The 51845-nt window shown below is 49.5% G+C and carries 53 protein-coding genes; 20 read left to right on the top strand and 33 right to left on the bottom strand.

The genetic code is table 11. The features are described 5' to 3' along the window. The 5 genes from GWG06_RS26975 to GWG06_RS26955 all read left to right on the top strand — a co-directional run. The coding region (locus GWG06_RS26975) for a hypothetical protein (RefSeq protein WP_160717479.1) at positions 1-1099 on the top strand (1099 nt) is incomplete at its 5' end. Between the two features lie 60 nt (positions 1100-1159). Next, positions 1160-2791 carry a T9SS type B sorting domain-containing protein gene (locus GWG06_RS26970; RefSeq protein WP_160717477.1) on the top strand — a complete coding sequence of 544 codons (1632 nt, stop codon included), beginning with the start codon at positions 1160-1162 and terminating at the stop codon, positions 2789-2791. An 18-nt stretch (positions 2792-2809) separates the two neighbouring features. Further along, entirely contained in the window at positions 2810-3433 is a 624-nt protein-coding gene (locus tag GWG06_RS26965; RefSeq protein ID WP_127039004.1) for a hypothetical protein, read from the top strand. A gap of 12 nt (positions 3434-3445) precedes the next feature. Next, a complete protein-coding gene (locus tag GWG06_RS26960; RefSeq protein ID WP_160717475.1) occupies positions 3446-4063 on the top strand; it encodes a hypothetical protein in 618 nt (205 codons plus the stop codon). A gap of 15 nt (positions 4064-4078) precedes the next feature. Further along, positions 4079-4696, top strand: coding sequence for a hypothetical protein (locus tag GWG06_RS26955; RefSeq protein WP_160717473.1), 618 nt, complete (start codon positions 4079-4081; stop codon positions 4694-4696). A gap of 132 nt (positions 4697-4828) precedes the next feature. Here the strand turns inward: GWG06_RS26955 and GWG06_RS26950 are convergent, their stop codons facing one another. Both GWG06_RS26950 and GWG06_RS30740 read right to left on the bottom strand, forming a co-directional pair. Then, positions 4829-6364, bottom strand: coding sequence for a SulP family inorganic anion transporter (locus GWG06_RS26950; protein ID WP_160717471.1), 1536 nt, complete (start codon positions 6362-6364; stop codon positions 4829-4831). A gap of 36 nt (positions 6365-6400) precedes the next feature. Continuing rightward, on the bottom strand, positions 6401-6535 hold the full coding sequence (locus tag GWG06_RS30740; RefSeq protein ID WP_262888735.1) for a hypothetical protein: 135 nt from the start codon (positions 6533-6535) through the stop codon (positions 6401-6403). A gap of 143 nt (positions 6536-6678) precedes the next feature. Here GWG06_RS30740 and pxpB point away from each other — a divergent pair, with 143 nt between their 5' ends. Genes pxpB through GWG06_RS26930 form a run of 4 tightly spaced genes read left to right on the top strand, consistent with a single transcriptional unit; the run spans position 6679 to position 10277 of the window. Beyond that, on the top strand, positions 6679-7389 hold the full coding sequence (gene pxpB / locus GWG06_RS26945) for a 5-oxoprolinase subunit PxpB (RefSeq protein WP_160717469.1): 711 nt from the start codon (positions 6679-6681) through the stop codon (positions 7387-7389). After that, positions 7386-8381 (top strand): 5-oxoprolinase subunit C family protein, encoded by a 996-nt coding sequence (locus GWG06_RS26940; protein WP_160717458.1) that lies wholly within the window; start codon positions 7386-7388, stop codon positions 8379-8381. Before pxpB ends, GWG06_RS26940 begins: the two co-directional genes overlap by 4 nt. Then, positions 8362-9102 carry a 5-oxoprolinase subunit PxpA gene (locus GWG06_RS26935; RefSeq protein ID WP_160717456.1) on the top strand — a complete coding sequence of 247 codons (741 nt, stop codon included), beginning with the start codon at positions 8362-8364 and terminating at the stop codon, positions 9100-9102. Before GWG06_RS26940 ends, GWG06_RS26935 begins: the two co-directional genes overlap by 20 nt. Then, positions 9099-10277, top strand: a complete 1179-nt coding sequence (locus GWG06_RS26930; protein ID WP_160717454.1) for an NRAMP family divalent metal transporter — start codon at positions 9099-9101, stop codon at positions 10275-10277. Before GWG06_RS26935 ends, GWG06_RS26930 begins: the two co-directional genes overlap by 4 nt. 21 nt (positions 10278-10298) lie before the next feature. On the opposite strand, the gene GWG06_RS26925 is transcribed toward GWG06_RS26930, so the two are convergent. Further along, complete coding sequence (locus GWG06_RS26925; RefSeq protein WP_127039028.1) at positions 10299-10679, bottom strand: DUF1801 domain-containing protein; 381 nt, start codon at positions 10677-10679, stop codon at positions 10299-10301. Positions 10680-11268: 589 nt separating this feature from the next. Between GWG06_RS26925 and GWG06_RS26920 the strand changes: the two genes are divergently transcribed. Continuing rightward, complete coding sequence (locus tag GWG06_RS26920; RefSeq protein WP_160717452.1) at positions 11269-12525, top strand: M12 family metallopeptidase; 1257 nt, start codon at positions 11269-11271, stop codon at positions 12523-12525. Between the two features lie 180 nt (positions 12526-12705). On the opposite strand, the gene GWG06_RS26915 is transcribed toward GWG06_RS26920, so the two are convergent. The 8 genes from GWG06_RS26915 to GWG06_RS26880 all read right to left on the bottom strand — a co-directional run bounded on the left by GWG06_RS26915 (position 12706) and on the right by GWG06_RS26880 (position 23357). After that, positions 12706-15147: an outer membrane beta-barrel family protein gene (locus GWG06_RS26915; protein ID WP_160717450.1), complete on the bottom strand. Its 2442-nt coding sequence runs from the start codon at positions 15145-15147 to the stop codon at positions 12706-12708. Beyond that, a complete protein-coding gene (locus GWG06_RS26910) occupies positions 15144-16253 on the bottom strand; it encodes a PepSY-associated TM helix domain-containing protein (RefSeq protein ID WP_160717448.1) in 1110 nt (369 codons plus the stop codon). The genes GWG06_RS26915 and GWG06_RS26910 overlap by 4 nt, the downstream gene beginning before the upstream one ends. Before the next feature lie 48 nt (positions 16254-16301). Further along, positions 16302-17555: a DUF4374 domain-containing protein gene (locus tag GWG06_RS26905; RefSeq protein WP_160717446.1), complete on the bottom strand. Its 1254-nt coding sequence runs from the start codon at positions 17553-17555 to the stop codon at positions 16302-16304. Positions 17556-17588: 33 nt separating this feature from the next. After that, positions 17589-20012, bottom strand: coding sequence for a TonB-dependent receptor (locus tag GWG06_RS26900; protein WP_202183133.1), 2424 nt, complete (start codon positions 20010-20012; stop codon positions 17589-17591). Positions 20013-20205: 193 nt separating this feature from the next. After that, the gene (locus tag GWG06_RS26895; RefSeq protein ID WP_160717442.1) at positions 20206-21396 is read right to left on the bottom strand and encodes a hypothetical protein; all 1191 of its coding nucleotides are present in this window, start codon (positions 21394-21396) and stop codon (positions 20206-20208) included. A 9-nt stretch (positions 21397-21405) separates the two neighbouring features. After that, the gene (locus GWG06_RS26890; RefSeq protein ID WP_160717440.1) at positions 21406-22065 is read right to left on the bottom strand and encodes a hypothetical protein; all 660 of its coding nucleotides are present in this window, start codon (positions 22063-22065) and stop codon (positions 21406-21408) included. Between the two features lie 50 nt (positions 22066-22115). After that, a complete protein-coding gene (locus tag GWG06_RS26885) occupies positions 22116-22667 on the bottom strand; it encodes an RNA polymerase sigma-70 factor (RefSeq protein WP_160717438.1) in 552 nt (183 codons plus the stop codon). A gap of 144 nt (positions 22668-22811) precedes the next feature. Next, positions 22812-23357, bottom strand: coding sequence for a UPF0158 family protein (locus GWG06_RS26880; protein WP_160717436.1), 546 nt, complete (start codon positions 23355-23357; stop codon positions 22812-22814). 109 nt (positions 23358-23466) lie between these two features. On the opposite strand from GWG06_RS26880, the gene GWG06_RS26875 reads away from it, so the two are divergent. From GWG06_RS26875 to GWG06_RS26860, 4 genes are all read left to right on the top strand, one after another. Beyond that, positions 23467-23790, top strand: a complete 324-nt coding sequence (locus GWG06_RS26875) for an ArsR/SmtB family transcription factor (protein ID WP_127039058.1) — start codon at positions 23467-23469, stop codon at positions 23788-23790. Between the two features lie 4 nt (positions 23791-23794). Further along, positions 23795-24262: an SRPBCC family protein gene (locus GWG06_RS26870; protein WP_127039061.1), complete on the top strand. Its 468-nt coding sequence runs from the start codon at positions 23795-23797 to the stop codon at positions 24260-24262. 6 nt (positions 24263-24268) lie between these two features. Beyond that, positions 24269-24652: a DoxX family protein gene (locus GWG06_RS26865; protein WP_127039064.1), complete on the top strand. Its 384-nt coding sequence runs from the start codon at positions 24269-24271 to the stop codon at positions 24650-24652. A gap of 216 nt (positions 24653-24868) precedes the next feature. Then, the gene (locus tag GWG06_RS26860) at positions 24869-25459 is read left to right on the top strand and encodes a YdeI/OmpD-associated family protein (RefSeq protein WP_235938555.1); all 591 of its coding nucleotides are present in this window, start codon (positions 24869-24871) and stop codon (positions 25457-25459) included. A gap of 88 nt (positions 25460-25547) precedes the next feature. Here GWG06_RS26860 and GWG06_RS26855 read toward each other — a convergent pair whose 3' ends face one another. Next, entirely contained in the window at positions 25548-26486 is a 939-nt protein-coding gene (locus GWG06_RS26855) for a hypothetical protein (protein WP_160717434.1), read from the bottom strand. 182 nt (positions 26487-26668) lie between these two features. Beyond that, positions 26669-27265, bottom strand: a complete 597-nt coding sequence (locus tag GWG06_RS26850; protein ID WP_160717432.1) for a thioredoxin family protein — start codon at positions 27263-27265, stop codon at positions 26669-26671. 83 nt (positions 27266-27348) lie between these two features. Here GWG06_RS26850 and GWG06_RS26845 point away from each other — a divergent pair, with 83 nt between their 5' ends. Beyond that, positions 27349-28233 (top strand): LysR family transcriptional regulator, encoded by an 885-nt coding sequence (locus tag GWG06_RS26845; protein ID WP_160717430.1) that lies wholly within the window; start codon positions 27349-27351, stop codon positions 28231-28233. Between the two features lie 3 nt (positions 28234-28236). On the opposite strand, the gene GWG06_RS26840 is transcribed toward GWG06_RS26845, so the two are convergent. Both GWG06_RS26840 and dapB read right to left on the bottom strand, forming a co-directional pair. Then, complete coding sequence (locus tag GWG06_RS26840; RefSeq protein ID WP_127039076.1) at positions 28237-28722, bottom strand: hypothetical protein; 486 nt, start codon at positions 28720-28722, stop codon at positions 28237-28239. Positions 28723-28932: 210 nt separating this feature from the next. Next, positions 28933-29745, bottom strand: a complete 813-nt coding sequence (gene dapB / locus GWG06_RS26835; protein ID WP_160717428.1) for a 4-hydroxy-tetrahydrodipicolinate reductase — start codon at positions 29743-29745, stop codon at positions 28933-28935. Between the two features lie 140 nt (positions 29746-29885). Between dapB and GWG06_RS26830 the strand changes: the two genes are divergently transcribed. Continuing rightward, the gene (locus GWG06_RS26830) at positions 29886-30341 is read left to right on the top strand and encodes a copper resistance protein NlpE N-terminal domain-containing protein (protein WP_160717426.1); all 456 of its coding nucleotides are present in this window, start codon (positions 29886-29888) and stop codon (positions 30339-30341) included. Between the two features lie 123 nt (positions 30342-30464). On the opposite strand, the gene GWG06_RS26825 is transcribed toward GWG06_RS26830, so the two are convergent. Beyond that, positions 30465-31976 (bottom strand): glycoside hydrolase, encoded by a 1512-nt coding sequence (locus GWG06_RS26825; protein WP_202183132.1) that lies wholly within the window; start codon positions 31974-31976, stop codon positions 30465-30467. A gap of 411 nt (positions 31977-32387) precedes the next feature. Here GWG06_RS26825 and GWG06_RS26820 point away from each other — a divergent pair, with 411 nt between their 5' ends. Next, positions 32388-33353: a 3-keto-disaccharide hydrolase gene (locus tag GWG06_RS26820; protein WP_160717424.1), complete on the top strand. Its 966-nt coding sequence runs from the start codon at positions 32388-32390 to the stop codon at positions 33351-33353. Positions 33354-33504: 151 nt separating this feature from the next. Here GWG06_RS26820 and GWG06_RS26815 read toward each other — a convergent pair whose 3' ends face one another. Continuing rightward, entirely contained in the window at positions 33505-34032 is a 528-nt protein-coding gene (locus tag GWG06_RS26815) for a GNAT family N-acetyltransferase (protein ID WP_127036290.1), read from the bottom strand. Positions 34033-34115: 83 nt separating this feature from the next. On the opposite strand from GWG06_RS26815, the gene GWG06_RS26810 reads away from it, so the two are divergent. Continuing rightward, entirely contained in the window at positions 34116-35537 is a 1422-nt protein-coding gene (locus GWG06_RS26810; RefSeq protein WP_160717422.1) for an aminotransferase-like domain-containing protein, read from the top strand. Between the two features lie 146 nt (positions 35538-35683). Continuing rightward, positions 35684-36688, top strand: coding sequence for a bestrophin family protein (locus GWG06_RS26805; protein ID WP_127036294.1), 1005 nt, complete (start codon positions 35684-35686; stop codon positions 36686-36688). 136 nt (positions 36689-36824) lie between these two features. On the opposite strand, the gene GWG06_RS26800 is transcribed toward GWG06_RS26805, so the two are convergent. The 4 genes from GWG06_RS26800 to GWG06_RS26785 all read right to left on the bottom strand — a co-directional run bounded on the left by GWG06_RS26800 (position 36825) and on the right by GWG06_RS26785 (position 40696). Next, positions 36825-37133 carry a hypothetical protein gene (locus GWG06_RS26800; RefSeq protein ID WP_160717420.1) on the bottom strand — a complete coding sequence of 103 codons (309 nt, stop codon included), beginning with the start codon at positions 37131-37133 and terminating at the stop codon, positions 36825-36827. 118 nt (positions 37134-37251) lie between these two features. Further along, on the bottom strand, positions 37252-37584 hold the full coding sequence (locus GWG06_RS26795; RefSeq protein ID WP_127036298.1) for a hypothetical protein: 333 nt from the start codon (positions 37582-37584) through the stop codon (positions 37252-37254). 317 nt (positions 37585-37901) lie between these two features. Further along, positions 37902-38306, bottom strand: coding sequence for an NUDIX hydrolase (locus tag GWG06_RS26790; RefSeq protein WP_127036300.1), 405 nt, complete (start codon positions 38304-38306; stop codon positions 37902-37904). Positions 38307-38449: 143 nt separating this feature from the next. Beyond that, entirely contained in the window at positions 38450-40696 is a 2247-nt protein-coding gene (locus GWG06_RS26785; RefSeq protein ID WP_160717418.1) for a CocE/NonD family hydrolase, read from the bottom strand. A 261-nt stretch (positions 40697-40957) separates the two neighbouring features. Here GWG06_RS26785 and GWG06_RS26780 point away from each other — a divergent pair, with 261 nt between their 5' ends. Then, entirely contained in the window at positions 40958-41608 is a 651-nt protein-coding gene (locus GWG06_RS26780) for a GNAT family N-acetyltransferase (protein WP_160717416.1), read from the top strand. 25 nt (positions 41609-41633) lie between these two features. Here the strand turns inward: GWG06_RS26780 and GWG06_RS26775 are convergent, their stop codons facing one another. The 12 genes from GWG06_RS26775 to GWG06_RS26720 all read right to left on the bottom strand — a co-directional run bounded on the left by GWG06_RS26775 (position 41634) and on the right by GWG06_RS26720 (position 51570). Continuing rightward, positions 41634-42278: a hypothetical protein gene (locus tag GWG06_RS26775; RefSeq protein WP_160717414.1), complete on the bottom strand. Its 645-nt coding sequence runs from the start codon at positions 42276-42278 to the stop codon at positions 41634-41636. Between the two features lie 4 nt (positions 42279-42282). Further along, positions 42283-42792, bottom strand: a complete 510-nt coding sequence (locus tag GWG06_RS26770; protein WP_160717412.1) for an RNA polymerase sigma factor — start codon at positions 42790-42792, stop codon at positions 42283-42285. Between the two features lie 101 nt (positions 42793-42893). Beyond that, positions 42894-43322 carry a GNAT family N-acetyltransferase gene (locus tag GWG06_RS26765; RefSeq protein WP_160717410.1) on the bottom strand — a complete coding sequence of 143 codons (429 nt, stop codon included), beginning with the start codon at positions 43320-43322 and terminating at the stop codon, positions 42894-42896. 171 nt (positions 43323-43493) lie between these two features. Then, complete coding sequence (locus GWG06_RS26760; RefSeq protein WP_160717408.1) at positions 43494-44516, bottom strand: endo alpha-1,4 polygalactosaminidase; 1023 nt, start codon at positions 44514-44516, stop codon at positions 43494-43496. Between the two features lie 265 nt (positions 44517-44781). Further along, entirely contained in the window at positions 44782-45624 is an 843-nt protein-coding gene (locus GWG06_RS26755; RefSeq protein WP_160717406.1) for an NmrA family NAD(P)-binding protein, read from the bottom strand. Between the two features lie 80 nt (positions 45625-45704). Beyond that, positions 45705-46454, bottom strand: coding sequence for a CHAP domain-containing protein (locus GWG06_RS26750; protein ID WP_160717404.1), 750 nt, complete (start codon positions 46452-46454; stop codon positions 45705-45707). A gap of 84 nt (positions 46455-46538) precedes the next feature. Further along, positions 46539-46943 carry a DUF3574 domain-containing protein gene (locus tag GWG06_RS26745; RefSeq protein ID WP_160717402.1) on the bottom strand — a complete coding sequence of 135 codons (405 nt, stop codon included), beginning with the start codon at positions 46941-46943 and terminating at the stop codon, positions 46539-46541. A gap of 50 nt (positions 46944-46993) precedes the next feature. Further along, positions 46994-47974, bottom strand: coding sequence for an NAD-dependent epimerase/dehydratase family protein (locus tag GWG06_RS26740; RefSeq protein WP_160717400.1), 981 nt, complete (start codon positions 47972-47974; stop codon positions 46994-46996). A 133-nt stretch (positions 47975-48107) separates the two neighbouring features. Further along, on the bottom strand, positions 48108-48848 hold the full coding sequence (locus GWG06_RS26735; protein WP_127036321.1) for a type 2 periplasmic-binding domain-containing protein: 741 nt from the start codon (positions 48846-48848) through the stop codon (positions 48108-48110). A 376-nt stretch (positions 48849-49224) separates the two neighbouring features. Further along, on the bottom strand, positions 49225-49668 hold the full coding sequence (locus GWG06_RS26730) for a DUF3995 domain-containing protein (protein WP_160717398.1): 444 nt from the start codon (positions 49666-49668) through the stop codon (positions 49225-49227). Between the two features lie 127 nt (positions 49669-49795). After that, a complete protein-coding gene (locus tag GWG06_RS26725) occupies positions 49796-50707 on the bottom strand; it encodes a patatin-like phospholipase family protein (protein WP_127036325.1) in 912 nt (303 codons plus the stop codon). Then, positions 50704-51570, bottom strand: a complete 867-nt coding sequence (locus tag GWG06_RS26720) for a hypothetical protein (protein WP_160717396.1) — start codon at positions 51568-51570, stop codon at positions 50704-50706. The genes GWG06_RS26725 and GWG06_RS26720 overlap by 4 nt, the downstream gene beginning before the upstream one ends. Positions 51571-51845 lie beyond the last annotated feature (275 nt).

The following is a 51845-nucleotide window of genomic DNA, read 5'->3' as shown; positions in this document are numbered from 1 at the left end:
CAGCGTGGGCAAACGTGGATTCATTGACTTATATGATGTCAATGGCAATGCAATAGCCAAATCTGACAGCAGCGTATTTAAGCACTTCAAAATCGGTATCAACAGCAAAGGATTCAGGGACAGCACCAGTACCGTTGTACTGGACTCCCTATCCCGTGGCCGCATCCGCGATAGTATCATCCAGATCACCGGAAGATCTACCAGAGACAGCCTCATCAAAAGCACCGTATTCAGAGACAGCATTTATACCAGGCTGCAAGGAAAAGCCGACAGCGTGGGTAAACGCGGATTCATTGATCTATATGATCTAAACGGCAATGCACTCGCCAAATCTGACAGCAGCGTATTTAAGCACTTCAAAATAGGTATCAACAGCAAAGGATTCAGGGACAGCACCAGTACCGTTGTACTTGACTCCCTATCCCGTGGCCGCATCAGGGACAGTATCATTCAGATAACCGGAAGATCTACCAGGGATAGCATCATCAAAAGCACCGTATTCAGAGACAGCATTTATACCAGGCTGCAAGGGAAAGCGGACAGCGTGGGTAAACGCGGATTCATTGACCTATATGATCTAAACGGTAATGCATTGAGCAAAGCTGACAGCAGCGTATTTAAACACTTCAAAATCGGTATCAACAGCAAAGGTTTCAGGGACAGTACCAGACAGGTAATCGTAGACAGCCTCGGCAGCCAGACCGTCCGCGAAACCCTCGCCAAAACACTGGTCACCCGCCCGGTAAAAGACACCATCCTGTCTATCGTCCGGAGCAACCCGGCCATGGCTAACCTCAAAGTTGTCTCCAATGCCGATTACACCGTTGCCGCCAACGATTACATCATCATCGTAAAAGATATGACCGCCACCCGCACCATTACCCTGCCGGAGCCGGCGGCCAGCGCCAACCGGATGCTTATCATCAACCAGTTCACCCCCTCGCAGACACTGAAATTCAATAAACAACTCAGCTATGCGGACGGCGTGCAATCTGACACACTACTCTCCTCCTTCACCGGAGGAGCCACCAACGGCGCATTGAAAGTCACGCTGATATCGGACGGAAACACCTGGTACGTTATCAGCTACACATTCTAATCAGCAACTGATATGATATTTAACATACAAGGCAGGCGTACAATGACAACCGTTTTATTTATGGCAGGAGCAATCACCATTGCTTCTGCCCAAACGGTTGTAAACAAAGGAACACTGCATATTACCGGTAATACCATCGTTTATTTCGGTGATGACTTCCTCAATGAAGGCAGCTACTACAATGACGGACAAACTACCTTCAAAAAGAATATGCAGAACAACGGTAACATCGCCGTTACTGACACCGGCGCCACCTATTTCAACGGCAACACCCTGCAGAAAATAACCGGATCTGTGCCGGCCAGCTTCTACAAGGCATTTATGAACAATACCACCACAGGAATCGCATATGAAACAGATCATGAAATGGGCATCCGACACGAAATGCATTTTATGAACGGCATCGTTAAAACAACCGGACAGGGAAAAGTATTATTCTTCAACGGCGCCAGACCAGTGAAGCCTTCCGATTACAGCCATGTTTCCGGCAGCGTCGCCAAAAAAGGAAATGAAGCATTCCTGTTTCCCATCGGCAACGATCAATATTACCGGCCAGCAGGCATCAGCGCCCCCCTGCAGGAAGATGAGATCATCAGCGCCAGCTATCATCTCCGGGATAATAACACTTCCCGCTATGATCCCCGATTAACAGATGATAAAACAGGAAAGGTAAATACCCGCGAATACTGGATACTTACCCGCGATGCAGGTAATACGCCCGTTGCCGTTACACTTACCTGGGATAAGGATAAAACAGGTACGGTCGTGGCATCCCTCCCCGCACTGCTGACCGCCCGCTGGAACGGACAACGCTGGGAAAATGCCGGCGCTGCTAACGTGAACGGCACCAGCACACAGGGGGCCATTGCCAGTAACCCTGCCAGTAAACTGGGACCGTTTACCTTCTCGGAACTGTTGCGGAAAGCCATCATCGGGCTGGCGCAGATTGCCAGCGAACCGCTGCCGCAACCAGACCAGACCTACTCCGTTACATTCACGCTGATCCTGCGTAATATGGGCGACCTGCCGCTGGACAGCGTGACGCTTACCCATAACATCGCCAACACCTTCCCCTTCCCGATGAAATTTAAACGCAGCGGTATCATCACCACCGGCGGAGAACTGGTGCCGAATGAAGGATTTGACGGGAATGCCGATATCGCCTTACTGAAAGAACTGAGCAAACTCGCTCCCAATCAGCAAGACACCGTTACTTTCAAAGTCAGCATTGCGCCGGAAGGCCGCTACGGCACCTTCTACAGCTCAGCTCAGGTTGCAGGCAAAAACGGAGATCTCATCGTAAAAGACCTCTCCAACAACGGCGAAATCATGCCCCCCGGTAACAACGGCGATCCTACCGCCTACAACGAGCCTACGCCAGTGACACTGAAAATGCTGAAAATAAAAATACCGGAAGGTATCTCTCCTAACGGAGACGGGAAAAATGACAGGCTTGTAATTGATGGCCTCGAACCCAATGATCAGGTAGATATGAAAATATTCAACCGCTGGGGAGATGCCGTTTACGAAAATCCGGACTACCGCAACAGCTGGGACGGCCGCGCCAACCGCGGATTACGTATCGGCGACCAGCTTCCGGACGGCACCTATTATTATGTCATCACCATAAAAGATAAAACGCAGCCCGGTAAAATCCAGCGCTTCGTCGGATTCCTGACACTGATGCGTTAATCTTAAAAACTATTCAGCATGAGATACCTCTTTCTGCTATCATTATTTCTGCCGGTACTGCTGCATGCACAGACACCGGTTCCGCCTGACGTGAAAGTAGCCACCGGCAAAAAAACCGCTCCCCGAGGCAGCATGGACATCAATGGCAGTTTATACATCAGTGGGAAACTGTTTGTGGAAAACATGGGAAGCGCCGACAAACAGGCCGCCCTCGTGGGCATCGACAGTAAAAACCGTATTGTAAAAATAGCTCCCAACAACGGAGGCAGCAACGTACTACCCATCAACGTCATCTCTTACGAATTAAAAAATGTAAACCTGGACTGGGTCAATGATTTTGACACCAAAATATCAGGTACAGATTACGTGGTAACCATTGCAGCCTATGATCTCCTGGATCCTATTGTAGTGAGCAACAACCGGGCAATGGCGCCCATACGTATTGAAACGTGGGTAGATGCCAATACCAAAACATGGCACCTGGCAGCAGATTATGTAGGTACAGCCCCTACGGTGAACAGTACCTGGAATCTTTTCCTGCTGGTAATGAATAAAAGTCTGGCTAAAACATTATCCACCATTACAGAAGATTTTGGCGGTAACGCCACTAAAACTGCGGCACAATCGCCCACCGGTCTTTAATGCATAAACTTTATGATGATGAAATACATGTTGCTATTATGGCTCTTCCTTCCGGTTGCTGCCCTCCGGGCACAGACTGCCGTACCTGCAGTAGGCGTTGGAAAAGCTTCGCCACGGCAGCAAATGGACATTAACGGAGACGTATATATGAAAGATACCCTTGTTGTAGACGGCATGATTACCTCCAACAGCAAAGTGCCGCTGCTGGGCATCAGCCAGAACAACGAAATCGTTAAAATCCTGACGCGCAAAGGTAATACCACCTCCTTCAACTTCCTCTCCTACTCGCTCTCAGACATCGGCGGAGATGGCAGCAGGGTTACGGATTTCGATACCGGCATCCCTGTCAGCGATTTCGTACTGTCTATCGCCGGATATACGTTTGACCGGAAGGTAAGTCTGACTACCGATAATAAAGTACCACCCGTAAAGATCAGGCTGTTCCAGAGCAACAGCACCTGGCATATCAACCTCGACTATACGGGCGGTAAATCCGTGGAAGGTAACGGCACCTGGAATATCAGCATCCTGGCGGTAAATAAAATTATCTCCAATATGCTGACACCCATCTCAGTTGATTTCAAGGGAAGTAATAACGGCAGTGCTCCCGCAGCACCTGCCGGTATCTGATCCTAAATAATATTCATGATGAAATATACTTCTTCTTTACTGCTGATACTCTGTCTGTTCAGCACCGCCATAAAAGCCCAGCAACCCAGAATAGGCCTGGGTACCAAGTCGCCGCGCGGCACCTGGGATATAAACGGCGACGTATACACGAAAAATAAACTGTTCGCCGACAACATGGCCGTGGCACAGGAAAGCGTTGGATCGCTGGGTATTCTGCCCACCGGCGAAATCGTGAAAATAGCAACGGTCAACAATGCATCTACCATCAATCTGATCACCTATAACCTGAACAATGTATCTAAAACAAAGATCAGCGATTATGATACAAAGATTGATACTTCCAGATACATTATTGCCCTGGTAGGGCTGGTGTTCAATAAGTTCGTCAGGCTACCGCAGGTAAACAGCACCAATGTAGTGCCGCCGATCACAGCCCGCGTATTTCCCACTGCCACTAAAACCTGGCACCTGGCACTGGACTATAACGGCGCTACAACAGACGATAATACCAACGGCAACTGGAAAGTACAGGTGCTGGTCATCAGTAAAAGCATTGCAGAAATATATCCCCTGATCTCAGTGCCTTTTAAAGGCGGTACTACAGGCACGGCATCACCACCGGCGGATATGTAACACCTCTTTCGATACACCCATTAATTGGCATGGACAAAAATGGGCTAATCTGTATACTCCACCATTCCTGGTGGAGTTTTTTTTTACGCCATAACATGAATAGCCTGCCGGCAACTGTAAAAGAAGCCGGACTTATTTGTCTGTAGCCACCCTGTACTCCGGATCTTCCAGAATATTCACCTCAATTACAGATGATGCATTTTTCAGCAACCGGCGGCAGTCTTCACTCAGATGCCGCAAGTGCAGTTTCTTACCTGCCTTGTGATATCGTTCTGTCAGTTTATGCAAAGCATCAATGGCGCTCATATCGGCCACACGGCTTTCTTTAAAATCTACGATTACTTCTGCAGGATCATGCTGCACATCAAACTTTTCCAGGAAGGCAGTAACAGCGCCAAAGAACAATGGGCCATAGATTTCGTAATGCCTGATACCCTTTTCATCCGTGTATTTCCGGGCACGTATCCTTTTCGCGCTTTCCCATGCAAATACAAGCGCAGCCACCACTACCCCGATGAGTACCGCCAGCGCCAGGTTATGCAGCCATATCGTAATTACCGCCACCAGTATACCCACCGCAATATCATGGCGCGGCATCTTATTGATGATACGCAAACTGATCCACTCAAAAGTGCCGATAGCCACCATCATCATCACACCCACCAGGGCCGCCATAGGCACACGTTCTATCACCGGCGCACCGCACAGGATAATCACGAGTATAGTCAGCGCAGCTATAATACCGGACAGGCGCGCCCTGGAACCCGCCGACAGGTTGACAAAAGATTGCGCGATCATAGCGCATCCGCCCATACCGGTGAAGAAACCGTTTACTACATTGGCTGTTCCCTGTGCCACAGCTTCTTTATTACCTCTTCCCTTAGTACCTGTAATTTCATCTACCACATTCAGGGTAAGCAGACTTTCAATCAATCCTACTCCTGCCATCACCAGTGAATACGGGAAGATAATTTTCAGCATGTCCCAGCCAAATGATACCTCCGGAATATGAAAAGGCGGAAAACCACCGCTGACAGATGCAATATCCTTTACTGTTTTAGTGTGGATACCCAGGCCCCATACCAGCAGGAATACCACCACAATAGCCACCAGAGATGCCGGTACCGCTTTGGTGATGCGGGGAAAAGCCATCACGATCAGCACCGTTAATACCACCAGACCCAGCATTGTCCATAATGCAGGTCCGGACAGCCACTCCATTCCATTGGCAGTGGCGACCTTAAACTGTGCCAGCTGCGCCATGAAGATGATTACCGCCAGGCCATTTACAAAACCGTACATCACAGGCTGCGGTACCAGCCGGATGAATTTACCCAGGCGGAATACCCCGACCAGTATCTGCAGCAAACCTGCCAGTACAACGGCGGCAAATACATACTCCACGCCGTGCGACTGCATCAGCGCGATCAATACTACCGCCGTTGCACCGGCGCCACCGGATACCATTCCCGGACGGCCGCCCAGTACTGCGGTAATCAGCCCCATCAGGAAGGCGGCATACAAACCGGTTAACGGGGAGAATCCTGCCAGGATAGCAAACGAAAGAGATTCAGGAATCATCGTCATGGCTACGGTTAATCCGGCCAGTACTTCAGTTTTGTAATCAACCCGCTGCTTTAAATCAAATAAATTCAGGTAAGCTTTCATGCAAGTGAAAGTTTGAGAAATATGGAAGAATAAAAATTATGCGTACATTAAATAGTGGGGTAGTCCGCCGGATACAGCGGACAACCCTGGCATTGCCAGTGTAATGCCTGTCATGGTGGCGTAACCGGAGAAGATATAATCGTACTGTTCATCGGCCGCAAAACTAGGCAAAAATGCGGGAAAAGTAAACCCTGCAGCACCATACTGCCGTTATTAAAATGGCTGACCTGTTATTTCGCAATGCCTGCGCTCTATTCCTGAAAATAATACCCCTGCCTTCATTTTTTGCAGCGGTAAAACATTATCTTGTTAGCATGAATCCTGAGTATGTCATCAACCCGCTGGGAGACAGCGCCATCATTGTAACATGGGAACAGCGGATAGATCCTGCCGTTCACGCGGAAGTCATGAAGACATACTATCACCTCCGGTCATTGACATCTCCCTATATTACCGATCTGATACCAGCCTACGCATCCTTAACCATCGTGTTCAATACCGCGCAGCTCAGGTACAGCGGGCATAAGCCGGCTATGCAATGGATGATGGCCTGGGTCCGCGAACAGGTAAAACATCCTGAAAACAGGGATATACCCGCGCCACGTGAGCTGCATATCCCGGCATGCTATGACCCGTCGCTCGCACCGGATATAACAGAGATGGCTGCGTCCAGGCAGGTAGCTATAAACGATATTATTGCATGGCATACGCAGACTGTTTACACCGTGTATCTGACAGGGTTTCTGCCCGGATTTCCCTACATGGGCAAAGTATGCGCAGCGCTGGAAACGCCCCGCAGAAAACAACCACGGCTGCAGGTGCCTGCAGGCAGTATCGGTATTGCAGGAGCGCAGACAGGCATTTACCCCATCACCTCCCCCGGAGGCTGGAATATCATCGGGCAAACACCCTTGCGCATGTTCAGCACAACAGCCGAAGAGCCCTGTTATTGCAGACCCGGCGATAAGGTCAGGTTCATACCGGTTACACTGGAAGTTTTCAGACAGATACAACAGGAGCAATGAGCATAACAGTTATACAACAGGGTATATCAGATACCATACAGGATACAGGCAGATACGGCTATCAGCACCTGGGCATCAATCCGGGAGGTGCAATGGATCGTATAGCCATGGCCGTAGCCAACAGCCTCACAGGCAACAGCGCCGGTGAAGCCGTCATTGAGCTGCACTTTCCTGCAGGCAGGTATCTTTTTGAGACCGCAGCCATTATCGCCTTATCAGGCGCTGATTTCGGCGCAGCCGTCAACAACATACCTGTTCCCGTCAACAAACCCGTATATGTTCCCGCTGCGGCTACGCTGTCTTTCACCAGGCCACATGCCGGAGCGCGTTGCTACCTTGCCGTCCGTCACGGGTTTGCACTCACGCCCTGGCTGGGTAGCTGCAGTACACACCTGAAAGTGGCGATGGGCGGGTTTGCCGGAAGGGCGTTACACAAAGGCGACAGGATAGCGTTGAACAACACGCAGCTGCTGCTGCCCGACGCGCAGCTGAAAATATTACCCTGGACAGCAGGCACACAATCGTTGTATAATCACGCTGCCATCCGCATATTACCCGGCAGCTGCTGGCAGTTGCCGGACGAAGCCTCCCGGCAGCAGCTGTTAACCGGCAGCTTCCGGATAGCGCAGCACAGCGACCGCATGGGATTCCGGCTGAACGGCCCCGCCATGCATACCCTCCGCAAAGAAGAACAGCTCTCTGCCGGTGTATGCAGGGGAGCCATACAGCTGCTTCCTGACGGCCAGCTGATTATACTCATGGCCGATCACCAGACCACCGGCGGATACCCGCTGATAGCGCATATCATTACAGCAGATATTCCGGCACTGGCCCAACGCCAGCCGGGACAATCAATACAGTTCAGCGCCGTCACAGGCGAAACAGCCGAAGAGCTGCTGTGGCAGCAGGAAAAACAATTGCGTTATCTGCAGCATGCCTGCAGGTTACGCCTGGAAAAATGGTTATTACAATATGAAGCACATCGATCTTAATTGCGACATGGGCGAAGGGCTGGACAACGATGCCGCCATCATGCCTTTTATCAGCAGCGCCAACATCGCCTGCGGGTATCATGCCGGCAGCACAGACATCATGAAGAAAACCGTACTGCTGGCCGCTGAACACCAGGTAGCCGTAGGAGCGCATCCCGGATTCGCGGACCCGGAACATTTCGGACGCAGGGAGCAGCACCTGACAGACACGGCGCTCTATGATCTCGTAGCTACGCAGATATATGCCTTACAGACCATTTGCCGGACGCATAACATACCGCTGCATCATGTGAAGCCGCATGGCGCTTTGTATAATATGGCCGCCCGCTCACTTCCGATGGCACAGATTATTGCACGCGCCGTTAAGGATATTGACAGCCGCCTGCAGCTTTTCGGGCTGAGTAACAGCTTTCTGATAAGCGCAGCAGCGGCCGCAGGACTGCATACTGTCAGCGAAGTATTTGCCGACCGCACCTATCAGCCCGACGGCTCGCTCACTCCCCGTACACAACCCGGCGCTATGATCGAAAACGAAACACAGGCCATTCAGCAGGTATTGCAGATGGTAGCCCATCAGGAAGTAACCACGCTGCAGGGCACAGTGGTTCCGCTGACAGCCCAGACCATCTGCATACACGGAGACGGCCCCCATGCAGTTACCTTTGCCGGCAACATTCACCAGGCATTGCTTCATCATCACCTAACCATACAACATCCGTGAGTAAACAAAAATCTTCCGCTATCCTGGGCGCCGCCTTCCTGATGGCTACCTCTGCTATCGGTCCGGGTTTCCTGACACAAACCACCGTCTTCACCTGGCAGCTGGGCGCCGCCTTCGGCTTTGTGGTACTCATCTCCATCCTGCTGGACATCGGCGCACAACTCAATATCTGGCGCGTGCTGGCCATCACCGAACGCAGAGCACAGGACCTGGCCAACGACCTGCTGCCCGGACTCGGTTACCTGCTGGCAGCGCTGGTAGTACTCGGCGGACTGGCATTCAACATTGGTAATATAGGCGGATGCGGCCTCGGCATACAGGTGATGACCGGGATGGATACGCTGTATGGCGCACTGCTCAGCTGCTTTATCGCCTTGTTCATTTTCTGGATAAAGGAAATCGGTTATATGCTGGATCAGTTCACCCGATGGCTGGGTATACTGATGGTACTGCTGACGATCTATATCGCCGTCAGCTCTCATCCGCCGCTCGGAGAGGCGCTGCGGCAAACGGTATGGCCATCTGTGATTGATACCAAAGCTATTGTAACACTGGTAGGCGGTACAGTAGGCGGCTACATCAGCTTCGCCGGAGCGCACCGCCTGCTGGATGCAGGCATCAGCGGCGCCGCGCAGTTACGCAGCGTCAACCGGAGCGCGGTAAGTGGTATTCTCATTACCGGTATTATGCGCACCGTATTATTCCTGGCAACACTGGGCGTAGTAGCTAAAGGCGTGGCCCTGGACAGCAGCAATCCGCCGGCATCAGTATTCCGCATGGTTGCCGGCGTGGCAGGCTACCGTTTCTTCGGGGTGGTGATGTGGAGCGCCGCTATCACCTCGGTAGTAGGAGCCGCCTATACATCAGTATCCTTTCTCAAAACATTTCATCCGCTCATTGTCGTCTATGAACGCTGGATTATTTCCTTCTTCATTATCTTTTCTACCGTCATCTTTATCTTCGCCGGAAACCCGGTACAGCTGCTGATTACAGCCGGCGCCCTAAACGGGCTCATTCTGCCCGTTGCCCTAACGGTTATCCTGATTGCCACGGTAAAAAAGAAAATGATGGGCGCTTACCGGTATCCGCTGTGGATGCAGATAGCAGGATGGTGCGTAGTCCTGGTAATGGGATGGCTCTGTATTGTTACACTGGCCGGATGGCTGAAGCAATAAAGCGTATATGCGCCACCGTTACTACGGCTGCAGGCGTTCCCTGCAGGCTGCCAGGGCAGCGCGGATCATGGCTGCCAACGACGGGTCAGCAATGATATGATCATCGGTGATGTCCACATACCGGGATATCTTACCAGCGCCTTTCAGGATACCCTGCGGATCCGGCAATGATATGCCTTTGTAGAACCCCAGCTTCACCCCTTTCTGCGAAGGAATGATGGTACATACCAGCGCTGCATACGTTTGCCCGTAGCAGTAGGCAATCATCCGCGCAGGCATATCCGGCTGCTCAGTAACACCCGGCAACAACTCCAGCAAAAGCTGACGCAGTTGCTGCGCACGCACGGCTACCGGCGCAGGATAACCGGACAGGAAAGTTAAAATATCATCGTCCTTTTTCATAAACAGGCAGGTAAAGTATATTGTAAGTTACAACAGAGAGATATACGGGCACTTTTTTCTTTGGCTTTTATATTTATTTTAAATAACTTAGTTGAGCAAATCTGATCGCGTTTATTTAACCCGGAAATTAACATGTTACTGATCTGTTGTAGCGTATTGTCAACCAGTCGAATTAGCCGAGTGAATTAATTTCCAGCAATGTTTACTGACATAGTTGTTTTCCGGAGATGGAAGCACCTATCTTCATGTAACTCCCTGACTGCAGCCACCACCGCTGTTTACAGGACTATGCTATTTATTAACTATCCGGCTGAAAACATTTTCTGACAACCTTATTTCAATAGTCAGCTTTCATGAATATTTCCATCAAAGAGCACCCGGTTACAAAACAAAAACAGTGAATAGCCAATGACATCAACCCGGTATAATCAGCATCCTTCCTGCCGGAAGCGGCTGTTTATATGTATGTAGTTACATCAGAAAAACCAATGAACCACAGTGGCCTTTCCTCCGTCTGCACGGAGGCTGACCTTTCTTTATCATCCATCATCACCGTACATTTTTATCACCGTATAAATGAGTACAATCTATGAGCACTATTAAGTTTTCGCACGCATGGGTAATGGTTCCGGTTATGGCTGTTACCCTTTTCTCCTGCAGAAAAAATGATGCCACTACCGGCAGTGAACAACAAAACGCATCTCCATGGGATGCAAAAGCAGAAGTCTATCACCCCAGGCAGAGCGGTAATACGATCGAAGCGTATTATCGCGGCAACCTGGTACAGCTGCTGGAAATTGAAAATGGAAAGTACCTGCTGGGTGGCGACATTGTGCTGAAAAAAACGGATATCCGGATGCCCGGTAGTCCGCTTACAGAAAGCACTATCAACGGCGGCACCTGGAGCAACAAAACCATCTATTACCGGTTTGACCCTTCCGCTTCAGACACCCTTACCACCGTTATGTGGCCTGCTGCCATCCAGATGTGGACCAGTGCAGGCCTTGGACTGCAGTTTGTGGAAGATGTCAGTGAAACACAACAGGAATACATCCTGCTGCAGCAAAACAGCGATGGCAGCGCTTATGCAACCAGCATCGGCGCACCCGGCGGCGAAATGGTTATTTCAATAGACCCGACTGCCTTTGCCAGCGGTAATGTGGCGCATGAAATAGGACACGCATTAGGCCTCGAACATGAACAAACCAGGCATGACAGGGACCTGTTTGTGAATGTTAACACCTCCGGACTTAGTGCCAACTGGGCTTATCAGTACAATATCAAATCAGCTGCCACCCCGGTCGGATCGTTTGACTTCAGTTCTATCATGCTATATCCCAGCCAGGCAAACCGCCTCACTAAAACAGATGGAACAGGCTGGCCCTACAACCGCCGCAACCTGTCTGCCACAGACATTCTTGGTATCAGGTACAAATACAATATCACCACCTACACCAGCAACGGCACGTATGAATTACTCGCCGGACTAAACGGCAGTAAGGTCCTTACAACCGACAGCCTGATCTCAGTCCTCCGGGCAGATACTTCCAGTAATTCAGCCAGACAAAGATGGAGAGTCAGCCATCAAAGTAACGGATATTATAAAATCACCGCCTGGAGCGACTCTACCAAAAGCCTTACCCGCTCAGACACCAATGTTGCTCTCCGTACCTACACCGGCACCAGCAACCAACAATGGGCCATTGTACCCGCCTACCTCAGCAATTCATTCCGGCTTGTCAGCAGATCCTCCAATAAAGCCTGCGCCGGACTGGATACCGCAGGTTTGAAAATCAGGAATTTCGCGAGAGACTCGTCGCAGCAGTGGAGTTTGAGGAAACTTTAAGATAATTTAATTACGAATTGCGAATTACGAATTACGAATGTAGAAGCGAAGATTTAATCGGAGATCAAAAGAGATATTTAATAGTTATCTTCTTTAATCTCCGATTAAATCTTCGCTTCTACATTCGTAATTCGCAATTTGTAATTCGTAATTAATGTTTCACCAGATATATTTTCCTTTCTACTTTAATCTTCCTTTCAGCTCTTCACTGCCGGTGCTACGCCTGCCTTTGTCCTGCGTGCCGCTTCCGAAGCGGTAGCTGAAAGAGAGCATACAGGACCTGGAGTCGAAGCGGTTATCGTTATAAGTATATATGTTGTTATAGAGAGAATACTCTTTTATACGGCGGCTGCGGAAAATATCATTTACCAGCAGCTTGATGGTTCCTTTGCCTTTCAGCACTTCCCGCTGTGCGCCGGCCGAAATCATGTAATAAGATTTTGTGGTGAATACGCCCGACACTTCGCTGGTGCGGAACAGGGCATTCAGTTCCGCTTTCCAGCGGCTGCTGATGGTAAAGGTGTTCTGCGAATCGAAGGTGAAGCTGCCGCCTTTAAACACCTGTTTGCCGGCCGCGCCTGCGCTGAATGTATTATGAAACAGGTTGATGAACTGCGAACCTTTCCACCACCTCGTAAAATCGGTGGCAGCAGTAATGCTCAGGCCGTAATTGGTGAAGCTGGCCAGGTTTTCCGGGCGTGTATACATAACCGTATGATCCTGTGCAGCGCCTACCAGGTTACTGATGACGTCTGTACTTCTGCTGTAGGTCAGCGTAGCATGGTAAACAGACCTGAAGGTGTAGCTCATCTCCGCCGTATTGGCAATGGCAGGCAGCAGGTAAGGGTTTCCTTCTTCATAGTTAAACGGATCAGCATACAGGCGGAACGGATTCAGGTCCCAGTAGCCGGGCCTTTCAATGCGCCGGCTATAGCTCAGCTGCAGTTTATGATGATCGTTGAATTCGCGGCTGAGGAATATGGAAGGGAACAATTTGAAGTAGCTGCGGGTAGCTACGGAATCTGTGGTGATCTGATGGCCGCGGGTATGCGTATATTCTCCGCGCAGGCCGGCCTGTATGCTGAACTTGCCGTATGTCTGCTTCAGGTTCACATAGCCGGCCTGTATATGTTCCTGATAAATGAAGTGATTGCTGGCGCTGTGATCCGGCTCATACGCGTGGTTATGCAGCGTATCATACTGCAGGTTGTTCTCTGTTTTCACGTAACTGCCTTTCCATCCGGCTTCCAGTTTCCCGGCTTTGCCCAGCGGTAATGCGTAATCGGTTTTCAGTACATAGATATTGTTCTCCGAGGGGATGTCTCCCTTCCTGCTGCCGGCAGCGGGAAGCGGCGTTCCGTCCTGCGCATGGTAACGGGTGTCCAGCTGCTGCTTCATGCGGGAGTAATGGCTGACATAGTCCGCATCCACCGTTACTTCGTGGCCTTTATCATTAAAGCGGTGCAGGTAGCTGACGTTATAGAGCAGGTCGAGCCAGTTTTCCTTCCCGGTGGTAGCCGTGCGGGCATCCTGCAGGCGTGTATGGTCCGTCAGCCCTGTCAGCAGGTTCTGTGTCTGCTGCACTACAGGATATTTCCCTGCGTTACCGCTCACCTGCAGCCCTATGGTATTGCGGGCATTGATGGTAACGTCTGCGCCTGCACGAAAATCATGCGCGCGCAGGCGGGCGGTTTCGTTATTGGTCTGCTCCCTGCGGAAGGTATGGTTTTCAAATTCCCGCAGGGTGATATAATCATTTTTCAGGTCTTCGAAGATGTAGTTATAACTGCCGAAAACATTTAATTTTCCGGTGCTGTAGTTCGTACTGACATTGCCGCCGCCGCGCGCTCCCCTTCCGGCGCCGCCGTTAACGGATACTGTACCGTTGAAATCATCTTTCGTACTTTTCTTCATCACAATATTAACGATACCTCCTTTTCCGGAAGCGTCGTACCTGGCCGAAGGATTGGTCATGATTTCTATCCTGGAGATATTGCCGGAGGCCGTACCTCTCAGCAGATTGGCCAGCTGGTTGCCGGTAAGGTAGGCAGGCTTGCCGTTAATCATCACCAGCGTGCCGGGCCTGCCTTTCAGGCTTACATTCCCGCTGTTATCTACCGTTACGCCCGGCATCTTCGCCAGCAATTCCAGTGCGGTGCTGCCTTCTGCCAGTACACTGTTTTCAATGCGCATCACTGTTTTATCCATCTGTTGTTCTACTGCAGGCCGGCCTCCGCTGATGTGCACCGCCTGCAACATACGCTGATGGCGTGTCAGCACAACATCCGGCAGCTGATGCAACGCTGTGCCCTCCGGCAAGGTAAACTGCGGGCCGGTATAGGCCAGGTGTTCCATGCTGCTTACTTTCAGCAGGTAGCTGCCTTTTGCTGCCGCCGGCAGCTGGAAGTAGCCTGCAGTATCACTGATGGCGGTGGAAACCCGCTGCGAGTCCGGCAGATGCAGCAGGAGTACTCCCGCAAACGGCACCGCCTCTCCCTGATTATCTGTAACCCTGCCGGCTATACGTTGCTGCGCCTGCGCTGTAAAATACGTCAGCAGCAGGAGGCATAACAACAGCCATCTCCCCGTAAAAAATATATTATGTCGTGTTATTATTTTCATGATGTAACTTTTCTGCCGCTTTTCTTTCCCCGGTGCCACCAGATATAAAAGCCCGTAACAGGCAGACTGGCGCAGATAAGACTTCCCAGGAAATAAAGCAGCTTGGTGGCAAAGCCACCGATGGCTCCTACATGCAGGCCGTAGTTGGCTTTGCGCAGCTGGCCCGCAAAAGGAAGATCTGTGATTCTTTTGTTGGAAGATGGTAACAGCTCCAGGTTGTTAGGATCCATATAAAGATCCCGCCAGATGCCCATCTTCATATCCGTACAGAGGTATATAGGTTCATCTTCCTCATCCGGGAAGGAAGCGATAATGTCATGCTTATTGTACATGGCAATTTCATGGCGTACTTTGTTCCAGGCTTCATCCACCCGCAAACGGATGGCATGCTGCGGATAAGGCGCTACATGCGCTGCTTCCCGCCGCTCCATCGTTTTACCGCCGGTAAGCCAGTACACGCTTTTTGAAAACCACGACAGCCCCATAATCATACCGGTGGCCGCCATCACAAATGCTACCAGCAGCGCGTAAAATCCCAGTACATTATGCAGGTCATAATTCAGCCGCTTCCACTTCGCTTTCCATTTCACCTTGAAACTGTTATTCACGCCGGCTTTATTCCATTTCTTCGGAAACCATAAGACGATGCCGCTCAGCAACAGCAGAAAGAATATAAAAGTACTCCAGCTGACAACAGCATGGCCTATTTTACGGCCCATCCATAAACTGGTATGTCCCTCTTCCATGAAACTGAAAAAGTCATGATGCGGTTTCACCGCCAGCAATGCGCCGGTGTAAGGATTTACGTATAAGGTAGAATCCGCAGCCAGACTGATATGCGCGGCCCTGTTCAGGCCATGATACCATACGGAATAAATTTCCCGGCCGGGAAATGCTGCGGCAGCCGTTTCATACAACCGGGAAGGCGGCAGCAGCAGGTGTTCTTCCTGGGGAGCAATACGCAGTTCCGGATTCAACAGGTCTTTCAGCTCCTGCTCAAAAACAATAAAACAGCCGGTGATGCTGATAACAAATACAAGTATACCTGAAACAAGCCCCAGCCACAGATGTAACCAGGCATTTACCTTTTTAAACAGTTTCTTCATATTATACAACAAGGGACGCCCTTTCAGGACGCCCCTCTCTTTAATGAATTAATATTTTAACCTGGCGATGGAAGTCACGTTGGAAGCGCCCTGGATATGCAGCCCTCTCACAGCGGTAGCTGTTTCGGCGTTGATAACATATACATAGAACTGCTTGTTGTCGTCCTCCATCACATAATCAATGGTTTTACCATCTCCTTCATAAAACACCTGCATTCTGAAAGATGCCTGGTCATGCTCCGGTATACCTTTCACTTCGGTGATCGTCTGATTAATGACATCTGCAATCACCATCCTGATCCTTCCGCCGGATACATTATCTTCGGCTACGCCGTTGTAAACAGACAGCAGGAATTTACCATTGGCAATGTATTCGCCGCGCGCAATTTTGGATTTGATCTTTTCTTCCACATTAAAGAAATAGCTCTTATCAAACTGCTCTGTACCCTTTTTGATACGGACAATACCGGAAGGCTTTTTGGATTTCACGCCGTTGATAGCGCCGGCAGTAGACCATGCATATACATCTCCGTTCTCAATCTGACGCAGCCCGTGCATACCAAACCAGTTACCGATGAAGCTGGTACGGTCGTCGCCGATCACTTTTTCAAACTTCAGTCCGGGATAGCTAAAAACCGCTACCCAGCTGCTGTCCAGGCTGCCGTACTGGCCATCCCACGGAGAGCCGTTAGCACCGGGTTTGAATTTGTAGAAAGGCATATACAGTTTGTTATCTACCTGGAAAACGCCTGTCCACACAGCATTATCGCCGGTGCCGGTAATCTGTTTCAGGTCTGTGGTGCTTTTGCCTGCCAGTCTGAGGTTAACGGCATCAAACAGGAACAGCTCTCCTACGCCGTTTCCGCGCGGGTCGGAGCCGCCTACCCAGAAATCGCTGTTAACTGTTCCGTACACACCTGTTCTGAAAGTATTCACCACTCGGCCTACAACGCCTACCTGCCCGTTATCGCTGTAAATGCGGTATGGTGTAACAGGTCCCTGCGCTCCGTAGACCTGCGCAAAGATGGTGTTGTTCTGGATGATAAAGGAATAGGCATCTGTTTCCACCCCGTTGTTGGTGGAAGAAATGCTGCCTTTGGTGACATCATCGGCGGTTACAATATAGGTGCCTGCAGCGGTACCCTGACCTGTATACACAAATACATATTTTGATCTTTTAAGTCCGGATGTATCCACCTTTCCGCCGGTGGGCGCTTCGTCCTTACTGCTTTTGGAGCAGGCGCTCATCATTACCATAGATCCTATCACTCCTGACAGGAGCAGTGTTACAGTTTTCTTCATCTTATTCAGTTTTTATAAATCCTGTTTATTATTTTATAAAGTATTACGGGAGAAGTAATAGCGGAGTTTGACATAGAAAGCCCTGCCGGGTTTCTGTAAGCGGTAGTTGTCGAACAGCGGGGAATCCGCTATGTTCAGGCATTCCAGCCCGATATTATATTTACCTTCCGCCAGCGCATACAGCATATTGACATCATGCCCCCACTGCGTCGGGATGATCAGTTTGGTATCCCTGGTGCCCTGGCTGGGCCAGAACAGGTAGAACTGATTTACATAGGTCAGGTTGTAACCTACCGACAGCCGGTTTCCTTTATGCAATACATTATCAAAGGAGATGGCGGCATTGGTATTACCATACATATAGGGCACATTGGGAATACGGTCTTTATATACTGTGCTGACCACCGTGGAGCGGTTACCTGACGGCAACATTTCAAATTCCGTCTGGTTCCGGATATTCTGATAGGTGAAGCTGCTGTTCAGGGAGAAACGGTTTTTGTAACGGTAGTGGATTTCCGCATCTATGCCTCTGTTGGTCACGCTTTCATCATTCGTACTTTTTTTGATGTACTCATTTTTATGATTGCTGAAGATCAGCATACTGCGGATATAATCGCTGGTATTCCGGAAGATGAAATCGCCCTGCACTTCAAACGCATGGTCCTTTCCGATGTTAAAGCTGTAATTAGCGCCGATGTTCACATTATGGCTGCTTTCCGGGCGGAGGTCCATGGTGGCGGATTCATTGATCATATCGCCGAACAGCTCTTCATTCTCAGGCAGGCGAAAGGCTTTCTCATAGGAACCTTTCAGCTGCAGCCGTGGCGTAATAAACCAGGTAGCCGCCAGGCCATAGCCCATTTTGGAGAAACTACCGCGCTGGATAGCCACGTCATAATACCGTACTTCTTTCTCCCGATCGTAGGTATCTGTGATGGAATGTGTAATGTTCCGCTGGAAATAATGCTTCGCAAAAGCGGTAGCATTGATTGTTTTCGTGATATTGGCCCGGTAGGATAATCCACTGATGTATTTGCCGGTTTTACGCGGCTGTTTGTCAAAAATACTTTCCGGATCAAAATTGTTCTTTGCCTTTCTGTTGAAGGTGGTAAACAGTTCATTGAACGTAATAGCATGGCGGTCGTTAATGGTGTAGCTGAGTGCAGCGTTGACAGCGCCGTTGTTATTCCGGTATCTGTAATCAGACAGGGAGCTTTCACCACCTAACCTATTTGGGTTGGCTGCATCTTTATATTCATACTCGCCGGCCCAGTTATATCTTTTAAAGGCGGTATCTACAGCGCGTTCTTCACCCAGGTTGAAGTTAGCGCTGACGCGTACATCAAAGCCTTTCACAAAGAGGTTCCGCTTCAGATATTTCAGGGAAGGCTGCAACAGGGAGCCTGATCTCCAGCGGCTGCCGAAAACATCTTCCATGCGGTTGCCCGTCTGTATATCCGCCTTGCTTTTACCGATGGTGCCACCAATAAGTAACTGATCTGCATACTTTTTACCGGTAACGCCGGCGTACAGCACCAGTGTTTCATTGTGGTAGCGGTCGTGGAAACGCCTTACCCTGCCTGGATTGTGCAGGCCGGTGTTGAAATCCACGACATTGACATCTACCCAATAGTTATTATCGGAATAATTCTGGAAGGCGTTCATCTGCAGGGTGAATCCTGATTTTGCGGTATACCCTGCGCTGATAGCGGATTTATGGGTATTGAATGATCCGTAGGAATAGGAAACATCTGCGTAGGTGCGTGGCTGTGTGTTGGTAATAATGTTTACTGCACCACCCAGGGCGTCGCCGCCGAGCCATACGGGCACTACTCCCTTGTATATTTCTATGCGGCTGGCAAAGTTCACGGGGATGTTATTCAGCTGGAAGGCAGAACCCAAATTATCCATGGGCATACCGTCGAGGAAAAACTTTACCTGGCGGCCGCTGAAGCCGTTCAGGCTGAAACGTATATCAGATCCCACTCCGCCGGATTCACGCACCCTTACGCCGGATACACGGTTCAGCACCTGACCCAGGTCCATCGTGGAGTTGTGCAGCGGGCGGGCATCTACGGATAATACGTTATATGCCTGCCGGTTGATTTCCCTGTTTTTGGAAACGCCGGTAACAGATACGGTATTGATTTCACGAACATCTTTCTTCAGTTGTTCTTCCAGCTGCAACGTACGGCCGGCGGTGAGCACTATTTTTCTGGCAATGCCTTTATATCCCGGGGCGCTGATGTGGAGCATATATTTTCCGGGAGCTGCCGCGGTGATATGGAAAGCGCCGCTGGCATCGGTGGTGGCGGATTTATTGCCGGGTGACAGGTATATGGCGGCTGCCGCTACGGGTGCAGACTGTTCACTGATTACATGACCGGCAACAGCGGCGTGTTGCTCCTCCTGGGCCCGGGCATAGATTACCCCTGCGCACAGGAATCCTGTAAGCAAAATTTTCTTAATTTGCATTGCTTTTGAATAATGTATGTGTTTAAAAGTAACCGGAGATTTATTTCCGGTGAACCTGGCAGGTGCGAACTGTCAGGTTCTTTTTTTTATTACAGTTTTATATGCAGGCCTTGTTAATCCCTGCCTGTAAATAGTATTATCATGAGGGGCTGTTCTCCCCTATGTTTATTTAAATTTATTTTCTCAGTTTATCCATCCGCAATATTCTGCCTGTCACCGTTATGCCGGGTGTGATGCTGCCGGTTTTCAGGTGGTACAGCAGGATGCGGCTTTTATTATTACCGAGATATACCGGAAGATACACGGTGGTATCATCTGCCAGTACATCGTGATTAAAACTCAGTCTGATATTGCCTGCAGGGATGGCTTTCCTGGTGCGGGCCACGAGGTCCAGCAGTTCGTAATGCGCTGTTTCCTGCTGCAGGTAGTCATCGAAGCGGGTCACTCCTGCGGATGCCACTACTTTGGTAATGGCTTTACCATAGCCGATGTTGTGCAGTGTGTAAGCCTCTGTAGTCTTATTATCTGTTAGCGGAAACAGGTAGCTGCTGTCGAAGCCGTTGCCGGTAGCCCGCAGCACTGCCGAAAGCGCTGAAGGGTGGTTGCCGGTGCGGCCGCCGGGCTGTCCCAGCACATAAGCGGTATCGTGCAGGTGCAGGGTATTAGGCCCCCATATGTTGTAACTGCCCGGCCAGGTAGTGCGGGTATCCGGAAAGGTATGTTGCAGCTGCAGCTCCGGGTAGCCGTATACGTTAGCATACATGGTATCGGAGGGTGGTGTGAGATGTTCGCGCATCCATCCTTTCTGATAGGTATAGAAAAGCAGCAGGCGCTGTTGTACAAACTGTGCGGATACGGCGGTGTAGTTAAGCCCGGCTGGTGCGGGCGGCGTCTGCAGGGTAACATACCGCAGCAGCTTCATGGCTTCGGGGTCTATGACGGAGCATCCGAATTTATCTCCGTCGCGGTTGCCCAGCAGCAGGGTATGCTCGCCGGCCCATACCATCCAGCTGTCGTAAGGTTCGTAGGGAACGGCAGCCATACTGGTTTCCCGTTGCTTTTGCAGGCCGGTGGGGGTAACACGGTATTCCGCAAATATTTTACGCTCCATGTCCATAAAGTAATAGAGGTCGCCACGGGTAGCAATAGTCAGGTGATGCGGCGGCAGCATTGTTTCGCGGGGCAGGTCCGTTTCCACTGTTAATGCGGGCAGAGACAGGAAGTAGTCCGCATCCCGGATACTGTCGTACACCATCAGGCCGTATCCTGGTAATACAGGCGGGTGCTGTGTTCCGCAGGACAGGATACATATCAGGGCAGCTATCGCCGGTATACCGGCAGCTGCAGAAAGCAGGTTAAATTTCACGAAAAGCTGTTAAAGGCGGATAAAATCACGGTTTACATTCATGGCCATTGCCGGCGGGAGGTCCGTCAGGGAGCGGTTATCCATCACCAGCAGGTTATCTGATTTGTAGGGATAGTAAGCCAGCAGGCAGGACTTTCCTTTTCGCAGCAGTATTTTCCTCGTGGCGGCAATACCGTTGGGCTGGCAGTAGGAAATGGCGGTGTACTGGTCTTCTGCAGAAGTGTTACTGACCAGCAGGCATCCTTCAAAGCGGATATCAATGCGGTTGCCGTCGCGCTTCTCCAGCCGCACATTGCTTTCAGCACCCAGCTTCACCTGCAGCCCGTGAAAGTTTTTTTCCCGGAATGACGGTTCATGATGATGGCGGAATTCAGCAAAACGGTTGCCGGGGGTATCTGTTTCTACAAACAGGAAAGCCAGTAGGCACAGCAGCAGGATACTGGCAGCGACGGCCGAAAATGCCAGTATTTTCCTGGCAGCGCGGCGGCTATCCGTGATAGCATTGCGGCGGCGGATCTGATGCCACAAACGTTCTCCGGTAGCCGCTTCACAGGGAATGCTGTGTTCCGGTACATCTTCCGGCGCACCTGCCATCCACTGATGAAACGCTTCCATTTCAGCGCTGTTGGCTTCTCCTGACAAACATTTTTTGAGTAATTCCGGATTCATACTATTAATTATCACAGGAGCGTCAATTCCCCTATGCCGGTCTGAAATTTTTAATCCGCCTGGTATTTCCCCAGACCTTTCCGGATAACTTTCAGGGCTTTGGTGAGTTGATTTTCCACTGTTTTTTCGGAGATCAGGAGGTTGACGGCTATTTCCCGGTTATTCAGTCCTTCCTGCCGGCTCAGCTGATATACCAGGCGGCAACGCTCCGGCAGCCCGGTGACCAGGCGGTCGATCTCTTCCCGCAGGAAACTGCAGAAAAGGGTTTCTTCCGTATGATTATCTGCTTCAGACTGCCGTACCGACAGCTCTTCCATTCTCCTGGATTTCCGGATATCGTCATTATATTTCCGGGCGATGCGAAAGCGGACCGCCTTTACCAGATAATTTTCCACTGTTTCAGGATCCAGTACCAGTGAGCTTTTGCGCTGCCATATGGAAGTAAATACATCCTGCACAACTCCTTCCGCCTGGAAGGCATCTCCCAGGTATTTAAAAGCAAGATGATAAAGTTTCTTCCAGTAACATTCGTACAGATGCAGGAAAGAGGCTTCATTTATCTTCATGCCGGCTCGGAAATCGTCAGCGTACAGGTCAGGCACGTTAAGCTGTTTATATAATAGAATCGGGCTAATGATAGCGGTAGTCCGTGTGCAGCAGCAAAATTGATGTAATAACAGCTAAATCTTTTATCAAATGAGGAAAAATTTTATCGAAAAAGGAAAATATCAGTACAGCATATGTATTTAGTTGCGGGTATTGAGTTGTATGCTGATGGCTTTTTCATCAGTCCATACAGAACAGGATGCCAGATCAATATGATGATGGGTACAGAATGCATCGATGACCTGGTGCAGGTAATTATTGCTGAAGCGTTGCCAGCCTGCTCTCATTTCCGGTAGCAGCGCCGCGCCTACATCCAGGTTTGACCTGCCATTAACAGCCTTCGTAATATTGTCCAGCTCCTCATCGCCGGGTAGTCCCTGCTCATTCAGGAAAAGCCGTATCATGTCTGTTCTTTGTGCCACTGTTAACCGGGGCACATAAAGCAGGTCTGCCGACTTCTCTTCCAGCCTGTCCATTCTTTCTTTCAGTACGGCAAGTTCCTCCGGACTATAGGGCATGTCTGTAATTCCCTCTCCTGATGCAGGATCGCAGAGAAAGTAATCGGTGATAAAGATGGAAAAAAACTGGCGGTTCCGCTTGTCGAAAAAATATTGTTCGTTTAATAAAAACGGTGGTTCCGTAAAAGCCGTTTCCAGCCAGCGGCGGATAGCAGGTATCGTATTCATGGTAATGTCCGGGATGATTCCGGAGTAAGATAATCTTTCGTCCTTCTTTCAAAAATAAATTTGCGTAGTTAAATAACTACACATATATTTGTAGTCAAATAGCTACACAATGAAATTAAGACGAGATGTATTTCAGGCTATAGCAGATCCCACCAGGCGGGCGATACTGGTACTGGTAGCCTCACAGGCTATGACAGCAGGGGCTATAGCTTCTAATTTTGATACGGCAAGACCTACCGTTTCAAAACATCTGCAGATACTTACGGAATGTGAGCTGCTGCAGCAGGAACAAAACGGCAGGGAAATTTTTTATCATCTTAACCTGAAGAAGATAAAGGAGATCGCAGACTTCATCGAGCCCTTTCGTAAAATGTGGGATGACAGGTTTAATAAACTGGAGAATATTATGCAACAATACAAATCTAAAAAGTAAGCACATGGAACTGAAAACAAAAATCCACGCCGAAGACGGCAAGCAGGAAATCACTATTACCAGGGAGTTTGACCTTCCGGTGGAATTACTCTTCAAAGCATACGCAGAGCCTGAAATAGTAGAACAGTGGATGGGTACCAAAGTGGTGAAGCTGGAAAACAGGAAGCACGGCAGCTGGCAGTTTCAGACATCGGATGCAGCGGGTAAAGTGGTATTTGAAGCCAACGGCACCATTCATGAGTTTGTTCCGGAACAGCGGTTCACGCGGACTTTTGAAATGGAGAATGCACCATTCGGCATTCAGCTGGAATTCTTTGATTTTGAAAAACTCACGGACAATACCAGTAAACTGACCATGCACATCGTCTACAAATCAGTAGCCGCCAGGGATCAGATGCTGCAGATAGGTTTCGCCCAGGGCCTGAACATGGCACATAACAGACTCCAGACTATTGTTGATAAATTAAAATAACATCCTATGAGCAAAACAAACAAAATCATTTACTGGATTGCCACCGGCTGGCTTTCACTCGGCATGGTATCTACAGGCATTGTACAGCTGATCCGCTCGAAAGACGAAGTAGAAAGTATCACCAGGCTCGGCTATCCGTTGTATATACTTACCATCCTCAGCGTATGGAAATTTCTTGGCGTGATTACTGTGCTGATGCCCAGGGTACCTTTGCTGAAAGAATGGGCATACGCAGGCTTTTTCTTTGCCATGACAGGAGCCGGCATCTCCCACCTGGCCGCAGGCGAACCGGTGAGTACCATATTCCCTTCGTTGCTGCTGCTGGTGCTGACCATAGTATCCTGGTACTTCCGGCCGGCAGAAAGAAGACTGGTTCCGGCCCGCGCATAACAGCCCGTAACAGGGAACCCTTCCGAACTGCCACGACTATACGCCATGAACACTGAAAAGTAACTGGCACACGCATAAGAGATATTGAAAACCTGAACTGCGTATAGTAGTAACCGTTATCATCTGTCATGAGCCTGACGCTATGATTGCATCTGAACAGCGGTTGCTGTATCCTGTATATCCTTGCACCCGCATCTCTCAACAGTATATCAGCATATGAACACCATGAATCCACAGGTGGACGCATTTATCAGCAATGCCGTAAAGTGGCAGCAGGAACTGGAAAAGCTGCGCGAAATCATCCTCAGCACCCAGCTTACGGAAGAACTGAAGTGGGGCTCTCCCTGTTACAGCTTTAAGAAAAAAAATGTGCTCATCATCGGAGAACTGAAAGACTGCTGCGTGCTCAGCTTCTTCAAAGGTATACTCCTGCAGGATCCGGCAGGCATACTTACCAAACCCGGAGATAATACCCGCTCGGCACGCACCATCCGGTTTACCGGTGTCAGGGAAATCGCACGGCTGGAAAACACTATTCTGGACTACATCCGGGAAGCCATTGCCCTGGAAAAGGCAGGCAAAAAGGTAGACTGGGAAGATGATACCGCCACCCTCATGCCGGAAGAACTGCAGCAAAAAATGGATAAACATCCTGCGTTGAAAAAGGCTTTCCACGCACTGACACCCGGGCGGCAGCGGGCTTACCTGCTCTACTTCTCCGCCCCTAAGCAATCCGCCACCAGGGAAGCCCGCATAGAAAAATACATGCAGCGGATTATGGACGGGAAAGGATTAAACGACTGGTAAACAACTGCCGGCAACCCACTGTACATTATTACAGGCACACCTCATCCAACAAATCTCAAATAAATAAATAAATAAATAAATAACAACATCACTGTCCGTTCATCTCCACCAGCAGATAATTTATCTGCTGGTTAACGGACCTTATCACTGCCTGTAACTGATTAATCATGGCAGACCTGGCGTGCAGGTCGGCAGCGGTATACCGGCCCCCGTCACTGAAAATAACAGACTTATTCCCGTCCTGCTCACTCCCGTTAAACTGATAGGCCACCCATCTGTTTTTCAGGTTGAGCAACAGAGAGGAAGTGCCACTGTTACTGAATTTTTTCTCCGTCAGCATATACGCCACAAATGGCGTAAAATCTCCGCTCACCTCCTGCCGCCATACATCGCGCAGGAGGTTCCGGCGATGATAAAAACTGACCGACTTCCCTTTGGGGTTAAGCGTAGATAAACCAAGTCCGGCCCCGGCAACACCTGCGCCGATAGCAACTCCTTTATTCAGCCCGTCATTTTCAATCAGCGCGCCGGCAATGGCCGCCACTGCACCCAATGCTATTGAAGCCACCACCAGCCTGTTATTCCGCGATGAATTAATATTATCAATATAGGCGGCTATCTGATCGGTCCGCTCCCCTTCGCAATCCAGTTCTGCCGCGGCCGCATTGATCTCTGACAACGCCATCAATATCCGGCTGTGGATTTTACTACCGGTAACTGTCATCTCCACACGATCCGCCATCAGCGTATCTTTTCCTGCAGCCACCTGCCTGTACATATCCGCCGTTAAATCCAGCGCATGCAAAATCAATATGCTCTGATCCGAAAAATAAGGCCGCAACACTTTATTCTTCTCCAGCACTTCGGGTGTACTACCTGTAACTCCCGCCTTACTGATACGTATATACGCCGGCGGGCTGCAATAACTCTCCTGCAAGGTAGCCACCCGCAAACCATTCACCCTGCCCACAGTGCAGGAATAAAACAAAATGGCTGTCAGCCATAAAAAATAACAGCAGCAACGCATAAGTCAGGTATCTGACTGCGTAAACAGCCGATGGAATTATTTAGTTCACCGGGGAAACCATATTTATGGATTTTGGAATTTTGTGATTTTGGAATTTTCAGATTTAAAATGCAGCGGAAATTTTCGCGAAAATCTCTGCTGCATTTTAAATCTGAAAATTCCAAAATCACAAAATTCCAAAATCAGATTACTCCCGGAAATAAGTCCGCTTTCTCTGCCCATACTGACTCCGGATAGGTTTTCCGCAGCTCTCCCCAATAGGGCAGTATCGGGTCAAAGGTGCGCGGGCCGGCAAAGTAGGCGGCTACGCCGCACCAATACAGGGCTTCCTGGTGCAGGGCTGGATATTCGGCGGCGTAGGGAAGGGTGGTGAGCAGGTCGATGGCTTCCTGGTATTTCCTGTTGCGTATCAGGAGGGCGGCTTTTCCCAGGGAAAGTTCTGTCATAAAATAATGAGGCGCCGCATATCCGATAATAGTGCGCAGGATAGGGCCACCCGGCGCATAGATGAACAGGGAGGGCGACCAGAGCATGGCGGTGGTCAGGAAGGTATCGGCAAAAGCCTTCGGGATATTGCTGACGTGACATTTCAGTACAACGTAGTGTTGCTCCAGGTAGGCGCGTACGGCAGCATCCTCATAGGTGACGGCATCCATTTTGGCGCAGCCCTTGCAGTTGGTGGCCCAGTAGTCAATTAATAGCGGCTGTCTGCTTTCTTTAGCCAGTGCAACGGCTTCATCTGCTGATTGCTCCGTGAAAAATTTTACGGCTGTTTCCATGATGTATTATTTTATATCAAAAGTAGATACTCCCACATCATGAGAAAAATGAATAGTTTTCCTATTTTCGATTAAAAAAACTAATGATAACAAGCAACGACCTGCTGCTGGTACAACGCATCGTAGAACAGGGAACCCTTACCAGGGCGGCAGACAGCCTCTTTCTGACCCAGTCGGCGCTCAGTCATCAGCTGAAAGACCTGGAATACCGTACCGGACTGCAGATATTTGAAAGGGTGAATAAAAAGCTGTTGCTCACACATGCCGGCAGGCGTATGATGGAAACCGCCGCAGGTATACTCCCGCAACTGTCAAGGCTACACGAAGACCTGCTCGCCTATAAAAAAGGGCATCTGAACACCCTGCGGATCAGCACCGAATGCTACACTTGCTACCATTGGCTGCCGGAGATTATTACACGCCTGAAAGCGCGTGCAGCAACAACAGAGATATCGATCGTGGCGGCCGCCACTCAAAAACCGCTGCAATACCTGCTGAACGGGGAACTGGACGTAGCCATCATTTCCGAATCGCCGGAACATCCGGCCATCCGCACTACACCGCTGTTTACAGACAACCTGGTAGCCGTACTGCATCGGGATCATCCCTTTGTACATACTAAAAAAACGCTGACAGCAGCGGATTTCGCCACGGAAAATTTATTCGCCTACGATGTACAGGTCAGCACTACCAGCAATCACTTCGCACAGGAATTTTTCCGGGAGGTTAAGCCTGCATCCATCACCCGGCTGCAGCTCACCGAAGCCATCGTGGAAATGATCAGCGCCGGTATGGGCGTAGGCATCTTTGCTACCTGGGTCATCGCCCCCTACCTGAAGCAAAAGGACATCGTTACTTTGCCGTTGCGCTCCCCGCTCAGAAAGAGAGTATGGAAAGCAGCGTGGCTGGATAAAAACAATCCCGCCATTCCGCTGTTCAACGCGGCAGTGAAAGCACACTTTCAATAACCGTTAAATAGTAGCCGCCACGGAAGCAGTGGCATCGCCATTCATAGCCAGCAGCATATTACAGTTATGTGCCAGGAAGAGTAATTCTTCCGGAAGGAAATCTGCTTCGGTTTCCAGCTGATAGTTCACGTGGCAGCCGGTCCACTTATATTGTGAGCGTATATTCATCACCACTTCCTTCTTTTCATTCAGCACTACAAAAGAAAAATCAAGGAACCGCTTTACTTTCAACAGATATTCCCGGCTGCCGAAGGTAATCACCACCTGGGCATTCCAGTTAATGCGGGCATCTGCCACCACCCCGTTATCCTTTTCCATCAGCAGCTTCTGCCCCCAGAAACCTTCTGTTTTCACATTCCACGTACCATTTGCCGTCGTAATCACCGCCCTGTAGGAATACCATGTAGGATAGGAAATCTGCCCCTGCACCTCTTCATTGGCTGATAAACTGTATTGTTTGCCGCTGGATGTTACCTGGTATATTTTCATTTTCTTAAGATTTACAGTATTAGTAGGAAGAGAAGGGAGAATGTTACAGTTTTTTTGAAAAAAAATACGAATTGCGAATTACGAATTACGAATGTAGAAGCGAAGAGCTAAACATAGATTTAAGGTGATAACTTAAAAATATCCTCCTTAGTCTACGTTTAACTCTTCGCTTCTACATTCGTAATTCGCAATTCGTAATTCGCAATTAATCTAATCCATAACACTATCCAACCCTCTCCTAAACCCTTTCACCAGCTGTACCTTCCGGATGGCCAGCAGTGCACCGTTTACATATGGTTCGGCACTGGAGCCGGCTTCATGCCGTAATATGAGTTTTTCGCTTTCCATACCAAAAATGGCTTCCAGGGAAACAATGTAACCTGGTAGTCTGACCGAATGTACCTGTGTATGGTTGATGGCTGCTCCCCTGGTTTCCGGGTAGCCTTTGGTATCCTGGATAGGGATGGTAGTGATGGGCTGTCCTACTTTGGCCAGCCGGCTGACCAGCTCCAGGGTACTGCCACTGGGGCTGTCTACTTTTTTGTCGCTGGCATAATCGATGATTTCCCAATGAGGCATGTAGCGGGCGGCCATTTCAGCGAATCTGTTGAGCAGTACCACGCTGATAGCAAAATTACCGACGGCCAGCACTCCCCTGCCACTGTCATGGGCGGCGGCTTCAATGGAGGCATAGTCTTCATCGGTCAGACCGGAAGTGCCTACAATCACCTGGCGCTGCGCGCGGAGGGCAGACAGGATGTGATGTTTAGCGATAACGGGAGAAGTATACTCGAAGAAAACGTCGCTGGGAACCTGTAGGGCTTCTTCCACAGTGGCGAAGATGGGAATGTTTTTTTCAGTATCGAGCGATAGTACTTCTGACAGATTTTTTCCGGCGTTGGAACGGGAAATAGCTGCTACCAGTTCTATATCCGGGGTTTTTACAATAGCTTTGCACAGTGCAGAAGCTGCCCAACCTGTAGCTCCGGCTACACATATACGTATTTTGTTCTGTTGTGTCATATGATGATTGTTTATATTAAAATTACTAAATTTCCTGTCTGCAATTTCCGGCACGATTTCAGCAAACAATCTCACCAGTATAACTGTTACATTCCGATAACCTGTTTACAAAAACTATATTCATCACAAAACGAGCCTACATGAAAAAAGTCATTATCTGTGCTGCTGTATTTGTAGCAACCACTGCAATTATTTCCTGTAATTCCGGTACACAACCGGCCAATACGGATTCCGCCACTACTGTTACCACTCCCGGAGAACCGGTAGCTGCAGCGGTTTTCGCCGCTGGTTCCTTTAAAGGAACTATTCCCGGAGGCGCAGCCAAAAGGGATGTAACCATTACCTTAAACGCAGATTCTACCTTCAACATGACGGAAGCATACCTGTCCAAAGATGGTAAGCCTGAACATGAAATGAAAACTGATGGTAAATGGAAATTTAACGGAGATACAAAAGAAGTATACCTGGAGTATAAAAACCTGGCTGACAGAGGCACTACCTTCTCTGTGGTGGACGACAAAACCATCCAGATGCACGATGGCAGCATGCAGACGCCTTCTACTTCCGGAGCTGAATATAACTTAACCCGTCAGTAATACGGGCATATGACCCAATGCTACACAAACCCGCCTCCATGGCGGGTTTGTTATTTACAGCCCTTCCGGAAACAAAAAGGGACCAGCGAAAACGCTGATCCCGGATACATCATCTCTCGTTTATCAGTTAGCCGTTCCGGTAAAAGTGATTACGCTGGAAGGCGGCACATTTAATACAAAGCTGCCATTACCCTGTGGCTGCAGGGCAGCTCCCTGCTGCCAGTGAGTACTGGTATTGTCTGCCGTCAGGAAGGATGATAAGCCTGCCGTGGCAAATCCGCTCAGGTTCAGGCGGCAATGCGTTTCGCTGGTACCGGGGTTCACCACTACCACACTGAATTTGCCGGTAGCCGGATCTTTCCAGGCAGAGACTTTCAGCGTGGAGTTGTTCGCCAGGTTTGACTGGAAACGGTAATAACCGGCTTTCACATAGCGGGAGTACTGCCCCATTACATCGTAGGTCTTGGGATAATCCAGAGAACCATCTCCGTTGGTGCATATCAGTGATTCGTTATTGCGGATAGCCAGCATCCCCAGCCAGTAAATATAGGCGTTCACGTTACACTCTGCCAGGAACTTGTGCATGTTCACTGCCAGCTTCAGCCCTCCGGTCATGGTGTTATCGTATACGCCGGCATCATCAGATGCTTCGGTCATCCACACGGGGCGGTTGCCGGTGGCATAGTTCCAGGTTTTAGGATTCTGATTCAGTCCTCTCTTACCCATTATCAGATCGCCTATTTCCACATAGCCGTGGCCAGCGAGAATGTCTACATTATTTTTGTTCATGCCGGACAGGAAGCTGTTGGCGGTCCCCCAGGCAGCGTTCTCGGAGGAGATAATCCTGGTGGTGTTCAGCCCCTGTGCATTCAGTGCAGGACGCAGGTTATTGTTGATGAATTCTCCCAGGTGCCCGGCGGTCCAGTAAGATGCCGGCCAGTCAGAGAAAACATTTTCCGGCTCATTGCTCGGCGATACGCCATAAAAGCCAATGCCTTCCTGCTGGTATGCCTTCACAAACCCTGCGATGTAGTTGGCGAAATCGGAGGAGCAGCAATTGTAGTTAAGGCCGTTAAAGTTCTTGCCGCTTTCGCTGTTAGGGTTGGTCTTCATATACAGCGGCGGTGTCCAGGCACTGGCAAACATCACCGGCGTCTGATAGCGTTCCTTCACTTTTTTCAGTATCCAGAGCTGTGCCAGCTGCGCCTTCTGATCAACGGTGAGCGCCTGATAGGCGGCGCTGCCCGCATCCAGGTCAATATCAGTACCTGCCGGCTTAATAGTCACCACTCCGGTAGCCTTGTTAAACGGATAGGTATGCATGATTTCTCCGCGGATCATGTTGAGCTGCAGCCCGTCAGCACCCCAGAGTTGTTTCATGATACTGTCGCGCCTGGCCGATTCAAAGAATGGCGTAGCTCTTCCTGCAAAGGCGCCGAAGCCTTCCAGCCGCTGATAGGTGGTACCCCAGTTCAGGGTAATGGTAGCCGTATCAATGGCTACTGCCGCTGCCACTCCGGCTTTCAGCTGATCGTTACGCAGCTGCTGCAGATCCTGCTGCATGTTTTTAGTACAACCGGCCGTAAATGCTACCGCCAGTACAGACAAGGAAACTCCTTTCAGACTTTTTTTCATTGTTATAGGATGGTTTGGGTTGGGAAATACAGGAGCCAGTAACCGAGGGGAACGGGTTTAGTATATCTACACATTATCTTCACAGGCAGTAACGTCCCCCCTTATTAATTGTCCGCATCAGCAGCACATCCATTGTTCACTTTTTCAAAAATATATATTTTTCATGTTAATATACACTATACAGGGAGAGAATGGGGAGTGATAACTATTAATTAATTTTAATTACGAATTACGAATTGCGAATTACGAATGTAAGCCCGAAGATTAAACCGAAGATTAAATGGAATAAGAATTAAGCATCCCCCCTTAATCTTCGGTTTAATCTTCGGGCTTACATTCGTAATTCGCAATTCGTAATTCGTAATTCTATAGTTTTATTATTATCTTGGCCGATGCTAAAAATTTGTTGCTATGTATAAAAAATTCCTCGTGCTGGGTATTGGTATGTTGCTGTCTGGAATGGTGGTATCAGCGGCTCACAGATTTCCGGAAGCCCATGTAAAAACAGTTGCAGACCAGCAGGCGCTTATTGGCCGCTGGGATATTACCATTGATGAGAATGGCAAAACGTCGCCGGCATGGCTGGAAGTAAAGCTGTCCGGCTACCGTACGCTGGTAGGCTATTTTGTAGGCCCTTCCGGCAGTGCGCGCCCGGTGTCTGAAGTTATTGTTGACAACGGGAAGTTCAGCTTCTCCATCCCTCCGCAGTGGGAAAACGGCAGTCAGTATTTAAAGGTAGAAGGTACGGTATCAGATAACAGTATACAGGGTACACTGGTAACCAGCGAGGGTAAAACCTTCAGCTGGAAAGGCGTGAGAGCGCCCTGGCTGAAAAGAACTACGGCACCGGTATGGGGCAAGGCGGTGAACCTGTTCAACGGCAAAGACCTGTCTGGCTGGAAAGCTGCAGGCGAAAACCAATGGATCGTGAAAGACGGTATCCTTACCAGCCCGCGTTCCGGCGCTAACCTCATCTCCGATCAGCAATTCACTGATTTCAAACTGCATGTGGAATTCAGGTATCAGAAAGGCAGCAACAGCGGCGTTTACCTGAGAGGCCGTCATGAAGTGCAGATAGAAGACAGCAGCCCGGATACCCATCCGTCCAGCGTATTATTCAGCGGCGTGTACGGTTTCCTTGCTCCCAGCGAGATTGCAGCGCTGGGACCAGACAAGTGGCAGTCGTACGATATTACCCTGACTGGCAGAATGGTGACCATTGTCGTAAATGGTAAAACGGTTATCAGCAACCAGGAAATCCCCGGTATTACCGGCGGCGCGCTGGACAGTAACGAAGGAGCACCCGGTCCTATCTATATCCAGGGCGATCACGGCCCGATCGAATTCAGGAAGATCGTGATTACTCCCGCGAAATAATGATCGTCATATCACTGAAAAGCCTTGCAGATCCAACACTGCAAGGCTTTTTTTATTGGCTGTCCCTCCCCACACGTATCTCCGCACGTCATCGTTTATCCGTATCCGGATTTTTACGTACTGCATTTTGACAGCTATGGTAAGTCCGTTATCAGCTGGTGACAGCTGCAGGCGGCAGTTTTATTTCAAACAGGCTGGAAGATCCGTTCCGGTAGTGCGCCGGCAGCTCCGGCGTATCCGGCGTGGCTACAATCCCCAGATACGTAAACCCGCAGCTGATATAATATTGGTTGAGTTTATCATTACCGCTGCCGGTATCCATACGGATGTATTGTTTGTTATGCTTCCGTGCATGGGTAGCAGCCCATGCGGCAATGTGCCTGACCATGCCTTGCCCGCGGAAAGCCGGATGGGTGGCTATCCGGTGCAGGTATATTGCCGGGTCCTTATCCTTCTCCTGCCATATCAGCGGATCATGAAAGGTGGTCACAAACACACAGGCTACTACGCCGTCTACCAGTATTTTCCACTGCCGGCCTTCAGTGATTTCTCTGGCTACCATGTTCCGGTCGAAACCCTGCCAGTGTTTCCGCGCCACCTGCTTCATATAGGCCGTACCGGCTTCGTACAGCTGAAAGATGGCGTCCATATCTTCGTGGGTGCTGTTCATAATCTCCATTGTGCTATCGGTTTGATACAACAAAACTAGCTACCTTTACCCAACTGTAACAGATACAAAAACTGAATATTTAACGGTAACAGATGAATACCTTTCAGTATATTTCCATTGCCGGCAAGCTGGAACGGCTGATTAACAACAACACGTATCCGGTGGGCGACAAGCTGCCTTCCCTGCGCACAGTGCATGAACAGTACCAGGTGAGCATAGGCACTGCGCTGAAAGCCTTTACCTTGCTGGCAGACAAAGGGCTGATAGCCGGCAGGGAAAAATCAGGATATGTGGTATTACGCAAATCGGTGGCACAGCATCCTTTACCGCAGGGTGTTTCAACGGTATCCGGTATCCGGGAAATTACCGTCAGTAAAACATTACGCAAGGCAACCTTTCCGGCCCCCGGCAATACTGCTTTCATCTCCTTCTTCGGCGCCACACCGGATACGTCCCTACTGCCCTTCAATGCCATCCGGAGAAGCCTGCAGCAGGCATCGCGGGACCTCACCGGCATGCACCTGCAATACGAAACAGCAGCGGGGCATCCTTTACTGCGCCAGGAAATTGCCAGGCGGTCCTTCCGCTGGAACAGCCAGTTGTCTGCCGACGATATCATCATCACCAACGGCGCACTGGAAGCCATCCACCTCTGCCTCCGCGCTGTAACACAAGCCGGCGATACGGTAGTAGTGGCTACGCCCTCTTATTTTGGCGTGTTACAGGGACTGGAACAGTTAAAGCTCAACATCATTGAGCTACCCTGTGATTCAGCTGCCGGCATCGATACCGCACAGCTGGCGCACATCTGCAGTAAATTCCCTGTAGCTGCCTGTGTACTGATTTCCAATTTCAATAACCCCAACGGTGTACAACTGCAGGAGGATAAAAAAGAGGCGATCGCCCGCTTTGCCAACCGGCAGAAGATACCGGTGATTGATGATGATATCTACGGAGATCTGCATTTTGATACACAAAGGCCCACGAATATCAAAAGCTATGATACCAACGGCTGGGTAATGCTCTGCTCCTCCTTTTCCAAGACCGTGGCGCCGGGTTACCGCATCGGATGGTGCGCGCCGGGCAGGTTTACGGAACAGGTCAGTAAACTCAAGGCCGTCACCAATATAGCTACCACCAGCATCGTGCAGCTGTCAATGCTGGAACTGTTATCTACCGGCGCCTATGACCGTCACCTCCGCAAGCTGCGTGTAACATTACACAAACTGGTACTGCTCACCACGCAGGCAATAGCAACGCATTTTCCCGCAGGCACACGCATCAGCCGCCCGCAGGGCGGACTTGTACTCTGGGTTGAACTGCCGGCAAGTATCAACGCATTCCGGTTGCAACAGGAAGCGCTGGCAAAACATATCGACATAGCACCGGGACCACTATTCTCCAATAGCGGAGATTACCGCAATTACATACGTATCAGCTGCAACCACGCATGGAACCGGCGTGTACAGCAGGCGCTGAAAGAACTGGGGCGCATCGCACACGAACTGATGTAAATATTTACGGATCGGGGAATTTTTTGATGAGGGGAATTTTAAATGCAGCGGAGATATACAATTGTTTTCGCTGCATTTAAAATTCCCCCATCAAAAAATCAGAAAATCCCGGAATATTTTTTAACTTCTGCCTATATCATATCACTATGCATATAGGAAATCACTACAAAATCCGGGAGTTTTTAGTCTGGACACGGGGAAACATATACTGGCTGGTACTTATAGCCTGTATTCCTACTACGTTGTATTATTTTTTCGATTGCAAATGGGTAGCAGTTCCCTGGGTGCCGGTAGCGCTCATTGGTACGGCAGCAGCATTTATTGCAGGCTTCAGGAATACGCAGACATACAACAGGATGTGGGAAGCCAGGCAAATATGGGGCAGCATCGTTAACAGCAGCAGAACCTGGGGTATTATGGTGAAGGATTTTATCCGGCATCCGGATAAGGCGACCGAACAGCGGCTGCATCGCGAGCTGGTTTACCGCCACATCGGATGGCTTACAGCCCTGCGTTTTCAACTGCGGGAATCAAGACCCTGGGAAACTATTAAATCGAACCGGTACAACCGGGAATATCAAAGTAATTACAAGGTGCAGGAATGGGAAAACAACCTGCCCGATGAACTGAAACCATTCATTCCTGCCACCGAACTGCCGGAGCTGCTGGAGAAAAAGAACCGCGCCACACAAATCATTGCGCTGCAGTCTGCCCACCTCCGCCAGCTCAATGAGCAACAGCATCTTTCAGATCTTTCCTATGTAGAAATGGAAAACGTGCTGAAAGAACTCTACGAACATCAGGGCAAGAGCGAGCGCATCAAAAATTTCCCCTATCCCCGGCAATATGCCAGCATCAACCTGTTTTTCATCCGCCTCCTGGTAATATTACTCCCCTTCGGTATGATTAATGAATTTGCCAAAATGGGCGATATGGGCATCTGGTTAACCATCCCCTTCAGCGCACTGACCGGCTGGGTATTCCTGGCGCTGGAACAGGTAGGCGAAGCCACCGAAAACCCTTTCGAAGGCAGCGCCAACGATATCCCCATCACTTCCATGAGCCGCACCATCGAAATAGATCTCCGCGAAATACTCGGCGAAAAAGAACTACCGCTGCCGATTCCCGCGATTAACAATATTCTGATGTAAGACCATTTATTAATTTGAGATTTGGTTATTTGAGATTTTGTATCCAATCTTTATTCTCCTTGTACTTAGCGGTACAAGGGAAACAAAAATTGGATACAAAATCTCAAATAACCAAATCTCAAATAAATAAATGGTCTTACTTGATTTTCACATAACCCGGCTTATTCATGCCGTTGTTACGAAGGTAGGTAACAATCACGGTATCGTCTTCGTAAGTTCTTTCCAGTGAATGTACAATGTATTGCGGAGAAAGTTTCTTGACGGCGATAAGGGTAAAATCGTCTGTCAGAGAACCATCAGAAGAATCCAATATAAAAATCTGGCAGCCAGGCCTTACATTATAGAGTTCAACTGTACCAATGGCGATAACAGGACGAATATCCTTCGGGTCATCATCTGTAATGATCTTTTTTTCTTCCGATTCACGGAATATGATTATTCCCATAAAGTTAATTTTGTACTGAAAGAGAATGGATATGACGGCCTGCCTTTTATCTGCAGACCGTCATTGTTACCCATAGCATAAAAATTACTGCAAGCATGGTTTCCGCAGTACGGTTTTTCTAATTTATTTTTATCCGGGAAATTTTGCCGTCCAGGCCGTTGTTCCTGATAAAGGAAACAACTACATATTCATCTTCATAACTTCGCTCGAATGTGGCCACAGTGTATTCAGGACTGATACGCTTCACATTTATGATACTGAAGTCATCGCTGGTGGAGCCATCCGGGGAATCATATACCGTGATTACACATCCGGCTCTGACGCCATACAGTTTCATGGAACGGATTTCGTCGTTCTTAACCGGGCGGAAGTTCTGTCCCGGCGTATCTTCTACGGTTTGCACAATGTTCTGTGTACCATTGTTGCCTTCATAAAAAACAATAATGCCCATAAATGATTCTTTTGAGGGTGAATAAAAAAAAATAAAGGAATTTATACCTGCAGGATATAAACTTATCAGGCGACGAACAACTGCTACGGCCGTGAGGCCGTCAGTATATGTTCATCAGAAAGCATGAAAATGTATTGCTAAGGGGTAAGCAATGGCTTCAGGGTTTATCCATAATGGTTATTTAGTTTTCAAGGATAGCTCACCAATCTTCATCAATAACTGGTAACACGACGATACATAGCTAAATGCGACGTGAAAGTAAATATAATCTTCACAAAAATCAAAAAAATTATAAGGAAACCTAACGATAATACGACTTAATCCACCAGCCCGTCAAGGTACAATCTTTCAAAAGCCAGCAATACACCTTTCACCTGATGGGCTTCCCGGCTGTAAGATTCACGGCTGAAAAAACGTACTGCTGCTATCTCGGCAGTCGGCTGCGGCGCTTCATGCAGCCGGCATAAAAAACAATCCTGCTCCATCCGCAGGTCCGTTTCACCGAAAGCAGGAGCTGTAATATGATAATACCATTGCAGCTGGTCTGCAGAAAGCTCCAAACTCAGTTCTTCCATAACTTCCCGCTGTATTGCTTCCAGCGGGCTTTCCCCGGCATCTACCTTACCGCCCGGAAGATACCATGCCTGTTTATTTTTACTGAATGCCAGCAGTAATTCCCTGTTCTCTACTACAATGAGTCCTACACAATCGATATGTTTCATGCGGCAAAACTAAATAAAACATTTACGGATTTTGGAATTTTTTGATTTTGGAATTGATAAATGCAGCAAAGACATTTGCGAAAATCTTTGCTGCATTTATCAATTCCAAAATCAAAAAATTCCAAAATCCGTAAATACTCCTTCTATTTCCTCACCGGTATTTTCATATAACTGCTGCTGAACCATTTTATCTGCAGCGGTACACCGGCATCGCGTATATCTTCGGTGCTGACATCCTTACCGGTGCCGTAGTTGATTTGCCATCTGGGGCTTTTATTGATGCCCACAACGGCTACCAGCTGACTGCCTTTACTGATTTTTTTGCTGGTGAAGAAGGTATTGCGGACAGGTATTCTTTCCTGTCTGCCTGGCTGCAGGAGGGTACGCCTGCTGCGGTCTTTGGCATAGCTGGCGCGGCCTACATAATCATTGAGCTTGAAATATTTTCCGTCGGCAGTACGTTCGTAGAGGGATATGCTGATGTCCATATCTTTTTTGTTGATAACGGCATCCAGTTCACCGAACCAGGACCCGGTGATGACTACCGGTTGTTCAAATGGTTTGGAAACAAAGGAAAGGGCGTCTTTAACATTGATGACATTATCCACCACATTGCTGTAGTCGTAGCGGTTGGTGGTATCGCTTCTGTCGGCCAGGTCTACTTCCTGACGGATGAATTCTCCGGTGGAAGGTCTGGCGGCGCTCAGGAGATAATGCTGGCTGCTGCGGGTATTACTAAGATACAGGGTGAGGGTATCATTGTTAATTTCCCGGAGCGACGGGGCATGTCTCCATTCATTGGCGCCCATTACCTCATAATTGACTTTATCTTTCAGCAGTGCGGGTTTGCTGCTGTCTTTCATTATATAGTCAAACCAGGCGTAGGTCAGGTCCAGGATGTTGATACGTGCCGCCGGATCGATCTCATAATTGGGCAGTTTGCCGGCAGCGATGCTTTGTGCGCCGGGATGATCATATGGCCCGATGAGGAGATAATGTTCCGCCTTCTTATTATACTGATGATGCTGCTGATAGTAATACATGGCGCCCAGCTGGTCGTCGTCATAATAACCGGTAGTAGTGAGGATAGGGATGTTAATACGGGAGAAATCTTCCTTATAGGGCACCATATGCTGCCAGTAGGCATCCTGTCCGGGGTGCTGCAGCCACCGCTGGAAAATAGCATGCGGTCTGCCTTCTATGGTATCGAGCGCCCGGAAGGCTTTCCCGCTGGCGTACCATTTCATATTGGTGGCTTCCCAGTGCGGGAAGTTGTTAAACTCTGCATTATCCGTTTGCCTGGAGTTGGTGACCATATGCAACCATTGCAGCATATAACTCATGAATACGTTGTTGAACAGGGGATAGTCTACGCCGATACCTACTGCTACCTGCGGCACGATGGTCTTTAAAGCAGGATGCAGCCTTTTGGTAGCGGACCATTGGGCGAAGCCCAGGTAGCTGCCGCCGTACATACCTACTTTGCCATTGTTCCAGGATTGTTTACTTATCCAGTCTATCACCTCATAAATGTCTGCGCCGTCGTGTTCAAAAGGCTCAATTGCCTGCTGACTCCGGTTTTTACCGCGGGTATTGGCAACGATGCCCACATAACCGTGGATCGCGGCATCTTTGGCCCTGGTCTTGTCTACCGGGCCGGTATAAATATTAAAGATCAGGATGGCGGGCAGCGGGGTGGTCACATCCTTCCTTCTGACAATGGTAGCGGATATATCAGCGCCGTCCTGTGTTTTGATGGATACGCTGTCTATAATAAAGTGGCGGTCGTCCTGTTCTGCCAGGGAAGTCATGCCTGGCGGGAGGATGCGGTTAAACACCTTATAGGCGGCATAGGCACGGCATATACGGCTGGCCTGCGCAATACTGATTACATCCCGTCCTTTCAGCTGTTGCAGGCTCTGGTCCTGTTCTTTTTTCAGGGCGGAGAGGTCTGCTTCCATCCAGGAGGCAACGTTGCCGGTGAGGCTGGACGGCAGTCCGTTATACAGGTTGGCAAAGGCGCGCCGGTAGGCATCGGTGAAGGACCAGTCGCGGCTGACCACCAGGCTGTTGGCATCCAGAAAGGTTTGCCAGGCGAAGGCGATTCCCTTGCGCCGGATGGTATCCGGACCGGTTACCAGGCTGCGCAGCGAATCGATGGAAGCGCCTGCCGCCGTGAATCTGCCGGCAGCAATCTGGTACCTGAACAGGTTATCATAATATTCCTGCCGGTTGTCATCCTTATAAACATCGGCCAGCTGCCCTGCCAGGAGAGGCATATGTTTTTCCAGCAACTGATTATCTGCATAATAGGCCGGAGGAAAATAGAACTGTTGGGCAATACCGGGTGTGCATACACAAACAAATACAAACAATAATAGTCTTCTCATAACAAAAATTGGTAGATATGATTGCAATCCATAGGTGATTTCATCTATCAAGATAGATAAAAACCATCAGGTAATCATTGCCGCTCACATAAAAAGGATGAACAACAGGAATGTATGGCCGGAAGGTAGGTTGGCGCCGGTGAAGGAAGAAATTACCAGCGGTCATTTCACAGATCCTGTCAGGGGACAAAGAATGCCTTTTTAATAAAAATAAAATATGGATGGCTGGCACGTAAACACCGGAATAGTTACCTTTGAGGCATGTCTTCACCGTACCATGCAGATCCCTTGCTTGTAGCCACCTGGGTTAAAGGCTGGGCCATATCCCGCGAAGTAGCTCCTCCTGTCAGTGTTTATGATGGCTCCCATGTAACAGTAGGCTGGCCGGCACAACTTGCCCGTTATGTATTTCCGCATTTATCGGATGGTTATAAAGCCCTTGCGGCCACCATTCACGAACCATTTATTCATCTGAAAGTACTGGATGATCCGGAAGAAGCCCGTGCATGGCTGCCTTCACGCTGGGTGATACAGGAGCCTGGCCATATGATGGTTTGTCCTGTGCCGATGACCGGCGTGGCGCCCGTTCTGCCCGATGGTTATACAGTAGACATACAGGATGAGATAACGGTACCGCTTGTACGAATTCTGGCGGCAGATGGTACAACGGCGGCGGCTGGCCGTATCGCCCTGGTAGATGATTACATCATTTACGACCGCATTGAAACGCATCCCGATCATCGCCGGCGCGGACTGGCCACCCTCGTGATGTATACACTGCAACAGACCGGTTTTGCAAAAGGCGGCAGCAAAGGCATACTGGTAGCCACCGCCGCAGGTCGTGCCCTTTATACTACGCTGGGCTGGAAGTTTTATGCACCGCTGACCACCGCCATCATTCCCGGTGAATAACCCTTCCCTCCAGCTCATCATTAAACTAATCACGCTCCTCTTCTATCTGGCTTAACAGCTCCATCGATTTTATTACCGGCGCCCATTCCTTTCCGGCAAACAACAGCCGGAACCAGCGCTTATTGCGGTTCTCATAGCGGATATTGACAAACAGCCATACAGCCGCAGCTGTAAATAACAGCGTAACGAGTACCTGTATTATCACCAGCAGCAGCGGCCCCCGTGTGAGCATGGTAGTGTTCAGGTAAAAAGTTGTCCATACCGGCAGCTGCAAAAACAGTAACCGCGTTACCCACAGCGTGCTGGTACGCAGCGCTGCCAGCTTCCGCTGCGTTTCAAACACCGGCTCGCTCAGGTCTGCCTGATGAATCAGCACTAACTGATACACATATACGCCGATGGCCAGTTTAGTCAGCAATACCTGTATAATGGCCGACACCAGGAAAAACGGGCTGGCAGCCTGGAACAACGATATGATCAGCATATCCAGGAACGCTACCCAGAGTATGCCGGCAATCAGCGTAAAGATTTTCACCGGCTTCATCACCGCCAGCAATGACTGTACTTTTAGCCGCGTGATGTCTGCTGCATTTTTTCTGTTGAGTGCGAGGCTGGTATCCAGCTGCAGGCTGTAAGACTTCCAGAGGGCTAAGATATCTGCACTTTCCATGGTATTAATTTTTTATAGTTGAAAATTTCTGTTTCAGTATTCCCTTAATCCTGCTGATACGGGTGGAGACGTTGGTTTCCGACAAACCGGTAATTTCTGCGATCTCCCGCTGGCTTTTCTCTTCCAGGTAAAGCAGCAGCAGCGCCTTATCCATTTCTTTCAGCTCCGCGATAAACAGCTGCAGCTGCCGCAGGCGGTCATCCGTTTCCCGGTGGTCATCCGTATCTGCCCACTCCAGTATATCTTCCGGCGGCAGTTCTGCCGCATGCCTTCTCCTGCGCTCTTTCCTGAAAAAAGAGATCGCTGTATTCAGCGCTATACGATAAATCCAGGTAGAATACCTGTACCGGCTGTCATAGTGGTCGAATGACTTCCACAGCTGTACCGTTATTTCCTGGATCAGGTCTTTCCTGTTTTCCGCCTCCTGGCAATAGGCATTCGCTATTTTGTAGATGATGCCTTTATGTGCCTGGAGGACGGTCAGAAAACGTTCCTGTTTATCAGTTGTATTCATTCCGGATGGTTGTTTGCTTCATTATTCGCACAGGGGCTGAAAATATCACATACAGGGCGGGAAACTGTTACAACTATCGAACTATAAACTATTTACAGATATTATAATCCCAGATGAAGAATGGGAAAGGGCTTGCCCATACTATCCAGGGGGGAGCGGGACAACAATTTAAAGCCGGCATGCAGGTAGAAGCCAACGGCATTGGGGTTTTGTTCGTTTACATCCACTTTGGTCATCTGCAGGTCATCAATGGCAAAGCGCAGTAACTGCCGGCCATAACCCTTCTTCATGGCAGCAGGATGTACAAACAACATTTCTATCTTATCCTCCAGCACTCCCAGGAATGCTACAATATCCTGTTCCTGCCTGATATGATATACCTGCACCACAGGCAAAAACTCCGTTCTTACCAACGGCCTGAGATACTGCAATTCCATCTCCGGCAAAAAATCATGCGTAGCCCTTACAGAAGCCTCCCATACAGCTGTTATCTCATCAAAATCCTTTTCAGTAGCCTTATTTATTTCCATATGACACAATTTTAGATCCAGGCAAAAATAAACAGGTATTTACGGATTTTGGAATTTTTTGATTTTGGAATTTATAAATGCAGCGAAGATCGTAACGTAATTGTTTGCTACGATCTTCGCTGCATTTATAAATTCCAAAATCAAAAAATTCCAAAATCCGTAAATACCTGTTTATTTCTCCTCCCAATAAGAGGAAGCGTCTACAGGATCCAGATAGGTGCCATCGAAACCGGCATCGATTAATTTCTGGGTGTAGGAGCTGGCGTTACCGTAGATAAGTTCTTTCCAGCCGGGCATCCAGTAGCGGACATAGTAATTACCATCCCATGCCGGGTCGAGGTTTTCCAGCCATGCCGGCGGATTCGTTTTCCATTCCGCTTTCCAGTACCAGCGGTATTGTTCGGCCTGTCCCATGCTCATATAAGCGAGTACGAGACGTTTGCCTCCGTTCTTCTTCACCTTCAGGGAGTTCACCACGGCTTTGGACCAGACAGTCTTACCATCTTCAGAGAAGGCATCGATGACCAGCACATCATAATTGGTGGCTTTCAGGCTGTTAATAAACTTCGTATCGCCATCACCGTTATTGATGAGATAGAGGAAGTTCCGGGCATCGGCCAGCGTGCTGACATTCCCCCCATGCTCCTGATAGGGCGTGCCTGCCGGGATGTTATCCAGCTGCCGGTGGGAAGCGGCAAAAGAGATAAATCCGTTACTGTTGCTGGTATTGTAGGAAGCCGTTACTTTAGCGGGCGTTGTACAGTAATCTGTTACCAGTACTTTCAGACCGGCATTTTTCGCCTTTTTGCAGAAGGCAGTCCACTCCTTTTTGATACCAGCGGGTGTAGGTGCATCATCATGATTTTCGAACCCATACACTAACTCCTCCCGCCCTACTCCATTCAGTGCATTCACATAGGCTGTTACCACAGGATCGCTGGTATCGCCGGTGGTGGTGAGCAATTCCGAACTATTCTGTGCCACTACCATAAATCCCGGCTGCTTTCCACGCGCCCAGGCGCTTATATCCTGGATAAAAGTGCGTAACTCCTGGCGGTAATCAACAGGCACGCCATCTTTAGTTCCGGCAGGCATTTTCGCCCGCCCGCTCTCCTGCTGCTGCATTGATTTGGTACAGGAAAAGGCGCCCGTTAGCAGTAGCGCCATCAAAAAACTACTCCGTAGTGTGTACATGGTTTTTCAGGTTTTCAGGTTTTTCGGTTTCCGCTTTCCGCTTATAGCTTCCGGCATATATCTCGTTACTAAGACGGAGAAGTAAGGCGTAACCCTCTAACGGGATTAATTATGAATTATGAATTAAGAATTATGAATGATGAGTTAAAGCGAAGATCGAAGCGTATGATTTTTAGTTGTCCGATTCGATCTTCGCTTTAACTCATCATTCATAATTCTTAATTCATAATTAATCCCTGATTGGTACGGGTTCGTTATTCCTATGTCACCATGTTCCTTTCCCTGCTTCTTCCGCTGCGTACAATGAGAATTCCCGTGCGGGCCTGCCGAGGGCGCGTTGTACGCCGTCGCTGAGGTGGGCATTGCGGCCGTCCAGGACTTCGGAGAAGAGGTAGTTGACGAGCCAGATGTAGTCGTCGGGGATACCGAATGTTGAGAGCATGTCCTTGTATTCGGCAGGAGATACCTGCTGGTACGCGATGGGTTTACCGGTGGCGCGGGATATTTCGGCTACTGCTTCCGGGAAGGAAAGGAGGCGGGGGCCTGTCAGTTCGTACAGCTGGCTATCGTGGCCGGTTTCGGTCAGGGCGGCTACGGCTACGTCTGCTATATCTTCCACGTCAACAAAAGGTTCTTTTACGTCGCCGGCAGGCAGGGCTACATGGCCGGCCAGCAGCGGATCCAGCAGATAGCCTTCGCTGAAGTTCTGGTTGAACCAGGCGCAACGCAGGATGGTCCAGCGGAGGCCGGCAGCCTTTATGATGTCTTCGCATTCCTGGGCTTCTTTTTCTCCGCGGCCTGACAGCAGTACCAGTTTGCTGACACCGTTTTCCTTTGCGAGGCTGACGAGGGCACGGATGGTATCTGTAGCGCCGGGTACTGCCAGATCAGGCTGATAGCTGATATAGACGGCATCTACGCCCTGCATGTTGGTTGCCCAGGTGGCCTGGTCATTCCAGTCGAAAGACGGGGAAGCGGAGCGGGAGGCGATGCGTACCGGCCATCCTTTGGCTGTCAGCTGTTGTGCTATTCTGCGGCCGGTTTTACCGGTGCCGCCCAGTACCAGCACTGTCTGTAATGTCTGTTGGGTATGTTCGTTTGCTTTCATCCTGTTTAATTTTTCTCAAAACTAAGCTGCGGAGCAGGCGAAAAATAGAACAAAACCGACAGTGCTGTTTTTCTCTTGCATTAATAAATGATAAATCCTTTCTCGATAGAATTTATTTTCCGGAAGGAGAGCCGGAAAACGCCGATCCCATTACTGCTGCCATTGGGATTGCTGTTGCCTTCAATTGTTTCGATGAAGCCGCCGTTAACAGCGGTGACGATGCCGGTATGACCAAAGCCGCCGCCGTGGTCTTTGATGAAGATGCTGCCGGGCACTATCAGGGAAGGATCGCTGGTCGCTTTGGACCGGGTAACTTTTCTGCCCTGGGTTTCATTCCAGTGTTTCAGTACGCCGGCAGTTTTCACCAGCGGGTTGGATGTGCCCAGTCTTTCTGCGGCCTGCTCAAAACACCAGTAAACAAAGGCAGCGCACCAGAAGTTACCGGGGGCGGTGTTGGTGCTGGCCAGGTAAATATTTACCTGCGGCCCACGGTTGCTGCCGGGTGGTACTTCCATCACGCCTATCTGGCTGGCGGCCACTTCTATGGCTTTGGTGAGTAGTCCTGACGGGGCTTCATTTCTTCCGGGTACGGGGTTGCTGAACAGCACCTCCCAGGTGATGCTGCCTACCTTTCCGTCCACCTCCAGCGGTATGCTGAAGCGGTCGCGGTGCGTGGCCTGAAACTGTTTGACAGCGGCGGTGGTATCAGGTCCGAATACACCGGTACCTTCCAGGTCGCCGATACCTAATTCGATTAAACGGTGCTGGATGGCTTTAACAATAGCGGAGTCCTCCTCTCCCGCTTTGATGATTCTTTTGGGGTAGTCCATGGGGTCGATATTTGAGGGTAATAGAATACTGCTGGTGCAAAGATATTCTATAATTCCCGGACTGCATACCCCTGTCAGTCCCGGTTAATGCCCCGGTGCTGCCGATACAAAGTTCACCTTCGTTTTTGCATCCAGGCGCAGTACGGCCTGCTGTTTAAAACGGCTGATATAAGCCTGGATGATGCCTTCCAGGGCGGTGTTGCGGGCGCCGCTTCTTTTCCCGATAAAGGTGACCACCTTAGTGCTCTCCGCGATGGTCTGACGCGTATCCGTGTCCTGCCATTTGCCGGTGGCATCCCATTCTGTATAGCCTTCCGGGAAACGGGGCGTAATCACGCTGTCCGTAAATGTCTTCCAGTCTGTATCTGATACATGGCCGCCGCCGGGAATATTTCTGCCGAAGAACAGGTCGGTTCTGGCGGTGGTGGCGCAGGCGCTGATCAGCAGGCCGCACACTGCCAGACAAAGTAAGTTGTTAAGGGGTTTCATGACAATGTTATTTTGTGTGTGCAAGGTAAGCGATTTATGAAAACCGCAGACTATACCGGGTACGGCCCTTCAGCAAATGTTTCCGCATGGTATCCTTTCATACCGATCTGTTCTGCCAGCGGGCTTTTCACACCCTGGCCCTCCTGCAGGCGCTGCAGCATAGTGGCGAAGTCATATTTCGGCAGCCAGCCCAGTTCGCGGCGGGCACGTTCATTCACATATACGCGGTCTATGTCCGCGAACATACGCCACCCACGGGCGATGTATAATGCTTCGTATCCGGGCACATATTGCTTTACCGCTTCCGGCGCATTGCTGCGCAGCAATGACAGATCTGCCGCTGAAAAAGGCGTGGTGGCGCTGATGATATACTTCCCGAAACCTATATCCCCGGCGCGGGTGGCGGCGACCAGGTGCGCGCTCACGGCATCTTCAATATCCACGCGGCGGAACAGGTATTCATTGGCTTTTGCATTGTCATCTGCATAGGCATCTCTCATATGCTGCTGGTCATCTGCTTCAGGAAAAAAGCGGGAAGTGCGTAACACCAGACAGGGCAAACCATAGTTACGGTGATACAGCTGACAGAGATCTTCTGCAGCCGCTTTGGTGACGCCATAAATATTTTTGGGTGCAGGAGTTACCTCTTCTGTAATCCAGGCGGCAGGCGCGCCTGGAGGCGGCACCAGGGCATCTCCGAAAACGCTGGTGGTACTGGTGAAAATAAACTGTGAGACGCCGGCGGCTACCGCTTCCTGCAGCAGTAGTAAAGTTCCTGAGATATTGGTATCTATAAATGCCTGCTGCGGGTGTGTGGCTACATGCGGCTTATGCAGGGTGGCGGTATGGTATACGGTTGTAACGCCCTGCATACACTGCCTTACCAGCGCCGGGTCTGTGATGGCGCCTACATGTGTGGTAAATGCGGAAGGCAGTATATCTATCCCGTTAAATGCTGTGTGCGTGGCTGTCAGCGTCCGTGCCAGGCCTTCGCCCAGATGGCCGGCGGAGCCGGTGATTAATACTTTCATATGACATGGCGATGCTGTTGCATCTGCTGCAAAGATAACCGTCATGTGGTGTTGCAGCGGGACAAATGTCCTCCCATAAAAAAACGGTTGCCCTGCTGCTATAGGGCAACCGTTGTCAATAGTTGTCTGCCAATTAGAAATTGGTGTTCAGATAATTGTTACAGTTTGGATCAGAAGATGCCACTGTAGAGGCATTATACGGCGGACGGTTAGTGCTGCAGTATTTGGCTTCAGCAGTTACAGCGAAGTATTCCGCCTGATTGCTCAGCACATATGAACCTGCAGGATACACGCCGGCCCGGCGTATGTTATTGTACAGATTATAGATTGTTGAATTGTTGAATCCACCGGAAGTCCAGCGATCGTGGAGGTAGTGGAACAATTCATGAAAGATGACGTTACCGGGAGCAGTGTGCACATTGCGGTACACCTGGAAGTTCACGATATATACGTTACCGTTGGTGTAGAACAGATCGCCGCTGCCGGGGCTGTTGTAAACGTTGATACGTGCGCCGGTCATGCGGGATTTGGTGGTGGCGCTGGCGCTGGTGGCATAGAGCTGATCTATTTCACCGTTTACCAGCGTTTTGATGTCGTTGGGTACAGTACCCTGGTAATTGATGTTGAAGGAACGGTAGGTAGCAGCTGCTACCGCGCCTGATGCAATGCCACGGGCATTGGCATTCTGATTAAAAAAGTCGATCACTTTCTGCCTTTCAGGCGTAATGGTAAGGTGATCTTCAACAGCTTGCTCTGCTGTGCTCTCTGGTACTACAGGGTTCGTCTTGAGGTCTTCTTTTTTACAGCTTGCAATAACCGTAACAGTTAACAACAGGGCAAGGAAAGCCCTCACATTGGTTTTGGTGTGTTTCATTGATTAGATTTTGGATTTGGGTTAAAGAATGAATCAAATATATATAAATCCCACTAATTCTATAGTATTTGTAATTTATTTTTTAGTATCATAAAACCCTTACTGCTGCTAACTTTCAGCCGTCCTTTACCGGCCGCGGTATAATAACAGCGTATTATTACCCGCTGCATCAGGATGCATATCTGAAATACAATTATTTGTACAGTACTAACGGACACGGTTATACCCATTGTTGGGTATATTAAAAATTCGGCAGTGCTGCAGCAAGAATTTTTTTTTGAGAGACAATTATTCATTGCTGACCCTGTTTCAGGCACAACAGGTCACCCCCGTTTTCACAGGTCATAAAAAAAAAGAAAGGAATCCTGATCATTCATTAATTCATCAGCCCCCATCCGCTGTAGTAGCAGGCGATGGCAATTTCGCCGGCGGCTAAAAAAAGGCAAAGCGGTGAGTAAATACGGGTATCCTGTATAGCGAAGCGGGTACCTTTTACTGTTTTGAAGAAACCGAGATACTTGAATTCACCCATTGCCCGCAGAAAAAACACCGTTCCCACCACAATAGTGCCCCAGCCGGCAAGATACGTCGGCAGCGCGTATCCCAGCCAACCGATGTTGGCAGATGTGATGAAGGCGGAGAGCAGCAGCCCTGAGGCTACTATCCGTGTAACCGTCACCGTAGGGTATAGTAACTGGCGTCCGTCTTCCGTGGCTGGAAGTACAGCTTTGGTGCCGGCTTTACCGCCGTTGGCCCAGTAAAAATGCAGCAGGGAAAGTGATAAAAGAATCAGCGAGTTGATGATAACAAGTAGCAGCATAGTAACGTGTGTCAGGTATTGAGATCTCAAAAGTACAGCAGGCAACCTGAATATTCCAAAAAAAGTATGCACATGTATGTGCCCGCAAATATTTGCCGTCTGCTACTTCTCTTATCCGGCAGGAGTTTCAGCTGAAGTTACCATTGGGATTATTAGTAATAACCTGCTTGGCTGTCTGTGCCCCCATCTGCATCCATTTTTCCATTTCTGTGAACTCAAAATTAAGTCCGGTCGGAAACTCCGTATCCAGTTCCCGGTCCGGGCAGATATAAAATATGCGGATGTTGGTGGGCGAAATCTTTTTATACATGGAGAGCACATTCAGGTCATTTTCCCGGACTTCCTGGATGAAGATGGAGATGGCCCGCATCAGTACATCCAGTATATTGGTGAATGTTCTGTTGACCTGCAGGAGTTCAGTAGGGTTGTTACTGAGTACATATATTTCATGATCCTCATTGCGGGAAAGGTTGTTGATGACCACACGGGTAGGGATCACCTCCCGGTTACCACCGTCTACATACTGCATACCGGGATCATGATGAGGAATAACGGGTTTCATGAACACGGCCTGGTTGGTGCTGCCCAGCATACCGTCAATCATCATCTGCCGGCTGTTAATTACCTGCTGGTCGTAGTGCCTGTCCGCCGCCAGCGGCCGGGTAGAGAACACGGTCAGCTTGCCTGTCTGCAGACATACGGCATTATAGCATACTGTGCCTGGCCACTGCAGGATTGTATCAAAGGCTGCTGGCGTAAGATGAGTATCTATCTGTTTCAGGAGCGGGTCTGTATCATAGAGATATGGACGGCCGTCCAGCAGGTTCTGCGGATCGAGGATATCCGCATTGGTGGTATTGAGATATACATCCGTGAGCACATCAATCCTGCCTGCTGCCGTCATGCATGCAATCAGGGAGCCGGTGCTGGTACCACTGATAAAGTCGAAGTCAGCCAGGTTATTCTGTTGCAGGTATTGCAGGGCTCCCACACTGAAAGCGCCCTTTGCGCCGCCTCCGCTGGTGATCAGGACTCTCATGGTTTTTTCTTTAAGGATTTATTGAATAATACGAATCCCAGGAGGAATCCCTGGTGATTGCTTCTGAAGTCATGCAGTACAGACAGGTTCACCCCAAAAGGCCCCAGTTCAACTTCTCCCCCTGCGGCGGCGTAGTGAAATGCGCCGAAGGTGGTGGTATATTCTCCGAAAACATTGATATTACCAAAGTAGGCAGGCAGCTTCTTCGGGGTCAGGTTCTTTACCCGGTAGGCTGCACGTGTGCTGAGCTGCATATAGGCAACATTATTCTGCCAGAAGACGGATGGTCCGGCCAGCAAACGAAGGCGCCCGTCGCATCCTCTTTCACGGGCAAATGTATATGCCAGGTAACCGCGTACGCTGCCGATATATCCCATATCCTTGCGGAATATACTGCCGGCGCCCTGTCCCAGCTCAAACCGCATCCGCCAGCCACCGCAAAACTCTGACGACGGGAATACGGCAGGCCCGTTCAGCTGCTTCTGCATATATGACAGCCAGCTCAGTACATTTATCCGGTGCTCTTCCGGCAATGCATTGGAAAAGCAGAGGTCATTCCGGTACCGGCGACCGCTTTTGATGTCAAGTATTTCTCTGACCACCGGCTCAAATTCATTGTACTCAGCAGGGAATTTCACCTGTAACTGCGCCAGCGCATCCTGATTGATGGTAGGATCATCATTGCAGGGACCCAGCAATTTTACCACCTTCAGCATCTGCGCAGCCAGTGCTTCAATTCGGGTTTTACACTCCGGTACATCACAGCAACGCGGCGCTACCGCCGGCGACTGCGCCGCCAGGCCAAACGAAAGCAATAATAAAGGAATCATCAAGCGCAGTTGCTTCTGCAATAGCAACACCATATGTGATTATTTTGGGGTTAATGGTACTATAAATTTAAACAAAAATTACGAATTACGAATTGCGAATTACGAATGTAGAAGCGGAGAGCTAAACGAAGATTAAAGGTGATAACTATTAAGTATCTCTTTTAATCTTCGTTTAGCTCTCCGCTTCTACATTCGTAATTCGCAATTCGTAATCATTGGTGTCCGGTAAAAATCCAGGCTTTGGTTAAAGCGTAAGATTATTGGGACACCAATGATAAAAAATCATTGTTTTCTCATTTCCAAGCCTC

This window comes from Chitinophaga solisilvae, from assembly GCF_009928525.1.
Classification (GTDB): domain Bacteria; phylum Bacteroidota; class Bacteroidia; order Chitinophagales; family Chitinophagaceae; genus Chitinophaga; species Chitinophaga solisilvae.
Note: the sequence above shows the minus strand (reverse complement) of the source record. Positions and strands in the feature narration are given on the sequence as shown.

Excerpts from the sequence above, each read along its gene's own strand:
- GWG06_RS26825 (WP_202183132.1), bottom strand. The coding sequence starts at position 31,976 with ATGAAAAAAAGTCTGAAAGGAGTTTCCTTGTCTGTACTGGCGGTAGCA.
- GWG06_RS26775 (WP_160717414.1), bottom strand. The coding sequence starts at position 42,278 with ATGGAAAGTGCAGATATCTTAGCCCTCTGGAAGTCTTACAGCCTGCAG.
- GWG06_RS26755 (WP_160717406.1), bottom strand. The coding sequence starts at position 45,624 with ATGAAAGCAAACGAACATACCCAACAGACATTACAGACAGTGCTGGTA.
- GWG06_RS26955 (WP_160717473.1), top strand. The coding sequence starts at position 4,079 with ATGATGAAATATACTTCTTCTTTACTGCTGATACTCTGTCTGTTCAGC.
- GWG06_RS26965 (WP_127039004.1), top strand. The coding sequence starts at position 2,810 with ATGAGATACCTCTTTCTGCTATCATTATTTCTGCCGGTACTGCTGCAT.
- GWG06_RS26780 (WP_160717416.1), top strand. The coding sequence starts at position 40,958 with ATGTCTTCACCGTACCATGCAGATCCCTTGCTTGTAGCCACCTGGGTT.
- GWG06_RS26805 (WP_127036294.1), top strand. The coding sequence starts at position 35,684 with ATGCATATAGGAAATCACTACAAAATCCGGGAGTTTTTAGTCTGGACA.
- GWG06_RS26790 (WP_127036300.1), bottom strand. The coding sequence starts at position 38,306 with ATGAAACATATCGATTGTGTAGGACTCATTGTAGTAGAGAACAGGGAA.
- GWG06_RS26745 (WP_160717402.1), bottom strand. The coding sequence starts at position 46,943 with ATGAAACCCCTTAACAACTTACTTTGTCTGGCAGTGTGCGGCCTGCTG.
- GWG06_RS26915 (WP_160717450.1), bottom strand. The coding sequence starts at position 15,147 with ATGAAAATAATAACACGACATAATATATTTTTTACGGGGAGATGGCTG.
- GWG06_RS26720 (WP_160717396.1), bottom strand. The coding sequence starts at position 51,570 with ATGGTGTTGCTATTGCAGAAGCAACTGCGCTTGATGATTCCTTTATTA.
- GWG06_RS26940 (WP_160717458.1), top strand. The coding sequence starts at position 7,386 with ATGAGCATAACAGTTATACAACAGGGTATATCAGATACCATACAGGAT.
- GWG06_RS26765 (WP_160717410.1), bottom strand. The coding sequence starts at position 43,322 with ATGGAAATAAATAAGGCTACTGAAAAGGATTTTGATGAGATAACAGCT.
- GWG06_RS26770 (WP_160717412.1), bottom strand. The coding sequence starts at position 42,792 with ATGAATACAACTGATAAACAGGAACGTTTTCTGACCGTCCTCCAGGCA.
- dapB (WP_160717428.1), bottom strand. The coding sequence starts at position 29,745 with ATGACACAACAGAACAAAATACGTATATGTGTAGCCGGAGCTACAGGT.
- GWG06_RS26910 (WP_160717448.1), bottom strand. The coding sequence starts at position 16,253 with ATGAAGAAACTGTTTAAAAAGGTAAATGCCTGGTTACATCTGTGGCTG.
- GWG06_RS26865 (WP_127039064.1), top strand. The coding sequence starts at position 24,269 with ATGAGCAAAACAAACAAAATCATTTACTGGATTGCCACCGGCTGGCTT.
- GWG06_RS26845 (WP_160717430.1), top strand. The coding sequence starts at position 27,349 with ATGATAACAAGCAACGACCTGCTGCTGGTACAACGCATCGTAGAACAG.
- GWG06_RS26970 (WP_160717477.1), top strand. The coding sequence starts at position 1,160 with ATGGCAGGAGCAATCACCATTGCTTCTGCCCAAACGGTTGTAAACAAA.
- GWG06_RS26735 (WP_127036321.1), bottom strand. The coding sequence starts at position 48,848 with ATGAAACACACCAAAACCAATGTGAGGGCTTTCCTTGCCCTGTTGTTA.
- GWG06_RS26840 (WP_127039076.1), bottom strand. The coding sequence starts at position 28,722 with ATGAAAATATACCAGGTAACATCCAGCGGCAAACAATACAGTTTATCA.
- GWG06_RS26875 (WP_127039058.1), top strand. The coding sequence starts at position 23,467 with ATGAAATTAAGACGAGATGTATTTCAGGCTATAGCAGATCCCACCAGG.
- GWG06_RS26925 (WP_127039028.1), bottom strand. The coding sequence starts at position 10,679 with ATGAAAAAGGACGATGATATTTTAACTTTCCTGTCCGGTTATCCTGCG.
- GWG06_RS26820 (WP_160717424.1), top strand. The coding sequence starts at position 32,388 with ATGTATAAAAAATTCCTCGTGCTGGGTATTGGTATGTTGCTGTCTGGA.
- GWG06_RS26760 (WP_160717408.1), bottom strand. The coding sequence starts at position 44,516 with ATGTACACACTACGGAGTAGTTTTTTGATGGCGCTACTGCTAACGGGC.
- GWG06_RS26870 (WP_127039061.1), top strand. The coding sequence starts at position 23,795 with ATGGAACTGAAAACAAAAATCCACGCCGAAGACGGCAAGCAGGAAATC.
- GWG06_RS26860 (WP_235938555.1), top strand. The coding sequence starts at position 24,869 with ATGAACACCATGAATCCACAGGTGGACGCATTTATCAGCAATGCCGTA.
- GWG06_RS26810 (WP_160717422.1), top strand. The coding sequence starts at position 34,116 with ATGAATACCTTTCAGTATATTTCCATTGCCGGCAAGCTGGAACGGCTG.
- GWG06_RS26740 (WP_160717400.1), bottom strand. The coding sequence starts at position 47,974 with ATGAAAGTATTAATCACCGGCTCCGCCGGCCATCTGGGCGAAGGCCTG.
- GWG06_RS26725 (WP_127036325.1), bottom strand. The coding sequence starts at position 50,707 with ATGAGAGTCCTGATCACCAGCGGAGGCGGCGCAAAGGGCGCTTTCAGT.
- GWG06_RS26830 (WP_160717426.1), top strand. The coding sequence starts at position 29,886 with ATGAAAAAAGTCATTATCTGTGCTGCTGTATTTGTAGCAACCACTGCA.
- GWG06_RS26880 (WP_160717436.1), bottom strand. The coding sequence starts at position 23,357 with ATGAATACGATACCTGCTATCCGCCGCTGGCTGGAAACGGCTTTTACG.
- GWG06_RS26855 (WP_160717434.1), bottom strand. The coding sequence starts at position 26,486 with ATGCGTTGCTGCTGTTATTTTTTATGGCTGACAGCCATTTTGTTTTAT.
- GWG06_RS26750 (WP_160717404.1), bottom strand. The coding sequence starts at position 46,454 with ATGGACTACCCCAAAAGAATCATCAAAGCGGGAGAGGAGGACTCCGCT.
- GWG06_RS26890 (WP_160717440.1), bottom strand. The coding sequence starts at position 22,065 with ATGAATCCGGAATTACTCAAAAAATGTTTGTCAGGAGAAGCCAACAGC.
- GWG06_RS26950 (WP_160717471.1), bottom strand. The coding sequence starts at position 6,364 with ATGAAAGCTTACCTGAATTTATTTGATTTAAAGCAGCGGGTTGATTAC.
- GWG06_RS26815 (WP_127036290.1), bottom strand. The coding sequence starts at position 34,032 with ATGGAGATTATGAACAGCACCCACGAAGATATGGACGCCATCTTTCAG.
- GWG06_RS26795 (WP_127036298.1), bottom strand. The coding sequence starts at position 37,584 with ATGGGCATTATTGTTTTTTATGAAGGCAACAATGGTACACAGAACATT.
- GWG06_RS26785 (WP_160717418.1), bottom strand. The coding sequence starts at position 40,696 with ATGAGAAGACTATTATTGTTTGTATTTGTTTGTGTATGCACACCCGGT.
- GWG06_RS26960 (WP_160717475.1), top strand. The coding sequence starts at position 3,446 with ATGATGATGAAATACATGTTGCTATTATGGCTCTTCCTTCCGGTTGCT.
- pxpB (WP_160717469.1), top strand. The coding sequence starts at position 6,679 with ATGAATCCTGAGTATGTCATCAACCCGCTGGGAGACAGCGCCATCATT.
- GWG06_RS26920 (WP_160717452.1), top strand. The coding sequence starts at position 11,269 with ATGAGCACTATTAAGTTTTCGCACGCATGGGTAATGGTTCCGGTTATG.
- GWG06_RS26935 (WP_160717456.1), top strand. The coding sequence starts at position 8,362 with ATGAAGCACATCGATCTTAATTGCGACATGGGCGAAGGGCTGGACAAC.
- GWG06_RS26850 (WP_160717432.1), bottom strand. The coding sequence starts at position 27,265 with ATGGAAACAGCCGTAAAATTTTTCACGGAGCAATCAGCAGATGAAGCC.
- GWG06_RS26905 (WP_160717446.1), bottom strand. The coding sequence starts at position 17,555 with ATGAAGAAAACTGTAACACTGCTCCTGTCAGGAGTGATAGGATCTATG.
- GWG06_RS26800 (WP_160717420.1), bottom strand. The coding sequence starts at position 37,133 with ATGGGAATAATCATATTCCGTGAATCGGAAGAAAAAAAGATCATTACA.
- GWG06_RS26730 (WP_160717398.1), bottom strand. The coding sequence starts at position 49,668 with ATGCTGCTACTTGTTATCATCAACTCGCTGATTCTTTTATCACTTTCC.